This is a genomic window from Paraburkholderia franconis (assembly GCF_009362735.1).
GTDB classification, from domain to species: domain Bacteria; phylum Pseudomonadota; class Gammaproteobacteria; order Burkholderiales; family Burkholderiaceae; genus Paraburkholderia; species Paraburkholderia franconis.
Genome location: NZ_WHNP01000023.1, coordinates 57672 through 115342 on the forward strand (window position 1 = coordinate 57672; position 57671 = coordinate 115342).

Annotated in this window: 48 protein-coding genes and 2 tRNA genes (2 of these 50 cut by a window edge); 26 read left to right on the plus strand and 24 right to left on the minus strand. The window is 64.9% G+C overall.

Translation table 11 applies throughout. The features are described 5' to 3' along the window. From GCT13_RS23665 to GCT13_RS23685, 5 genes are all read left to right on the plus strand, one after another. On the plus strand, positions 1-244 hold the 3' portion of the coding sequence (locus GCT13_RS23665; protein WP_152762183.1) for a 2-oxoglutarate dehydrogenase E1 component. It extends 2612 nt beyond the left edge of the window; the window shows 244 of its 2856 coding nt (coding positions 2613-2856); the start codon falls outside the window, past its left edge; its stop codon occupies positions 242-244. Positions 245-387: 143 nt separating this feature from the next. After that, positions 388-1671: a 2-oxoglutarate dehydrogenase complex dihydrolipoyllysine-residue succinyltransferase gene (gene odhB / locus GCT13_RS23670; protein WP_152762185.1), complete on the plus strand. Its 1284-nt coding sequence runs from the start codon at positions 388-390 to the stop codon at positions 1669-1671. Positions 1672-1814: 143 nt separating this feature from the next. After that, entirely contained in the window at positions 1815-3245 is a 1431-nt protein-coding gene (lpdA, locus tag GCT13_RS23675) for a dihydrolipoyl dehydrogenase (protein WP_152762187.1), read from the plus strand. A gap of 96 nt (positions 3246-3341) precedes the next feature. Then, positions 3342-4439, plus strand: coding sequence for a cell division protein ZapE (gene zapE / locus GCT13_RS23680; protein ID WP_152762189.1), 1098 nt, complete (start codon positions 3342-3344; stop codon positions 4437-4439). A gap of 156 nt (positions 4440-4595) precedes the next feature. Further along, the gene (locus tag GCT13_RS23685; RefSeq protein ID WP_152762191.1) at positions 4596-5054 is read left to right on the plus strand and encodes a transposase; all 459 of its coding nucleotides are present in this window, start codon (positions 4596-4598) and stop codon (positions 5052-5054) included. A gap of 118 nt (positions 5055-5172) precedes the next feature. On the opposite strand, the gene GCT13_RS23690 is transcribed toward GCT13_RS23685, so the two are convergent. The 4 genes from GCT13_RS23690 to GCT13_RS23705 form a co-directional block, all read right to left on the minus strand. Next, a complete protein-coding gene (locus GCT13_RS23690) occupies positions 5173-5658 on the minus strand; it encodes a DUF2147 domain-containing protein (RefSeq protein WP_152762193.1) in 486 nt (161 codons plus the stop codon). 196 nt (positions 5659-5854) lie between these two features. After that, on the minus strand, positions 5855-7561 hold the full coding sequence (locus tag GCT13_RS23695) for a ShlB/FhaC/HecB family hemolysin secretion/activation protein (RefSeq protein ID WP_152762195.1): 1707 nt from the start codon (positions 7559-7561) through the stop codon (positions 5855-5857). Between the two features lie 278 nt (positions 7562-7839). Then, complete coding sequence (locus GCT13_RS23700; RefSeq protein WP_152762197.1) at positions 7840-9141, minus strand: collagen-like triple helix repeat-containing protein; 1302 nt, start codon at positions 9139-9141, stop codon at positions 7840-7842. Between the two features lie 182 nt (positions 9142-9323). Continuing rightward, the gene (locus GCT13_RS23705; protein ID WP_152762199.1) at positions 9324-10877 is read right to left on the minus strand and encodes a collagen-like triple helix repeat-containing protein; all 1554 of its coding nucleotides are present in this window, start codon (positions 10875-10877) and stop codon (positions 9324-9326) included. Between the two features lie 589 nt (positions 10878-11466). On the opposite strand from GCT13_RS23705, the gene GCT13_RS23710 reads away from it, so the two are divergent. From GCT13_RS23710 to GCT13_RS23760, 10 genes are all read left to right on the plus strand, one after another. Beyond that, complete coding sequence (locus GCT13_RS23710; protein ID WP_321574574.1) at positions 11467-11655, plus strand: Flp family type IVb pilin; 189 nt, start codon at positions 11467-11469, stop codon at positions 11653-11655. Positions 11656-11800: 145 nt separating this feature from the next. After that, complete coding sequence (locus GCT13_RS23715) at positions 11801-12295, plus strand: A24 family peptidase (RefSeq protein ID WP_152762201.1); 495 nt, start codon at positions 11801-11803, stop codon at positions 12293-12295. Between the two features lie 14 nt (positions 12296-12309). Continuing rightward, on the plus strand, positions 12310-12795 hold the full coding sequence (locus GCT13_RS23720; RefSeq protein WP_152762301.1) for a TadE/TadG family type IV pilus assembly protein: 486 nt from the start codon (positions 12310-12312) through the stop codon (positions 12793-12795). An 85-nt stretch (positions 12796-12880) separates the two neighbouring features. Further along, a complete protein-coding gene (gene cpaB, locus GCT13_RS23725) occupies positions 12881-13828 on the plus strand; it encodes a Flp pilus assembly protein CpaB (protein ID WP_321574579.1) in 948 nt (315 codons plus the stop codon). A gap of 213 nt (positions 13829-14041) precedes the next feature. Beyond that, positions 14042-15478 (plus strand): type II and III secretion system protein family protein, encoded by a 1437-nt coding sequence (locus GCT13_RS23735; RefSeq protein ID WP_152762207.1) that lies wholly within the window; start codon positions 14042-14044, stop codon positions 15476-15478. Positions 15479-15571: 93 nt separating this feature from the next. Further along, positions 15572-16843: a fimbrial protein gene (locus tag GCT13_RS23740; protein WP_152762209.1), complete on the plus strand. Its 1272-nt coding sequence runs from the start codon at positions 15572-15574 to the stop codon at positions 16841-16843. Positions 16844-16846: 3 nt separating this feature from the next. Beyond that, entirely contained in the window at positions 16847-18238 is a 1392-nt protein-coding gene (locus GCT13_RS23745) for a CpaF family protein (RefSeq protein ID WP_152762211.1), read from the plus strand. Continuing rightward, positions 18231-19277: a type II secretion system F family protein gene (locus GCT13_RS23750; RefSeq protein WP_152762213.1), complete on the plus strand. Its 1047-nt coding sequence runs from the start codon at positions 18231-18233 to the stop codon at positions 19275-19277. The genes GCT13_RS23745 and GCT13_RS23750 overlap by 8 nt, the downstream gene beginning before the upstream one ends. Before the next feature lie 80 nt (positions 19278-19357). Then, positions 19358-20749, plus strand: a complete 1392-nt coding sequence (locus GCT13_RS23755; protein ID WP_152762215.1) for a sigma 54-interacting transcriptional regulator — start codon at positions 19358-19360, stop codon at positions 20747-20749. Positions 20750-20796: 47 nt separating this feature from the next. Beyond that, on the plus strand, positions 20797-21519 hold the full coding sequence (locus GCT13_RS23760; protein WP_152762217.1) for a DUF2968 domain-containing protein: 723 nt from the start codon (positions 20797-20799) through the stop codon (positions 21517-21519). A gap of 290 nt (positions 21520-21809) precedes the next feature. On the opposite strand, the gene GCT13_RS48520 is transcribed toward GCT13_RS23760, so the two are convergent. Beyond that, positions 21810-21980, minus strand: coding sequence for a hypothetical protein (locus GCT13_RS48520; RefSeq protein WP_193727741.1), 171 nt, complete (start codon positions 21978-21980; stop codon positions 21810-21812). A gap of 307 nt (positions 21981-22287) precedes the next feature. Here GCT13_RS48520 and GCT13_RS23765 point away from each other — a divergent pair, with 307 nt between their 5' ends. Continuing rightward, positions 22288-22494, plus strand: coding sequence for a hypothetical protein (locus GCT13_RS23765; RefSeq protein WP_407670841.1), 207 nt, complete (start codon positions 22288-22290; stop codon positions 22492-22494). Positions 22495-22643: 149 nt separating this feature from the next. Here the strand turns inward: GCT13_RS23765 and hfq are convergent, their stop codons facing one another. Further along, positions 22644-23087 (minus strand): RNA chaperone Hfq, encoded by a 444-nt coding sequence (gene hfq, locus GCT13_RS23770; RefSeq protein WP_152762221.1) that lies wholly within the window; start codon positions 23085-23087, stop codon positions 22644-22646. A gap of 436 nt (positions 23088-23523) precedes the next feature. On the opposite strand from hfq, the gene GCT13_RS48525 reads away from it, so the two are divergent. The 6 genes from GCT13_RS48525 to GCT13_RS23795 all read left to right on the plus strand — a co-directional run bounded on the left by GCT13_RS48525 (position 23524) and on the right by GCT13_RS23795 (position 28015). After that, positions 23524-23676 (plus strand): hypothetical protein, encoded by a 153-nt coding sequence (locus GCT13_RS48525; RefSeq protein ID WP_193727742.1) that lies wholly within the window; start codon positions 23524-23526, stop codon positions 23674-23676. A gap of 30 nt (positions 23677-23706) precedes the next feature. Then, on the plus strand, positions 23707-24243 hold the full coding sequence (locus GCT13_RS23775) for a sigma-70 family RNA polymerase sigma factor (protein ID WP_321574575.1): 537 nt from the start codon (positions 23707-23709) through the stop codon (positions 24241-24243). Continuing rightward, entirely contained in the window at positions 24240-25034 is a 795-nt protein-coding gene (locus GCT13_RS23780) for an anti-sigma factor family protein (RefSeq protein ID WP_152762223.1), read from the plus strand. Before GCT13_RS23775 ends, GCT13_RS23780 begins: the two co-directional genes overlap by 4 nt. Before the next feature lie 273 nt (positions 25035-25307). Beyond that, complete coding sequence (locus GCT13_RS50600) at positions 25308-25862, plus strand: hypothetical protein (RefSeq protein ID WP_152762225.1); 555 nt, start codon at positions 25308-25310, stop codon at positions 25860-25862. Between the two features lie 132 nt (positions 25863-25994). After that, positions 25995-27575, plus strand: a complete 1581-nt coding sequence (locus GCT13_RS23790; RefSeq protein WP_152762227.1) for an FAD-binding oxidoreductase — start codon at positions 25995-25997, stop codon at positions 27573-27575. A 35-nt stretch (positions 27576-27610) separates the two neighbouring features. Beyond that, positions 27611-28015: a hypothetical protein gene (locus tag GCT13_RS23795; RefSeq protein ID WP_152762229.1), complete on the plus strand. Its 405-nt coding sequence runs from the start codon at positions 27611-27613 to the stop codon at positions 28013-28015. Here the strand turns inward: GCT13_RS23795 and GCT13_RS23800 are convergent, their stop codons facing one another. The 10 genes from GCT13_RS23800 to GCT13_RS23845 form a co-directional block, all read right to left on the minus strand. Next, complete coding sequence (locus tag GCT13_RS23800) at positions 28016-28957, minus strand: DUF1571 domain-containing protein (RefSeq protein ID WP_152762231.1); 942 nt, start codon at positions 28955-28957, stop codon at positions 28016-28018. It abuts the gene before it with no gap. Positions 28958-29042: 85 nt separating this feature from the next. After that, the gene (locus tag GCT13_RS23805) at positions 29043-30881 is read right to left on the minus strand and encodes an AMP-binding protein (protein WP_152762233.1); all 1839 of its coding nucleotides are present in this window, start codon (positions 30879-30881) and stop codon (positions 29043-29045) included. Between the two features lie 96 nt (positions 30882-30977). Continuing rightward, positions 30978-32288: an acetyl-CoA C-acetyltransferase gene (locus GCT13_RS23810; RefSeq protein ID WP_152762235.1), complete on the minus strand. Its 1311-nt coding sequence runs from the start codon at positions 32286-32288 to the stop codon at positions 30978-30980. A 261-nt stretch (positions 32289-32549) separates the two neighbouring features. Continuing rightward, positions 32550-33467: a MaoC family dehydratase gene (locus GCT13_RS23815; protein WP_152762237.1), complete on the minus strand. Its 918-nt coding sequence runs from the start codon at positions 33465-33467 to the stop codon at positions 32550-32552. Between the two features lie 4 nt (positions 33468-33471). Next, entirely contained in the window at positions 33472-34923 is a 1452-nt protein-coding gene (locus GCT13_RS23820; protein WP_152762239.1) for a 3-oxoacyl-ACP reductase, read from the minus strand. 183 nt (positions 34924-35106) lie between these two features. After that, positions 35107-37653, minus strand: coding sequence for an acyl-CoA dehydrogenase (locus tag GCT13_RS23825; RefSeq protein ID WP_152762241.1), 2547 nt, complete (start codon positions 37651-37653; stop codon positions 35107-35109). Positions 37654-37966: 313 nt separating this feature from the next. Beyond that, a complete protein-coding gene (locus tag GCT13_RS23830; RefSeq protein WP_152762243.1) occupies positions 37967-38896 on the minus strand; it encodes a TetR/AcrR family transcriptional regulator in 930 nt (309 codons plus the stop codon). A 307-nt stretch (positions 38897-39203) separates the two neighbouring features. Further along, positions 39204-40427: an MFS transporter gene (locus GCT13_RS23835; protein ID WP_152762245.1), complete on the minus strand. Its 1224-nt coding sequence runs from the start codon at positions 40425-40427 to the stop codon at positions 39204-39206. 634 nt (positions 40428-41061) lie between these two features. Further along, positions 41062-41148: transfer RNA gene (locus GCT13_RS23840), tRNA-Leu, on the minus strand. A gap of 231 nt (positions 41149-41379) precedes the next feature. Beyond that, positions 41380-41466: transfer RNA gene (locus GCT13_RS23845), tRNA-Leu, on the minus strand. A 346-nt stretch (positions 41467-41812) separates the two neighbouring features. On the opposite strand from GCT13_RS23845, the gene rnr reads away from it, so the two are divergent. The 4 genes from rnr to rpiA all read left to right on the plus strand — a co-directional run bounded on the left by rnr (position 41813) and on the right by rpiA (position 46871). After that, positions 41813-44269, plus strand: coding sequence for a ribonuclease R (rnr, locus tag GCT13_RS23850; protein WP_152762247.1), 2457 nt, complete (start codon positions 41813-41815; stop codon positions 44267-44269). Between the two features lie 106 nt (positions 44270-44375). After that, positions 44376-45119, plus strand: coding sequence for a 23S rRNA (guanosine(2251)-2'-O)-methyltransferase RlmB (gene rlmB / locus GCT13_RS23855; protein WP_152762249.1), 744 nt, complete (start codon positions 44376-44378; stop codon positions 45117-45119). Between the two features lie 46 nt (positions 45120-45165). Beyond that, positions 45166-46056: an N-acetylmuramoyl-L-alanine amidase gene (locus GCT13_RS23860; RefSeq protein WP_152762251.1), complete on the plus strand. Its 891-nt coding sequence runs from the start codon at positions 45166-45168 to the stop codon at positions 46054-46056. A gap of 119 nt (positions 46057-46175) precedes the next feature. After that, positions 46176-46871, plus strand: coding sequence for a ribose-5-phosphate isomerase RpiA (rpiA, locus tag GCT13_RS23865; RefSeq protein WP_152762253.1), 696 nt, complete (start codon positions 46176-46178; stop codon positions 46869-46871). 100 nt (positions 46872-46971) lie between these two features. On the opposite strand, the gene GCT13_RS23870 is transcribed toward rpiA, so the two are convergent. From GCT13_RS23870 to GCT13_RS23905, 8 genes are all read right to left on the minus strand, one after another. Then, positions 46972-48231, minus strand: coding sequence for a glycosyltransferase family 4 protein (locus GCT13_RS23870; RefSeq protein ID WP_152762255.1), 1260 nt, complete (start codon positions 48229-48231; stop codon positions 46972-46974). Between the two features lie 318 nt (positions 48232-48549). Beyond that, a complete protein-coding gene (locus GCT13_RS23875; RefSeq protein ID WP_152762257.1) occupies positions 48550-49719 on the minus strand; it encodes a glycosyltransferase family 4 protein in 1170 nt (389 codons plus the stop codon). Between the two features lie 212 nt (positions 49720-49931). Further along, positions 49932-52298, minus strand: a complete 2367-nt coding sequence (locus GCT13_RS23880) for a polysaccharide biosynthesis tyrosine autokinase (RefSeq protein WP_152762260.1) — start codon at positions 52296-52298, stop codon at positions 49932-49934. Positions 52299-52323: 25 nt separating this feature from the next. Then, complete coding sequence (locus GCT13_RS23885) at positions 52324-53550, minus strand: polysaccharide biosynthesis/export family protein (protein ID WP_152762262.1); 1227 nt, start codon at positions 53548-53550, stop codon at positions 52324-52326. Between the two features lie 33 nt (positions 53551-53583). Continuing rightward, positions 53584-54516: a glycosyltransferase family 2 protein gene (locus GCT13_RS23890; protein ID WP_321574576.1), complete on the minus strand. Its 933-nt coding sequence runs from the start codon at positions 54514-54516 to the stop codon at positions 53584-53586. A 20-nt stretch (positions 54517-54536) separates the two neighbouring features. Beyond that, entirely contained in the window at positions 54537-55934 is a 1398-nt protein-coding gene (locus GCT13_RS23895; protein ID WP_152762266.1) for an undecaprenyl-phosphate glucose phosphotransferase, read from the minus strand. Positions 55935-55948: 14 nt separating this feature from the next. Next, a complete protein-coding gene (locus tag GCT13_RS23900; RefSeq protein WP_090861816.1) occupies positions 55949-56680 on the minus strand; it encodes a Crp/Fnr family transcriptional regulator in 732 nt (243 codons plus the stop codon). A gap of 630 nt (positions 56681-57310) precedes the next feature. Continuing rightward, positions 57311-57671, minus strand: partial view of a glycosyl hydrolase 2 galactose-binding domain-containing protein gene (locus GCT13_RS23905; protein ID WP_227746976.1) — the end only. It continues 2291 nt past the right edge of the window; 361 of the gene's 2652 nt are visible here — the last part of the coding sequence; its start codon lies off the right edge, out of view; the stop codon is at positions 57311-57313.

Below are 57671 nucleotides of genomic sequence, written 5' to 3' on the forward strand. Positions count from 1 at the left end.
GAAGAAGTACGACAACGCAACCGAAGTGGTGTGGGTGCAGGACGAGCCGCAGAATCAAGGCCCGTGGTTCTACATCGAGCATCACCTGCGCGAAGGCATGAAGGAAGGACAGAAGCTCGCGTACAGCGGCCGTCCCGCTTCGGCCTCGCCGGCTGTCGGCTACTACGCGAAGCACTACGAGCAGCAGAAGGCGCTGGTCGAAGGCGCGTTTGGCCGTCTGAAAGGCGCGTCCATCGTTAAATAACCAAAGAGGGCGAACCGGGAAAGCGCTGAGCGCTTTCCCGCCCCGCGTCTGAATCACCCATGTAAGCGCGACATCCACGCGCACCAATCAGACGCGGCTCGCACAAGGTTCGTTGTCATCCGATACGTATTCAGAGAAATCAAATGGCTATTGTTGAAGTCAAGGTTCCCCAGCTGTCCGAGTCGGTCTCGGAAGCGACGATGCTGCAGTGGAAGAAGAAGCCGGGCGAAGCCGTCGCCCAGGACGAAATCCTGATCGAAATCGAAACCGACAAGGTCGTGCTCGAAGTGCCGGCTCCGTCGGCTGGCGTGCTCGCGCAAGTCATCAAGAACGACGGCGATATCGTGGTCGCCGACGAAGTGATCGCGAAGATCGACACGGAAGGCAAGCCGGGCGAGGCAGCCGTCGAGGCCGAAGTGAAGCCGGCTCCGCAAGCCGAACCGGCAGCGGCGGCTGCCGCTCCCGCGCAGGCGGCGGCTGTGGCAGGCGCAAGCACGACGGCATCGCCGGCTGCGACGAAGATCATGGCCGAGAAGGGCCTCGCAGCAGGCGACGTCGCCGGCTCGGGCCGCGACGGCCGCATCACGAAGCAGGACGTGCTGGGCGCAGGCGCTGCGGCACCGGCTGCGAAGGCCGCGCCGGCGCCGGCCGCAGCGCCCGCACGTGCGGCAAAACCGTCGCTGCCGCAAGTCGGCGCGCCGGCATCGGCTGACCAATGGCTGAAGGACCGTCCGGAGCAGCGCGTGCCGATGTCGCGTCTGCGCGCGCGTATCGCCGAGCGTCTGCTCGAGTCGCAGCAGACCAACGCCATCCTCACGACGTTCAACGAAGTGAACATGGCGCCCGTGATGGATCTGCGCAACAAGTACAAGGACAAGTTCGAGAAGGAACATAGCGTGAAGCTCGGCTTCATGTCGTTCTTCGTAAAGGCGGCTGTCCACGCGCTGAAGAAGTTCCCGTTGGTGAACGCGTCGATCGACGGCAACGACATCGTCTATCACGGCTACTTCGACATCGGTATCGCGGTCGGCTCGCCGCGCGGTCTGGTGGTGCCGATCCTGCGCAACGCGGATCAGATGAGCCTCGCCGACATTGAGAAGAAGATCGCCGAATTCGGCGCGAAGGCACGTGACGGCAAGCTGTCGATCGAAGAAATGACGGGCGGCACGTTCTCGATCTCGAACGGCGGCGTGTTCGGCTCGATGCTGTCGACGCCGATCATCAACCCGCCGCAATCGGCGATCCTCGGCGTGCACGCGACGAAGGAACGCGCCGTTGTCGAAAACGGCCAGATCGTGATCCGCCCGATGAACTATCTGGCGCTGTCGTACGACCACCGTATCATCGACGGCCGCGAAGCCGTGCTGTCGCTGGTCGCCATGAAGGACGCGCTGGAAGATCCGGCTCGTCTGCTGCTCGACCTGTAATGCCTGTCTCGCGACGCGGCCGCGGCTTGAAGCCGCGGCCCGCCGTCGCAATATGAGGACGGGATCTCTCGCATTTCCGCAGTACCTGAAGCCACGCGCGCCGCGAAGCGCGGCCGCGTCGGCTAGTGATCAAAAGGATAGTCATGTCCAAAGAATTTGACGTCGTCGTGATCGGTGCCGGTCCCGGCGGCTATATCGCGGCCATTCGCGCCGCGCAGCTCGGCAAGACGGTTGCCTGTATCGAGAAGTGGAAGAACCCGGCCGGCGCGCTGAAGCTGGGCGGCACGTGCCTGAACGTCGGCTGCATTCCGTCGAAGGCGCTGCTCGCGTCGTCGGAAGAAGTCGAGAATGCGCAGCATCACCTCGCGGACCACGGCATCATCGTGGAAAACGTGAAGGTCGACATCGCGAAGATGCTCGCCCGCAAGGAAGGCATCGTCGACAAGATGACGAAGGGCATCGAGTTCCTGTTCCGCAAGAACAAGATCACGTGGCTCAAGGGCCACGGCAAGTTCACGGGCAAGACGGACGCTGGCGTGCAGATCGAAGTGTCGGGCGAAGGCGAAACGGAAGTGGTCACGGCGAAGAACGTGATCATCGCGACGGGCTCGAAGGCGCGTCATCTGCCGAACGTCCCCGTCGACAACAAGATCGTCGCCGACAACGAAGGCGCGCTGTCGTTCACCGAAGTGCCGAAGAAGCTCGCCGTGATCGGCGCGGGCGTGATCGGCCTGGAGCTGGGCTCGGTGTGGCGCCGTCTGGGCTCCGATGTGACCGTGCTCGAAGTGCTGCCGGAATTCCTCGGGACCGCCGACCAGGCGCTCGCGAAGGAAGCCGCAAAGCAGTTCAAGAAGCAGGGCCTCGACATTCAGCTCGGCGTGAAGATCAGCGAAGTGAAGAACTCGGGCAACAGCGTGTCGCTTGCATACACGGACAAGGACGGCAACGCACAGACGCTCGACGCCGACCGCCTGATCGTGTCGATCGGCCGCGTGCCGAATACCGATAACCTGGGCCTCGAAGCGATCGGCCTGAAGGCGAACGAGCGCGGCTTCATCGACGTCGACGATCATTGCGCGACGTCGGTGCCGAACGTGTACGCGATCGGCGACGTGGTGCGCGGCCCGATGCTCGCGCACAAGGCCGAAGACGAAGGTGTGCTGGTGGCCGAGATCATCGACGGTCAGAAGCCTCACATCGACTACAACTGCATTCCGTGGGTCATCTACACGGAACCGGAAATCGCGTGGGTCGGCAAGACGGAACAGCAGCTGAAGGCGGAAGGCCGCGAGATCAAGACGGGTCAGTTCCCGTTCATGGCGAACGGCCGCGCGCTCGGCATCAACAAGGCGGATGGCTTCGTCAAGATGATCGCCGATGCGAAGACGGACGAGCTGCTCGGCGTGCATATCATCTCCGCGAATGCATCGGATCTGATCGCCGAAGCCGTGGTGGCGATGGAGTTCAAGGCTGCGTCGGAAGACATCGGCCGTATTTGCCATCCGCACCCGTCGCTGTCTGAAGTGATGCGTGAAGCGGCGCTCGCCGTCGACAAGCGCGCGCTGAATATGTAAGAAGCTTCTGCCCGGAGTCTTATCCGGGCAAACGCGAATCACGACGAAGGCGGGTGGGTTCAACCCCTCCCGCCTTCTTCATTGCTGCGTCACATAATGAACGTCACCGAATACTACGAACAGGAACTGCAGACACGGGGATACGAGTCCGATCCGGCGCAACGCGCTGCCGTTGATCGTCTGCAGCGGTGCTATGAAGAGTGGACTGCGTATAAGGCGCGTCGTCCGAATGCCTTTATGAAGCTGATCATGCACCCTGATCTGCCGAAGGGCGTCTATATGTGGGGCGGGGTGGGGCGCGGAAAGAGCTTCCTGATGGACAGCTTCTATGCGATCGTGCCGCTCGTGCGTAAGACGCGTCTGCATTTTCACGAGTTCATGCGAGAGGTGCATCGCGAGCTCGAAGAACTCAAAGGCCAGGCCGATCCGCTCGACGAACTCGCGCGGCGTATCGCGAAGCGCTACCGGCTGATCTGCTTCGACGAGTTCCACGTGTCCGATATCGCGGACGCGATGATCCTGTACCGCCTGCTCGACCGCCTGTTCACGAACGGCGTGCAGTTCGTGATGACGTCCAACTACGATCCCGACACGCTGTATCCCGACGGCCTGCATCGCGACCGTCTGCTGCCCGCGATCGAGCTGATCAAGAGCAAGCTCGACGTGGTCAATGTCGATGCGGGCATCGATTACCGCAGGCGCACGCTGTCGCAGGTCGAGGTGTATCACACGCCGCTCGGCGCCGCCGCCGACAAGGCGCTGCGCGATGCGTTCGCGAAGCTCGCGGCCGTGCCCGACGAAAGCCCGCTGCTGCACATCGAGAAGCGCGAGCTGAAGGCGCTGCGGCGCGCGGACGGCGTCGTCTGGTTCGATTTCTCGACGCTGTGCGGCGGCCCGCGCTCTCAGAACGATTACCTCGAACTGGCGAGCCGCTTCCATGCGGTGATCCTTTCCGGCATCCCGCAGATGACGCCGCGCATGCAATCGGAAGCGCGGCGCTTCACGTGGCTCATCGACGTCTTCTACGATCACAAGGTCAAGCTGCTGATGTCGGCGGCCGTGCATCCCGAAGAGCTTTACACGGAAGGGCCGATGGCCAACGAGTTCACGCGCACGGTGTCGCGCATCGTTGAGATGCAGTCGCAGGAATATCTGGATGCGCCGCGACGGATCGTCGATACATCGCTCACCTGATCGATTTGATTCGAACGGCACGCCGTTTGGGATAGCGCAGCCCGCGCTGATCCTTATGGCACCGGCTAGCCGTGTGTTTTCAGGATTCGGACTGGTCTGATATCCGGTAGTGGGTCAACTCTATATCGTCGAGGAACCCTTGACGAAGGAGAAAATATGACCCCTTACCGTGATATCACCGACGAAGAATGGCAGCAGGTCGCGCCGCTGCTGCCGGAACTGCGCCCGCGTTCCGAACTGCGCGGCCGTCCACTTGCCAACACCCGCTCCGTGCTCAACGGCGTGCTCTGGGTGATCTATAGCGGCGCCACCTGGTCCGCAATGCCGCGCAAATACCCGTCGTATCAAACGTGTCACCGCCGCTTCAAGGCGTGGCACAAGGCAGGCGTGCTGAAGCGTGTGATGGACCAGTTGTTCGGCGATGCCGGCAGGGAGCTGTGCAGCACGATGGAAGCGCGCATGCGCATCCACGCGCCGAACGCAGTCGGTGCAGCCGAAAACGATGCCGCCACCGCGCAACCGGCCATGCCCGCCACGCCGTTGTTCCCGCCGCCGGTCGCGCCCGCAACGCCGCTGGTGTTCGACTACGCCAGCCCCTTTATGAATGCGGCTTGACGGATCGAACGAATTGAACGCACGTAATAACGAAAAGCCGGCCTGGCGAGAGTAATCACCAGGCCGGCTTTTTTGCGTTCATGCTTCGCCGTCGCGAACGAAGCGCCGCGCTATTGCATCAGTTCTGCCGGACCCACGTTTGCGAGCGTCCCAGCAGCGATACGCCGATATAGCCGCGCACCACGAGCTTCTGTCCGCCGTCCTCGACGTGCATCTTGCATTTGTAGAGCTTGCCGTTCTCCGGGTCGAGAATCTGCCCGCCGTCCCAGTTGTCGCCGTCCTTTTTCATATCGTTGATGATCGTCATGCCGAGAATCGGCTGGTCCTTGCGCGCGTCCGTGCAGGCGGTGCAGCGGCGGTCGGGCTGATCGTTCGGGTTGAGTCCCTTGATGACCTTGCCGCTCAGCGTGCCGTTCGCGTCCTGCATGATCTGCACGAGCGCCTTGGGCTGGCCCGTGTGATCGTCGATGGTTTGCCATGTGCCGACGGGACTGTCGGCCTGCGCGAATGCCGTGACGGCGCCAGCGAGCAGCACGCCCGCGACAGCCGCCTGTTTCACCGTGTTGCCGAACGCGGTACGCGCGCGCTGGGTGAGTAATGTCATCGTCTTCCTCCTTGTTGAAAATCGTCGCGAGCGGGACTCGCGCGGCGCCGTGTGAGTATCGATGCGGGGCGGCGCCCGGCCTTTTATGTGCTGCGTTGGAGAGGGCAGAATACGTGAAAGCGTGCGCGTCGTTTGATAGTGAAGCCTCTAATCGAGGGCGCGGTTTTGCGAGCGCTTCATGGTTGCGATGCCGCCGTCAGTTCAGCTGATACGAGAACGTCGCGTTGATGCGCGGACTGCGCGACGCGCTTTCGATGGGCGCATCGCCGAGCGCTTTCGCGACGGAAAGATCGAGGCTGTAGTACTTCGCGTCAGAGACGCGAAATCCGATCGCAACGGATGACAGCCTGTTCGGCTGCGGCGTGCCCGCATGCAGATAGACGCGCGCCATGTCGAACGACACATACGGCGTGAGCGTGCGCAGATACGTGAACCCCAGCGCAACCGCGCGATTGATTTCGAACGATGCGCCCCAGCCCGAGTCGCCCGATGTTTCACCCGGCTGATAGCCCTGCGCGAAGCGTTGCGCGCCGAACGAAATCTGTTCGGAAGTGGGCAGCGTGTCGGGGCTGTATTGCGCCGTTGCGGCAACGGACGTGCCGATGCCGAACGGCCACTCGTTGGTTTGCGACACGCTCGCGCCCGTGCGTACGAAGGTGATCGAAGCGGGATTGACGGTCGTCGTGCCGGGGATGTTCGAGTCGCCGGCCTTGCCTGCGCCGAGTATGTCGAACGCTTTCGCAACGTTGATGCTGGCCTTGCGCACCTGGCCCGTTTGCACTTGCGCGTAGTCGGCCTGCAACTGCAGCACGCGCACCTGTGAGCGCAGCCCGATGGCCGCGCCCGTGATCGTGTTGTTGAAGCGGTCTTCGTCGTGCGATGCATACGCCGTCATGGTGCCCGTCAGGCTGCGCGTGTTGCTCAACATCAGCGGATACGACAGCGAGCCGCCGATCCTGTCGTTGATCACCGTGCGTTGCACGTAAGAGGGCAGGCCGGGGTTGTTCTTCGGATTGCCGCGATAGTGCGATGCGTCGATTTTCGCGGTCATGCCGCCCGTGCCGATGGGCAGCGCGCCGTGCGCCGCGAGATACGTGACGTTGTCGCGGCCCTTCGGCAGCAGCGCCGATACGCTGAGCTGCTCGCCAAGCGACGTGAGCCCGTTCTCCGTCGCCGTCAGCAGACCCTGGACGCCCGGATGATTGAAGTCGATGCCCGTGCTGATGTCGAAGGGCTTGCGCTCAACGGTCAGTTCGAGCGTCGTCGCGCCATCTGTGCTTTGCGGCGGCGGCACGTTGGCCGTGACTTTCACACCGGGCAGGAGGCCCATCACGTTGATATAGCGCTCGAAGGTCGCGCGGCGCAGCGGCCTGTCGGCCGTGATGTGCGCGGCGATCGCGCGCAGCTTGTCTTCCGTCTTGCCGGGCTCGCCCGTGACCTTCACGTTCGCGACGTAGCCCTCGACGATCGTCACGCGGACGACGCCGTTCTCGAATGTCTGCGCCGGCACGAACGCGAACGACAGCGCATAGCCGCGCTCCTCGTACAGACGCGTGACGCCGTTCGCGACTTCGATCAGTTGTCCAATTGTGATGTCCTTGCCGACGAGCGGCGTGAAGCGCTGCGCGACCTCGTCGAAGGGAATCGACTTCACGCCTTCGACCTGAAACCTTGCGGGCGTGAGATGCCGCGCGAGCAGTTCCTGAAGCTGCGGCGCTTGCGGCTGGATCTGCGCCGTCGCGTTGGGTCCTTTGTCGGGTGCCTTGATTTGCGGAAGCGCATCGAGCGGGTTGCCGCCTACAGGATTGCCGCTGACAGTGGGGCGCGTTTGCGCGTGTGCCTGTGTCGTGCTCGCGATGACTGCTGCGAGCAACAGTGTCCATTGCTTGTGACCGAGTTTCATCGGTTGGGTCCTCGTTGGCCTGTTTTTGTCGTTGCGGGTGCGCGCATCGCCGGGCGTCGCGCCCGCTTATGTGGTGCGTGTCTTGTTTTGTGTTTCGTGTAGTGCCGCGTCTGCGGCTTCTTTCACGCTTCGCTGCTCGCTTCTCGCGTGCGCGAGATCGTTGCAAGCACATCGGGTGCATCGGGCACGCGTGCATCGCCACGCCGAATTTCGCGGTTGCTGCAGCGTCGCGTGCTCCGTCCGGCACGAAGCACGCGCGCTTCGTTTGCGTAGGCGCTCTACTTCTTCACAGACGGCACGAGTCCGCCGACCAGCGATGCGCCGCCGCCTGTCGTGCCGCTTCCCGCTGCGGTGGCGAGCGTGCCCGTGAGCGCGCCGACGATGCTGGTCACGGGCGCGAGCGGACTGCCGCTCGACGCACCGCCGCCGAGCGCGCTCGTCACCGTCGACAACGGGCTGCCCGATCCTGCGCCCGTCACTGCGCCCGTCGTTCCCGTCGAGCCTTGCAGCGGCGTGCCGCCGGGCAGCGTCGTCGCGGAGCCGAGCGGGTTGCTGCCCAGGCCAATGCTCGACAGCACGCCATCGAGCGGACCGAGTGGACCGAGCGCGGACGACGGCGGCGGCCCCGGTCTGACGACAGACGCTGGTCCGCCGACGAGGCTCACGATCAGCCCAGGAATCGGCGCGTAGCCATTCGGTCCGTTGGGATTCACGAGGCCGCCCGCGTTCGTCACCGTGTTGCCGAGCGAGCCGACGAGCAGACCCGCACCCGCGCCGAGCGGATTTTGCGTGGTACTGCCAACGGCCGCGCCCGCGTTCTGCAGTGCGCCGCCGATCTGCGCGAGCACGCCGGACACGGGCTGGCCGAGCCCCGTCGTCGTGCCGACGGCTTGCGTCACCTGGCCGAGCGTGATCACGAGCGGGGTGATCGTGGTGCTGAGCGGTTGCGTCACCTGCTGAACGGGCGCCGACGACAGCGATGCGCCGAGCGGACTGGTGCCACCCGCGCCGCCTGTGTCGAGTGCGTTGCCCACGCTGTCCAGCACGCCCGCCACGGGTGTCGTGATGGGCGAGAGCGGCGCGAGATTGCCCGTGCCGAGACCATCGACGGTCTCCGCAAGGCCGTGCACGACGCCGCCCGTCGAGCCGACGACGGGGCCGAGTCCCGCGACCGTGGTGCCGACCGGGTCCGAGGTCGAGCCGGTTTGCCCGAGGCCGTTGCTGACGGCGTCCGCGAGCGCGCCGACCGTCCCGCCCGCGCCCGACACCGTGCTGCCGAGTCCTTGCGTGACTTGCCGCGACACGCCCGGCACGTTCGTCGAGCCGATCGTGTCGCCGAGGTCGTCGACTGTCTTGGCCAGCGTCGATACCGCGCCCGACGTGCCCGTAGTCGCCGTGCTGCCGCCGCCCGTCGTGCCGGTGCCGCCGGACGGCGCGGGCGCGGGCGAGGGGCCCGCGGTGACGCTGTGGCCGCCGCAAGCCGCGAGCAGGCACGCGAGCGCGAACGCGGAAAGCGGGGCGCGCAGCGACGGGATCGCGGCGCGCGCGGCATGAGAGATAAGAAGACGTTGCGTGTGCATGGAATGCTCCTCGTTGTCTTGCGGATGTCGCCAGAAAACTTCGTTGGCTTGAAGCGTTGGGTGAAAGGCCGCGACGGTCGCCGACGCGGCCGCGCACGACGCGGGCAACGCGCTGCCTGTGTCGATGCACGCTTGGAGAATGGGCGGGGACGCGAGCAGGCCGCCGCGCCCCGACGCGGCCGCTACTTCTTCGCGCCGCCGCCGAGTACGCCGCCGACGAGCGACGTGATCGCGGAAAGCGGATTCGACGGAGCGCTCGCGTTGACGCCCGCCGTCGACGTGAGCGAAAGTCCGCCGGGCGCGGACGAAGCCGTCGACGTGGAAGGCGCGGACGACGTCGACGGCGTCGGCGCGGCGATGGCGGGCGTGTTGAGCGTGCCCGTTACCGTCGAGACGACGACCGTGATGGCGCCCGTTACCGCGGACAGCGGGTTGCCACCGCCCGCGTTGCCTGCGTTGCCCGTCAAGCTGCCTGCCGCGCCCGTGACAGCAGCCGTGATAGCGCCGAGCGGATTGGTGCCACCCGCGCCGCCTGCAGCGCCTCCGAGCACGCCCGTCACCGCGCCGAGCGGATTGCCGCCGCCCGCGCCGCCTGCGAGCCCGCCAAGCGCGCCCGTCACCGCGCCCAACGGATTGCCGCCCGCCGTGCCGCCTTGCAGCAGTCCTCCGACTGCGATCGTGGTCTTGCCCGTATCGGCGACGACGTTGCCGAGCCCCGTCGATACGGGATTGCTGCCCGTCGAGGCGACGATGCCGCCCGTCTTCACGAGCTGGCCGCCGAGCGTCGACAGCAGGCCGTTGACGGGCGCGCCTATGCCCGTCGTGTTGCCGACCGTTTGCGTGGGTGCCGCGAGCATCGACGTGATCGGCGTGATGGCCGTGCTGACCTGTTGTGTGACCTGCTGCACGGGGCCCGACGACAGCGCGCCCTTCAGCGTGCCGCCGCCGTTCGTCACCGCGCCGCCGACCATCTCGACGGCACTGCCGAGCGGGTTCGTGACAGCCGCGAGCGGCGCGAGCTGTCCGCTGCCGAGGCTCATCACGAGATCGCCCGCGCTCGTCACCGCGCTGCCCGCATTGCTCACCACGCCGCCGACACTCGCGACCGTCGTGCCAACGGGATTGGTCGACGCGCCGAGCTGGCCGAGGCCCTGCGCGACGCCGCTACCGAGCGTCGACACAGCCGTGCCGAGATCCGAGACCATGGCGCCTGCCGCCTGAGTCGTGCCGTTGCCGACGCCCGGCAGCGTCTGCGCGCCGATCACGCTGCCGACACCCGACACCGTCGACCCCGCGTCGGCCACGACGCCGCCTGCGCCAGCCGCGACGTCGCCGATCTGGTTGGCCGCCTTCGGCGTCGGATTCGATCCGCCGTTGTTGCCTGATCCGTCGCCGGAGCCATCGCCCGAACCGTTGCTTGCCGTGCCGCCCGTGCCCGCCGAACCGTTGTCTGCCGAAGCGCCGCTGCCCGACCCGCTACCGTCCGAACTGCTACCGTCCGAGCCGCTACCGTCCGAACCGCTACCGTCCGAACCGCCCGCGCCGCCTGTACTGTCGCCTGAACCGCCGCCTCCCACACCGCTGGTGCCCCCCGTCGAAATCGCGCCTTTGCTGCCGTCCCCCGTGCCCTGGCTCAGCGATCCCGAGCCGCTGCAAGCGGCGAGAGACAACATGGCCGTCACCGCGGCTGCGATCATCGATGCCCGTACCAGGCCTTGTGTCGTTTGAATTTTCATTTCGTCCTCGGATATTCCGTTTGTGTCGAGTGATGCTGCGCGCCCTATCTGCAACGTCCATGCCAGCGCGCGTGACGCTCTGCGGCATCCACGTGTGAAGGGCGTTGCAGGCGAGCGCTGGCGCGTCTTCGCGAGCCGTCGCGCGGACCGCATGAAAACTGATAAGGATCGCTAACGTGATCGAAAGAGGAGAAGACGAGCGGCGGCGTAACGTAACGGCGAGGGGAATCCGTTACGTGAGGACAGGTAACGCAGCGTAACGCGATGCTTGAAACAAACGGCTGAAACGGGTGCTTTGTGCAAGCGTTCTAACTCATGGTTAGCCCTATGTGCTGTTCCGCACAGACTGCCGGTACGCTAAAGCAAGTGCTAAATGTTCAAACACAACAGGCACGAATAGCGTCACGCGTCAGGATTGCTTACAAATGATTGCCTGGGTATAAAGCCGGCACATTCTCGCGCAGGAAAAAATCTGTAAAAACCAGCGTAGAGAAACATAAAGGGCACACGAGAACGCCCATGACGACGCCACTGCGGGCGGCGTGAGCCGCATCCCAGTAACGAATATGGAAAGTCCGAGGGTTACAACGTGAAAAACATCATCAGCCGGTTTCTGACAAACGACGAGGGCGTGACGGCAATCGAATATGGCCTGATTGCAGGGGTGGTGGCCATTGCAATTGCAACGGCGGCCGGGTCGGTCGGGACCAATCTGTCGAATCTGTTCGACTCCATTGCTGGAATCATTTCGTCGAGCACACCGGCGAAATCGTCGTAAAGACTCGATCAACTTAATTCAGAAGCATCAGGATGCGAGCGTCGGCGCACGACGCTCGCTGAGTCTTTGCGTCTGTTCAAACGAATTTATGTCATGCGGGCTTTTGGATAGCTCCGCGTTGCTTGCTATTGCCTGCTGGATTCTTATGGCCGCATGGATAGAAAGTCTTCTGTTCGTTGCGTGGACAACGACGGCGGCGCTGAGCGACCTTCGTCATCGGCGCGTCGCGAATGCGTGGATCGCCGTCGGGCTGGCTGCGGCGTTCGCGTGCGCGTTCACCGTACGCGCGCCGTTCGGGGTGCCGCCCGGGCAGGCCGCGTTGGGCGCGCTGCTTGGCTTCGCCGCGATGCTGCCGTTTTACGCGTTGCGCGTGATGGGCGCCGCCGACGTCAAGGCGTTCGCCGTGCTCGGCGCGTGGTGCGGCGCGCATGCGCTGCCGGGGCTGTGGGTCATGGCAACCGTCATGGCCGGGCTGCATTCGCTCGCGCTGCAACTCGCGACGCGGACGTGGCCCGCCACGCCCGGTCGCGGCGGCTCAGCCACCTTCGCGCTGCGCGGCCATCGCGCGACGCCATATGTCACGTGTCTCGGCGTTGCTGCGCTCGGCGTGCTCGCGTCGCGATACCTGCGGGGAGCCTGACATTGAACGCACCGATGCAACCGATTCCGCCTGCACGGCGGCGTATTCGCGCACGCGGACTTTCGGCAAGTCAGCGCGGTTCGAGCGCGGTCGAGTTCGCGCTGGTGTTTCCGTTGTTCTTCATGATTTTCTACGCGATCGTGACGTTCAGCCTGATTTTCGTCGCGCAGCAGAGCCTGACGCTTGCAGCCGAAGAGGGCGCGCGCGCCGCGCTGAACTACCAGCGGGCGCAGGACGTGAAGACGGCGCTCGACGACCGCGCGTCGGCCGCCTGCCAGGCCGCGTCGAATCTGACGAACTGGCTAGCGGCCAGGGCGAACTGCGACGCGAGCTGGGCGCCGTGTACGTTCGATGCGACGATGCGCTGCGTCACCGTCACGCTCACGTACGACTACGGGAGCCATCCGCTCGTCCCGCCGATCCCGCTGCTCGATGCGACGTTGCCGTCGCAGTTGACGAGCACGTCGATGGTTCAACTCAACCCGGGGTATGTGCTGTGACCGCGACGCTACGCCTGCCTCCTTCATATCACGCATGCGAGACACGCGAACCCGCTCGCCGCGCGCCGTACCGGACAGGTAGCGAATCATGCCGAATCTGACTCGAATCGCCGCAGGGGCGCTGATTGTGCTCGCCGTGCTGCTCGGCGCGCTGGCGATGACGCTGGCCCGTCGCCCCGCGCCCGCACAGGTGGCCGTTGCGCAGACGCAGCCGGCGTTCCCCGTCGTCGTCGCGGTGCGCGCGCTGCCTGCCGGACAGCCGATACCCGCCGACGCGCTGCGCATCCAGCGTCTCCCCATCGATCCGTCAGGCGCTTTCGCCGATCCGTCGCTGATTGCCGGACGCGTTCCTGTCGCCGACATCGGCGTGCAGACGCCCGTGCTCGAAGCGCAGCTGTCATCGGGCATTGCCGAGCGCATCGAGCCTGGTGAGCGCGCGGTTGCTGTGCGCGTCGATGAGCAGAATGCCGTCGGCAACCGGCTGCGTCCCGGCAATGTCGTCGATGTGTTCTTTACGTTGAAGCGCGATGGCTTGAGCGTCGGTCCGACGGGCCAGGCGGAAGTGGAGCGCACGCAGGCGCGTCTGCTGCTGTCGCGCGTGCGCGTGCTCGCGTGGGGCAACGTCACGGCGAGCGGCGCGCCCGACACGAACACGCCCGCGCGCACGGCCGTGCTCGCCGTGCCGCTCGCCGATGTCGACCGGCTGGTGCTGGCCGAAGGCGCGGGGCATCTGATGCTCGCGTTGCGCAATCCACGCGATGCCGACGCGCTCGACGCCGCTGCGTTGCCTGCATATGCCGGCGTGCTGAAGACTGCCGCGAGCGTCGATGCGTCCGCATCGACACGCGCGGCGGCGGGCATCGCGCTCGACGAACTGTCGGGGAGCAGCGCACGCCGCGCGTCGTCTGCCGGTGCGTCGTCAGGTCCATCGAAAAGTGCGCCCGCGCCGGCGAGACTCGTCGCACGCACCCACGACGCAGGTGGCGGAATCGAAGTGATACGGGGCGGCCGCTCGGAGACGGTTGCATGGTGATCGCGCGGCGAATGCGACGAGAAAGCGGGCGAAAAGCAGGGCAAACAGCAGGGCAAACAGCAGGGCGAAAAGCAGGGCAAACAGCAGGGCAAACAGCAGGGCAAACAGCAGGGCAAACAGCAGGGCAAACAGCGAGACAACCCGGCGACGCATTCGCCGGCGAACGAAAAAAGCGTGTTTAGGGAGAGGGCGCAAATGCGCGTCCAGCGGAACATGAGGAAACGGATTCTTGCGTGGCGAGTGACCGCCCGCGTGTGCATGCTGACGGTGATCGCGTTGCCCGTCGCGAGCGGTGCCGCCGGCATCGCGGCAAGCGCGTCAACGGCCGCCACTGCGCCGGCGATCGATCTCGCTGTCGGCGCGCAACGGACGCTCGCGGCGGGACACACGCTACAGCGCGTGGCCGTCGGCGATCCGAACGTCGCCGATGTGCTGATCCTGAAAGGCGGCGCGAAAGCGGACTCGCGCGGCAGCGTGCTGCTCGTCGGCAAATCGGCGGGCACGACGAGCGTGATGCTGTGGGAGCGCAACCGCGACACGCCGCTCACCTATACCGTCAACGTGACGACAACCGCGGCGACCGATCTGCTCGACGGCGGCACGCCCGAAGTGAAAGTGCTCGGCGGGACGGCCGTGATCAAGGGCACGGCCGCGTCGATGCAGGCGCATCAGCGCGCGGCAGGCGTCGCGGCGGGAGCGGTCGCTTCGACCGCATCGAATGGCAAAGGCGGCGATGGCAAGAGCGCCGGCACAACAGTCGGCACGACAGTCGATACATCGACGATCGCGACGCGCCCGGTCGTGCAGGTCGATGTGCGCGTCGTCGAATTCGGCCGCGCGGTGCTCAAGCAGATCGGCTTCAACTTCTCGAAGGGAAGCAATGGCTTTGCGTTCGGCTCGTTTGCGCCGTCGTCGCTGAACAAGGCAACGTTCACGCCGGGCCAGGGCACGTCATTCGATTCGACGATGCCAATCGCGTCCGCGTTCAATCTCGTGTTCGGCTCGGTCGCGCACGATCTGTTCGCCGACCTGAGCCTGATGGAGAGCAACAACCTCGCGCGTATCCTCGCCGAGCCGACGCTCGTCGCGTTGTCCGGCCAGAGCGCGAGCTTTCTTGCGGGCGGCGAGATTCCCGTGCCCGTGCCGCAAGGGCTCGGCACGACGTCGATCGAATACAAGCCGTATGGCGTCGGCCTCACGCTCACGCCGACCGTGCTGAGCCCGCAGCGCATCGCACTCAAGATCGCGCCCGAGGCGAGCCAGCTCGACTTCGTGCACGCGGTCACGGTGAACGGCATCTCGGTGCCCGCGATCACCACGCGCCGCGCCGATACGACGGTCGAACTCGGCGACGGCGAGAGCTATGTGATCGGCGGACTGATCGATCGCGAGACGGCGTCGAACGTCGACAAGGTGCCCGTGCTCGGCGATCTGCCCATCCTCGGCACGTTCTTCAAGCAGCTGAACTATTCGCAGAGCGACAAGGAGCTGTTGATCATCGTCTCGCCGCATCTCGTGTCGCCGCTCGCGAAGGGCGCGGCGTTGCCGTCGACGCCGGGCGAACAGTCCGAGCAACGCGATGCGCCCGTGTGGCGCTCGCTGCTGGGCGGCGCGGCGTCGCGCGATGCCGCGCCGGGGTTTTTGAAATGAACGCGCGATACCAGGCGAGCAGCGGATGTGAAACGCGGCTGACCGAAATCGAACGACAGTCGCACGGGCAACCGCCAGCAAGGAAAGCACACCATGAACGCGAGAACCGCCGCTTTGGCTGAGCGCGCCGTCACCGATTCTTTCGTGTTCGCGACGCTCGCCGACGAGCACGCGCGCTGGCTCGCCGAATCGCTCGTCGCGGCAGGCGCCGTCGACCGTGTGAGGCTCGATCCGAAGGTGTTTGCGCAACGCATCGGCACGCTCAATCCGTCGCTCGTGTTCGTCGATTTTTCGGGCGGCCAGATTGCGGCGGCGAGCGTGGCGGCGAATGCGGCGCGCGCCGCGTATCCGGGCTTGCAGATCGTCGCGGTCGGTTCGATGAGCGAGCCCGAGAGTGCGCTCGCCGCGCTGCGCGCGGGCGTGCGCGATTTCATCGATCTGTGCGCGCCCGCCGCGGACGCGCTGCGCATCACGCGCCAGGTGCTCGACAACGTCGTCGAGCCCGTGAGCCGTCACGGCAAGCTGACGGCGCTGATCGGCGCGCGCGTCGGCATGGGCGTGAGCACGCTCGCCGCGAATCTTGCCGTGCTGCTGCAACGGCGCGATCCCGCGCAAGGTCGCGAAGCGCTGCTGCTCGATCTCGGCCTGCCCGCAGGCGACGGCACGCTGCTGCTCAACACACGCAGCGACTTCAGCTTCGTCGAAGCCGTGCGCAACGTGCGCCGCATCGATCAGACCTTCGTCCACACGGCGCTGTCGCATCACGCGAGCGGCCTCGCGCTGACGAGCCTGCCCGCCGATCTCGCCGAGATGCGCGAGGTCTCGCACGCGTCGTCGATGGGATTGCTGAACCGGCTGCGCGCGTTCTTCGATCAGCTGATCGTCGATCTCGGCGGCTTCACGAACGGCGAGTTCATCGCGAACGTCGTGCAGGCCGCCGACGAAGCGTGGCTCGTCTGCGATCAGGGCGTGCCGTCGGTGGTGTCGGCCGTCGGCGTGCTGGACGGATTGCGTGAGCACGGCATCGACGTGGAGACGCTGCGGCAGAAAGTGCGGCTCGTCGTCGGCAAGTACGAGCCGGAGCTGGGGCTCACGGCGGCGCAGATCGCACAGCGGCTCGAGCTCGAACTGATCGCGACGCTGCCTGAGCGGCGCGTCGCGCTCGGGCAGTCGATGAATCAGGGCAACCTGCTCGCCGAGACTGCACCGCGCGACGCATACGTACGCGCGCTCGATGCACTCGTGACGCGCCTCGCGGGCGCTCCATCGGCAACGGGCACGGGCGCACGCGCTGCGAACCCGCACGGCAAGGCCGCGCTCGATGCGTTGCGGCGCTTCATTCCAATTTCCAGCAAACGGTCATAGACGATGGCAAAAGAAATCGAATTTGCCGACGACGCACCCGCGTTCGCGCACAGCCAGCAGTTCCAGGACATCAAGAACGCGGCGCACGAACATCTGCTCACGCGCATCGAGGAACTCGGCGCCGAGTTCGGCCGCTGGTCGCGCAACGCGATCCATCAGTTCGTCGATCTGGAAATGGACAGCTTCGTGCGGCTGCGCCGGTTTCCCATCAACGAGAGCGAAGTGCGGCTGATCGCGCAGGCGCTGACCAAGGAGCTGGCGGGCTTCGGGCCGATCGAGGATCTGCTGAACGATCCCGCCGTCGAGGACATTCTCGTGAACGGTTACAACGACGTGTACGTGTCGCGTCACGGCATGCTCACGAAAATTCCCGTGCGCTTCGCGGACAACGCGCATCTGCTGCGCATCGTGCGGCGCATTCTCGCGCCCATCGGCAGACGGCTCGACGAATCGAATCCGATGGTCGATGCGCGTCTGCCCGACGGCGGCCGCGTGAACGTCGTGATCGAGCCGCTGTCGATCGACGGCCCCGTTGTGTCGATCCGCAAGTTCCGCAAGGACCCGCTGCGTCCCGACGATCTGCTCGCCAACGGCACGTACAACCAGGAGATCGGCGCGCTGCTCGAAGCGGCCGTGAAGGCGCGCTGCAATATTCTCGTGTCGGGCGGCACGAGCTCGGGCAAGACGTCGCTGCTCAATGCCCTCGCGTTTCATATCCCCGATGTCGAGCGCGTCGTGACGATCGAAGATACGGCCGAGCTGTCGCTCAACCATCCGCATGTGGTGCGGCTCGAAAGCCGTCCGGGCGGCTTCGACGGCAGCGGCCTCGTGACGATCCGCGACCTGTTGCGCAACACGCTGCGCATGCGCCCGGACCGCATCATCGTCGGCGAAGTGCGCGGCGGCGAAGTGCTCGAAATGCTGCAGGCGATGAACACGGGTCATGACGGCTCGATGGGCACCGTGCACGCGAGCTCGCCGCGCGAGTGTCTGTACCGGCTCGAAATGCTTGCGGGCTTCGCGGGTTTTCAGGGCACGGAATCGAGCCTGCGCCGGCAGATCGCGAATGCGATCGACTTCATCGTGCAGATCGGGCGGCTGTCGAATGGGCGGCGCCGCATCCTGTCCGTCACCGAGGTCACGGGGCTGTCGGACAACATCATCGCGACACAGGAGCTGTATGCCTACGAGCCGCTGACGACGCCCGAAGGCGAAGAGGCCGACAACTGGACGTCGCTCGGCATTCATCCGCATTCGCCGAAGCTCGCGCGGTTCAGGCAGGCGCTCGGCGGCGGGATGGGAGCTGGCTTCGGCGGGAGCTTCGGTGACGCCATGACGGGCGGATTCGGTGGAGGCTTCGGCGGCAGGGGCGGCGACGGAGGCTTCAATGTCTAGCGATAGCGCCGCGCTGTTCGTTGGCGCGCTGGCGCTGCTGTGCGTGGCGGGCGCGCTGCTCGTCGTGCGGCGCGGCGCGCAGCGCAAGGAGCGCGCGGGCACCGAGCGCTTCATCGACAGCCGCATGGCGCCGATGGCGACGGCTTCGGCATCGGCGGGCGTAGCGACGGCGGGCGCGCATCCGGTGGGAACGATGCGCGCGCAGTCGCTCACGACTCAGCAGGCCGCGCAACCGATGCGCGCGCAACCGCTCGCGCAAACGGCCAACGAATCGACCCGCTGGCGCAAGCTCAACGCACGCGTCGCGCTCGTGCTCGATCAATCGATGAATCGCGCGGGGATTTCGAATGCAAAGGTCGCTGCGCTTGCCTCGATGCTCGGCTCGCTCGCGCTGTCCGCCTTCGCGGGCAGCCGCGGCGGCGCGGGCGCGTTCTTCATGACGCTCGCGACGTGCATCGTGCTGCTCTATGTGCTGATGTCGCGCCGCATCCTGAAGCGGCGTCAGACGATCGTGCGTCAGCTGCCGTCGTTTCTCGACGGCATCGTGCGGCTGATCGTGCTCGGCAACAGCGTGCCCGCCGCGTTCCAGGCATCGCTGCAGACGACGGAAGCGCCGTTGCGCCAGTGTCTCGATCACGTGTCGCGGATGCTGCGCACCGGCGTCGAAATCGATCGCGCGCTGTATCACGTCGCGCGGGTCTATCGGACGAGCGAGCTGGAACTGGTGGGCGCGGTGCTGCGCCTGTCGGTGAAATACGGCGGACGCGCGGATGTGATGCTCGACCGCATGGCGTCGTTCATGCGCGATCTCGAACAGGCAGAGCGCGAACTCGTCGCGTTGTCGGCGGAGACGCGGCTGTCCGCGTGGGTGTTGACGCTGCTGCCGCTCGGCATCGGCGGGTTTCTGATCGCATCGAACCCGCACTACTTCGCGTGGATGTGGAACGATGCGACGGGCCGCAAGCTCGTCTGGCTCGCGTTCGCGCTGCAGATGTTCGGCGCGTTCCTGCTGTACCGCCTCGCGCGGCTGAAGGGCTGACGCGTCAACTGAACGGATCGACAGATCAACAGAAACGCCATGGCCATCCCATCAATCGAAGGTCAACGGATTCTTCGCCTATGAGAACCACTGCCAAGATCGAGGAACTGGACCTGTATGTCTGGGAAGGCAAGGCCGATATCGTCGATCGCGTCGCGCGCTGCATGGCGAGCTTCGACGTCGAAGTGATTCGCGCCGACGATATCGCGCTCTCGCCGGAGCGCACGTCGGTGCGGCCGTCGCTCGCGATCATCAGCGTGTCGGTGATCGATACGGCGGACTTCGCCGTGCGCGATCTGCAGGCGACGCACGCGATGCCCGTGATCTGGGTCGGCGCGGCGCCACGCGACCACGACCCGGCGATGTTCCCCGCCGAGTACTCGCACGTGTTGCCGCTCGACTTCACGTGCGCCGAACTGCGCGGCATGGTGTCGAAGCTCGTCGTGCAGTTGCGCGCGCATTCGGCGCAGACGCTCGAATCGGGCGCGCTCGTCGCGAACTCCGAATGCATGCAGGCGCTGCTGCACGAAGTCGAAACATTCGCCGACTGCGATACCAGCGTGCTCGTGCATGGCGAAACGGGCGTCGGCAAGGAGCGCATCGCGCAACTGCTGCACGAAAAACACTCGCGCTACGGACAGGGGCCGTTCGTCGCCGTGAACTGTGGCGCGATTCCCGACGGGCTCTTCGAATCGCTCTTTTTCGGACACTCGAAAGGCTCGTTCACGGGTGCCGTCGGCGCGCACAAGGGCTATTTCGAGCAGGCCGACGGCGGCACGCTCTTTCTCGACGAAATCGGCGATCTGCCGTTGTATCAGCAGGTCAAGCTGCTGCGCGTGCTCGAAGACAGCGCCGTCACGCGCATCGGCTCCGCGACGCCCGTGAAGCTCGAGTTCCGGCTCGTCGCGGCGACCAACAGGAACCTGCCGCAGCTCGTGAAGGACGGCACGTTCCGCGCGGACCTGTACTACCGGCTCGCGGTGATCGAGCTGAGGATTCCGTCGCTGGAAGAGCGGGGCGCCGTCGACAAGATCGCGATCTTCAAGGCGTTCATCGCGGCTGTCGTGGGCGCCGAGCGGCTGGCGACGTTGCCCGACCTTCCGTACTGGCTCGCGGACGCCGTCGCCGATACGTACTTCCCCGGCAACGTGCGCGAGCTGCGCAATCTCGCCGAACGGATCGGCGTGACCGTGCGGCAGATCGGCGCGTGGGACGCGGCGCGGCTGCACCGGCTGCTGGCGATTGCACGCAGCAGCCAGCCCGTGCCCGCCGAGAGCGCGGCGGAGGTGCTCGTCGACCGCAGCAAATGGGACATGGCCGAACGCAGCCGCGTGATCGCGGCACTCGATGCGAACAGCTGGCGTCGCCAGGACACGGCGCACTATCTCGGGATCAGCCGCAAGGTGCTGTGGGAGAAGATGCGCAAGTACCAGATTTTCGACGAGGAACCCGAAACGCGCGAAACTGAGTAATAATTAGCCTGTTTTGCAAAACTACAACACGATACGGGCAGAATTACATGGACCAGAAGTCGAAAGTTCGACACATCGCGCTGTCGGCATGCATGCTTTTCGGGGCTGTTCACGGGGCATACGCGCAGGCTTCAGGGGAAAACGGCGCAGTAGTTGCCGCCACCGCCCCCATCGCCGTCGCTGCGCAGACGGCGACGGCTGCGGCTTCCGCCACATCGGCGAGTCAAACGTTTGTACTCACGCCCGACGAGGCGAAGCAGTCGGCGACGGGCAATGTCGCGGAACTGCAACAGATGATCCACGGCAGCGACATCGCCGAATTGCGCACGACGTACAACGCCAGCTACGGGGCAAGCCTCCTGTTCAACGCGAAGGAAATGACGTACTACGTCGCGCTGTTCCAGCAGAAGAACTTCTGGCGCGTCATCAAGACGCAGGATGACGCACGCGCCGAGCAGATTTATCGCGACTTCGCGCGTCAGACGGCACAGCTGGCCGACGTCGAAATTCGCCGCACCAGACTCGAAGCGCAAAAGGCATATACGGATCGCCTCGTCGCGCTGTCGCAGGAACGCGCGAACCGTCTGCAAGCGGACCTGAATGTCGCGCACGAGCAGCAGACCATCGTCAACAGCATGCAGCAGCAGACCCGCGCGGACGCGGCCTCGCTGGCGCAGCAAAAGGCGCAGGCGCAGGAGCAGTTGCGCGCCGCCCAGCGCCAGGTACGCGATCTGCAGCGGCAACTCGAAAGCGGGTTGCCGGCGCACTGATTTGTGCGGCCTTCCTGCGAGCCGCGCGGGCCTTTTATGGCTTCGCGGCTCGCTCACAGATCATCCACGGCTCGTTCGCGGCTCGTTCGCGGCTCGTTCGCGGATGATTCGCGGATGATTCGCGGATGATTCGCGGATGATTCGCGGATCAGCGGCGCCGGAGATGATGCGCATGCTCGTGCGCGCGATCGTTCACGCGTCCGAGGCGGCTTCGCCTGGGTGCGCGGACCGCGAGCGCAGTTTTGCCGCGCGCGCTTCGGACTGCTCGCCCCTGTTTGACGATCACTCGCTCAACGCGACTTCTTCTGCTTGCGCTGATGGCTCCCTTCGTCGGCTTCTTCGGGATCGACGGCGATGGGATCGCTTGCGGGGAAGGTTTCTTCGAGCGCCTCGTCGAGGCGTTCTTCCATGGTGTGGGGTTCCTCGGCTGGCTTCGGTGCTTTGGGCTTCGTGTTCGACATGACGTGCTCCGTTATGACGTTCTACGGTATCGAGCAACCAGAATAGCTCAATCGCGCGAACGCGACCGCCTGGCCGAATGGCATAGGACGATGCGCATGCCCACTCGTCGCGCGCTTGTCATTCGACGTTCGGAAAAGCGTCGCGAAGTAGCAATAGGCAGAAAAGGCAGCCGATGCAGGCCGATGGAATTTCTCGCCTGACGATTCGTTCTTACCGCATCGGGACGGCGGCGCGCACAGCGAGCCGATCGCGGCGGACATGCGAGGGAGACCCATGCAAGCGGACGGATATCACTGTAGACAGCGCTTGACCGCGACGCACGTCGTCGAATCGGAACTGCAGCATCTGGAATGGGCGACGCGTCAGCCGATGATGCGCAGGCTCAACGCATGCTATTGGCGTCGCAGGGTGCTGGACGTGAAGGGCGGCTATGAGTTGACCGCGCAGCAGGGTATGCGGATCGAGAGGATGCTGAAGCAGCTGGCCGATCACGCCGGCTCGTCCGTCGCGTGAAATGCCGGCGCGCCGCGCGCGCCGGTTCGACGTGATATCGCGTGTTTGGCGACTCGTCCGGCCGCTTGTTGGACGCTTGTGCTTGTCCGGCGCTTACCGGGCGGCGCGTTGGGTGCCTTCTGAATGGCCTGTCAGGCGGCTTGAGCCGTTTATTCGGCGTTTCCGCCGTTGTTGTTGCCTTGATCGTTACCTGTGCCATACAGACGCCGGCGGCGGGTGACGACCACCGGGCCGTCCGACGACGACCGGTCCGACGGCGCTTGCGGCGCACCGCCATACGGCTCGCGCTGTTCACGCGGCTCGCGATGCTCGCGCGCGCCGTGCGGACCGCGCGCGGTGTGTTCGCCATGCGACGGCCGTCCACCTGCGCGCGGCGCGGGACGCGTGCCCGTGTCGAGCTGGATCGTCGAAATGGCGCGCTTGTAGATGCCTTGCAGCCCGACGGGCGTGCGCAGCATCACCAGATACTGATCGAACGACTCGATGCAGCCCGTCAGCCGGATACCGTTGACGAGGTAAATTTCGACGCGCTTGCGTTCTTTGCGCGCCGTGTTCATGAAGTCGTTTTGCGGATGCGATTCTGCGGGAGGCATGGACAATTGTGTATAGAAAATCGGTTGTTCGCCGGGGATTTTACCCGTTGTGGCCGCGGGCCGGCGTGACGGGCGCCAAACGCGAACTGACTGACGCCCACTATAACCACTTGTGAGCGCGGAAGCATCCTTTAAAAGCCATGTGTAACGTTGAGTTACGAAATCCTGGTCCGCAGTGAGCGCCATCCAACGTTCGCGCGTCGCTGCGCAGTGAACATGCGGCACGCAGGGCCTGCTCGTCGGGGCAGCACCCGAAGGCGGACAGGTAATAAATGGCCGATGCTCCGGAATAAAGCGCATGTCGTAAGCGTTTATCAGTCAGGCATCGCACACAAGGCTGCGGCGTCCGCTGCCAGCGTCGTGCGATTCCGCATGATTTGTCCATTTAACGCATGGCTGCGTCACGCGGTGGCGTGGTCCATACAGGAGGGTCTTCATGAAAGTGTCCAGACTGGTATCTGCCGTATTCATGATCGTTGCGCTAGGGTTTGCTTCGTTGTCGTTGAGCGCGTGTCAGTCCACCGGCGACATGAGTTCGTCGGGCGGCGCGAGCAGCAGCGGCACAAGCGGCAGCAGCGGCGGCTATTGATGCGCGCGCCCGCTTGACGGCTAGCGCCGGGTGAAGTTCGAAGCGGAGGTGATTTCGTGGCTCCCTCAGTTGCGCCGCTACGCGCGCGCACTGACGGGCGACCCAGCTTGGGCGGACGATCTGGTTCAGGATACGGCCGAGCGTGCGCTCGCGCGATGGAAGGGGTTCCGACCCGACAGCAATCTGCGCGCGTGGCTCCTCACGATTCTGCGTCATCTTTACATCGACCAGCTGCGCGTGCGCCGTGAGATCGCGGTGGACGACGAGAGCGCGCCGTGGCGCAATCTCGAAGCGCCGCACGGCGAAGTCGACGGACTGGTGTTGCGCGACGTGCAGCGCGCGCTTTATCGTCTTCCCGTCGAGCAGCGCGAGGTGATGCTGCTCGTGTGTGTGGAGGAGTTGAGCTATCAGGAGGCGTCGGCCGCGCTCGGCGTGCCGATCGGCACGGTGATGTCGCGGTTGTCCCGCGCGCGCGAGCATATGCGGGCGCTGTTGACGGAAGGGCCAGTACAACACAAGTCGCCGTCGCTGAAAGTGGTCAGAAACGGGGCGAGAAGCGAGCAATGAACAACGACGAACATTCGACCGGTTCCACTGACGTGCCGGACCTGCGCACGCTGTCGGCATTCGTCGACAACGAATTGCCGGAGAGCGAACGCGCTGCCGTGCGCGAGCATCTTGCGGAGGATTCGCAGGCAGCCGCGCAAGTTGCGTCGTGGCGCGCGCAAAAGGCCGCATTGCAGGCGCTGTGCGGCGTGAACGAGCGCGAGGAGCCACCGGTGATCGTGCTGCGTGCCCGCGTGCCGTGGTGGCGGCGCGCGGGCATCGCGGCGTGCTGGGTGATCGCGGGCGCGGGGCTGGCGCTCGCGCTGGGCCCGCTCGTCCCGCGTCTGACGGCCGGCAGCAACGGCGACGTCATGTCGTTCGCGAAGCGCGCGGATATCGCCTACGCCGTCTACACGCCGGAGCGCCGGCATCCCGTCGAAGTCGCCGCAAGCGAGGAAGAGCATCTGATCGCGTGGCTGTCGAAGCGGCTCAACCGTCATCTGTCCGTGCCTTCGTTGCAGGAATACGGCTATACGCTCGTCGGCGGGCGGCTGCTGCCGGGCGAGGCGGGGCCCGCCGCGCAATTCATGTACGAAAACCAGAGCGGCGCGCGGCTCACGCTCTACGTGACGGGCATTCCCAGGGACGAAACTGTGTTTCGTCTGTTCCGTGACGGCAATCGCCGCACGTTCTACTGGATCAGCGACCACATGGGCTACGCGCTGTCGGGCCCGATCGAGGAAGCCAAGCTGCGGTCGATTGCGATCGAAGTCTGCGGCGAACTCGGCGGGCGTCCGGAGGCGTGGCAGTAGCGTGCGCTCGCGCGGGGCTTTTCTTCGCTTCGCCTTTCCCTGGTCGAAACAAGCGAAACACGGGGTAACAAAACGGCCTACGCTGTAATCGGCGGTGCAGGAATAGCGCCGCACGCGTGTGCGTTTATGTCGTTATGCAGGCGCGTGTTCCGCCGGCTTCGACGGGCGCGAAAGAGTAGCTTGTCACCTGCCTGCGAGGCGAATCGATGGGGTCTTCACGGCGTCGGCGCGCAACGCGCGCCGCGACACCGCACCGTCGAAGCAGGATCAATCATGCGTACTTTGTCAGGAATCGGCGCGGCGCTGTGCGTGTGCGCCGGTTGCGCGGTGCTCGCCGCGCAACCCGTCGCCGCGCAGGAGCAGTTCGGCGACAACGCTAGCGACATCAACTCGGGCGACACCGTCTGTCAGCCCGTTGTGGGCCAGGCGGAAATCGACGGCACGATGCAGCAGATCAGCGGCATCGCATGCAGGCAGCCGGACGGCACGTGGCTGATCCAGCAGGGCAACGGCACGGACACGACCGCCGTCTATCCCGTTCCGGCCTATCCTTACTATGATCCGTGGTATTGGGGACCGCCTGTCGTGGTTGGCGGCGCGTCGTTTGTGTTCGTCGACCACTTCCACCATTTTCACCACATGCATCACGTGCATTGGGGGCGGCCGGGCGGCGGCTTCAACGGACATGGCGGCTTCAACGGGCACGGCGGCTTCAACGGACATGGTGGATTCCACGGCGGGGGCGGCATGCACGGCTGGAGCGGCGGATCGCACACGTGGGGCGGCATGGGCGGCATGCACGGAGGAGGCGGCGCGCACGGGCGCTGAACACGCCGTCGCGCGTGCCGCATGAGCGCCGTCCATCGAAGCCGCCACGAGCGTCCATCGAATGCCGCCACGAGCAATACGCGACTCGGAGTACAACTCGACGCAGCACATTCGACCCCACATGGAGGCGCCTTGACACGCACTCTGCCGCCGGACGTTTCCGCCGCGACATTCGATCGCGCGCTCGCCGCATTCGAAGCGATCGTCGGCGCGACGCAGGTCGCATCGTCGGCGGCGAGCCTCGCGCCTTATGCCGACCCTTTCGCGCCGGGCGCGCTCGCCGCGTCGTTCGTGCCGTCGGCGGCGCTGCTGCCCGCGAACGTCGACGAGATCCGCGCAATCCTGCGCGTCGCGAACGAATACCGCATTCCGCTATGGACGGTGTCGACGGGGCGCAACTTCGCGTATGGCGGCGCGGCGCCCCGGCTCGCGGGATCGGTGGTGCTCGACCTGCAACGGATGAACCGCATTCTCGCCGTCGACGAGCAGCTGGCGTATGCGCTCGTCGAGCCCGGCGTCAGTTACTTCGATCTGCACCACTACTTGCGCGAGCACCGCTACAGGCTGTGGGTCGATCCGCCCGCGGCGGGCTGGGGCAGCATCGTCGGCAATACGCTGGAGCGTGGCTTCGGCACGACCGCCTACGGCGATCACGCGGCGAGGCAATGCGGGATGGAGGTCGTGCTAGCGAATGGCGATGTCGTGCGCACCGGGATGGGCGGCATCGAGATCGGCACGTCGTGGCAGGCCTTCAAACACGGCTACGGACCGTCATTCGATCCGATGTTCATGCAGTCGAACTACGGCATCGTCACGAAGATGGGCGTCTGGCTGATGCCCGCGCCGAGCGCGTATCTGCTGGGCGAAATCCAGTTTCGGCGCGACGACGATCTGGAAGCCATTGTCGAGACGTTGAGGCCGCTGCGCCTCGACGGCACGATCGGCAATCATGCCGTCATCGAGGGCGCGTTGCGGCGCGCGGCGGGCCTCGGGCCGCGTTCGCAGTGGTATCGGGGCAAGGGCGTGATGCCGGAAAGCGCGATTGCGTCGATGACCGGCGCGCTGAAAATAGGCCGCTGGAACCTTCACTACGCGCTGTACGGCGAGCGCGACGTGATCGACGCGAAAGAGACGCTCGTGCGCCGCGCGTTCGGCCGCATTCAGGGTGCGCGGATGATGTCGAAGATCTACGACGGCAACGCGGAGCCCGAAGCGGGCGGCGATCGCAATCTGGCGGGCATTCCGGCGATGACGGCGTTCCGGATGCTCGACTGGTTGGGCGGTAGCGGCGCACATGTCGATTTTTCGCCCGTATGTCCGGCGACGGGGCGCGATGCGATGCGCCAGTACACGATGGCGAAGGCGCGCGCGAACGAATACGGCTTCGACTACTACGGCGGCTTCACGGCGGGCGAGCGGCATCTGCATCACATCGCGGCGGCGATCTTCGATCACAGCGACGCGCGGCAAAGCGAACAGGCGGCCGATCTGCTGCGCGCGTGGATGAGCGATGCACACGGTGCGGGCTATGGCGAGTACCGCTCGCATCTCGTCTACATGGATTTCGCGGCGGCGCGCTACAACTTCAACGATGGCGCGCTGCTGCGGCTGTCGGAGACGATCAAGGATGCGCTCGATCCCACGGGCATTCTGTCGCCTGGCAAGCAGGGCATCTGGCCGAAGGCGTTTCGCGACAGGCGCGGCTATACATGATGATCGCGCGTGCAGGAGAGGAAGGTAGAGTCGACATGGAACGTCGCACATTCATCGCGGCGGGCGCATGGCTATCGGCGACGGCGGTGTGGGGCGTGCCGTGGCTTCATGCCGATGGCCTGCTTGCCGATATCGCGCTGATCGATACGAGCTTGCCGGAATCCGCGGCCTTGTCGGCGCATGCGGCACGCGTGCGTCTGCCTGCTTTCGATATCAACGACGCGCCGGACGCTGATATTGCCGCGCTGTGGTACGAAACGCTTGCGCCGCGCGCGGCGCAGGCGGACGGGCGCCTCACGCTGATCGGCGTCACGCGCGCCGCCGATTTCTTCGTGCTCGCGCGCCTCGCGCTGCAACCGGGCGCTGCGCGCACGCAAGCACATGCCTCGATGCCTGCACAGAAGCAAAGCTCGGCCGTCGCCTTCGCGCTGACGACATGATCAGAACTTGTACTCCGGGTTCTTCGGATCGAACACCATGTCTTCGAAGATCTTCGGCGTGATCGTCACGAACACGATGCGCTCGAAGATCTGTCCATCGTTGCCATACGATTCGACCATTCTGAAATACGGATGCCGCAGATCGAGCCCGAGCACTTCCTTCTTCGCGTAGAACTCGGGCTGGCCCGTCGGTGTCTCGTACGTGAACGCGATGACGCGCACGCCTTCGAGCGTCTTCACTTCGATCTGCGCGGGATGCGTGATGCCGGCCTCGGCGAACTTTCTGCCTTCGTCGAGAAACTGCTGTGTGATGAATTCGGTGCCGAGATCGCGCACGCGGTGGTTCGACTGCGCGCGCGCCAGCGATCCGTCGATCGACGTCCACAGCGGCATGATGTTGAACAGGCCGCCGAGATGGCCGTACATCGCATCGCTGCGCCTGGACTCGTCGTAGATGATTTCCTGGCCCGAGTGCGGACCGCCCGGCAGCCACTTGCCATAGATGCGCAGCGGATCGCGCGTGAGTCGCACGAGCATGTGATCGGGCTTGCGCGGCCACACGCCGCGAATACGCTCCTGGCGCAGCATCGTGAACTCGTACGACGGATAGCCGTTCGGGCCTTCCTCGATATAGCGCGGCACGGTCAACGGGTCGAACGATTCGAACAGCGCGACGAGTTGCGCATCGTCCATCTGTTCGAGCGTGCCGCTCTGCGCGGCGCGGCGCAGCCATTTGACCTGCTGTTCGAGCGTGAGCTTCGCGACTTGCGCGGCGGCATCGTTTGCGATCGACGCGGTGCTCGGGGCGTTCGGCGCCAGTGCCGCCGCATTGTTCTGCGCGAAGGCCGCGCCCGCGATGCCCGCCATCAGCGCGCAGACGACATGGGCGGCGCGAAGCCGGGTCCAGCGCGAGCGTTTCTTCACAGACATCGGTTGATGCATGCATCGCTCCAAAAAGCGCGCACGGCTTCGTCGCCCCGGCTGCGCGCTCAGACGCGCAAGGGCATGCAAAGGCACGCATAGGCCGTCACGATGATTTCAGCTTCTCCCGCTCCTGATCGCGCAGCTCGCGCCGCAGGATCTTGCCCACATTCGTTTGCGGAAGCTCGTCGCGGAACTCGACGACCTTCGGCACCTTGTAGCCCGTCAGATTCTTGCGGCAGTGCGCGATCACCTGTTCCTCGGTGAGCGACGGATTGCGCCGCACGACGAACACCTTCACGCGCTCGCCCTGCGCGACATCGGGAATGCCGATCGCGGCCACTTCGCGCACGTCGGGATGCATCGCGATCACGTCCTCGATCTCGTTCGGATAGACGTTGAAACCCGACACGAGGATCATGTCCTTCTTGCGATCGATCAGCCGGATATAGCCGCGCGAATCCATCACGCCGATATCGCCCGTCGCCAGCCAGCCTTCGTCGTCGAGCACCTTCGCGGTCTCTTCGGGCCGGTTCCAGTAGCCCTTCATCACCTGCGGACCCTTCACGCACAGCTCGCCCGCCTCGCCGATATTCGCCCAGCTGCCGTCGTCCTTGCGAAAGCGCACTTGCGTCGACGGCGCGGGCAGGCCGATCGAGCCGTCGAATTCACGCATGTGCTTCAGATCCACCGGGTTCATCGATACGATCGGTGAGCATTCCGTGAGCCCATAGCCTTCGATGATCGGCCTGCCCGTCACCTCGCGAAAACGGTCGGCGACGGCTTTCTGCATCGCCATGCCGCCCGCCATCGCGAGCTTGAGCTTCGAGAAGTCGCGCTTGCGGAACTCCTCGTCGTCGAGGAACGCGTTGTAGAGCGTATTGACGGCCGTGATGCCCGTGAACGTCTCGTGACGCAGGATCTTCATCACGCGCTTCGTGTCGCGCGGATTCGCGATCAGGATGTTGCGCCCGCCGAGCCCCATGAAGATCATCGCGTTCACGGTCAGCGAATAGATGTGATAGAGCGGCAGCGGCGTGAGCACCGTTTCGATGTCGTCGGTGAGCTGGCTCTCGGCCCATACCTTCGCCTGCAGCAGATTCGCGACGACGTTGCGGTGCGTGAGCATCGCGCCCTTCGCGACGCCTGTCGTGCCGCCCGTGTATTGCAGGAACGCGAGGTCAGCGGGGGTTATCTGCATGGGCGTGAGCGCCCGGCCGTAGCCGATTGCGAGCGCATCGAGCAGTTGGACGGCTTGCGGCAGGTCGTACGCGGGCACGAGCTTCTTCACGTGCCTGAGCATGAAGTTGATCAGCTTGCCCTTCAGGTTCAGGCCGTTCTTCAGCAGATCGCCCAGGCCGGTGACGATCACGTGCTGCACGCGCGTGCCCGCGAGCGAATCCTGGACGGTCTTCGCGAAGTTCTCGAACACGACGATCGTCTGCGCGCCGCTGTCCTTCAATTGATGCGACAGCTCGCGCACCGTGTACAGCGGATTCACGTTGACGACGATCGCGCCCGCCTTCAGCACGCCGAAGAGCGCGATCGGATATTGGAACGTGTTCGGCAGCATGATCGCGACGCGCTCGCCAGGCTTCACGCCGATGCTCTGCAAGTACGAAGCGAATGCCGTCGCCTTGCGCGCGAGCTCCGCATACGTGAGGCTCTCGCCGACGCTCACATAGGCGACGCGCTCGCGAAAGCGCGTCGTGCAATCGTCGAAGAACTCGACGAGTGACGCATACTGCGACGCGTCGATTTCATGCGGCACCTCGGGCGAGTATGACGCGAACCAGATGCCGTCCGTGTTCGGCGCGGCATGGGCGGAGGAGGGCGCGGCAGGTGGCTGTGATGGCGATGGCGACTGCGACTGGGATTGCGACTGCGACCCGGACTGCGTTTGCGTCTGCGTCTGCGCGGAATGCGAAGCGGTGGGCTCGGTCATCGTGGCGTCTCCTGGGTCTCTCGGCGTCGTTGTTTGTTGGGTGGACATGAACCGTTCGGGTTGCCAAAGGCAGTCGGTCAAATCGGGAGCGCGATTCTACCGCTCCAGGATCGCGACGACGCCCTGGCCGCCCGCCGCGCAGATCGATATCAGACCGCGCGCGGTGCCCGCCGGCTTGTCGAGCCGCGCGAGCATCTTCGCGAGTCCCGCGACGATGCGCCCGCCCGTTGCGGCGAACGGGTGGCCCGTCGCGATCGATCCGCCGTTCACGTTCATTTTCTCGCGATCGATCGTGCCGAGCGCGCCCTCGAGTCCCAGTTGTGTGCGGCAGTACTCATCGTCCTGCCAGGCCGCGAGCGTGCACAGCACCTGCGCGGCGAACGCTTCGTGAATTTCGTAGAAATCGAAGTCCTGCAACGTCAGGCCCGCGCGCTTCAGCATGCGCGGCACCGCGTACGCAGGCGCCATCAGCAAGCCCTCCTTTTTGTCGAAGAAATCGACGGCGGCCGTCTCCGACCATGTCAGGTACGCAAGCACGGGCAGGCCACGCGCGGCCGCCCATTCTTCGCTCGCGAGCAGCACGGCCGATGCGCCGTCCGTCAGCGGCGTCGAGTTGCCCGCCGTCATCGTGCCCGCGTCGCGGTCGAACACGGGCTTGAGCGACGCCAGCTTTTCGAGCGTCAGATCGCTGCGCAGATTGTTGTCGCGCGCGAGTCCGCGATACGGCGTCATCAGGTCGTTCAGGAAGCCCCGCGCGTAGGCCTCGGTCAGCTTGCGATGGCTATCGTAGGCGAGCACGTCCTGTGCCTCGCGCGAAATGCTCCAGCGCTTGGCCATCCGTTCGCAATGCTCGCCCATCGACAGCCCCGTGCGCGGCTCGCTGTTGCGTGGCAGCAGTGGCTTGAAGAACATGCCGGGCCGCAGCTTCGTCAGCGCACCGACGCGTTGCGCCGCCGACCTGCCGCGATTCGCTTCGAGCAGGATCTTGCGCATCCGTTCGTTCACGCCGATGGGCGCATCGGAGGTCGTATCGACGCCGCCCGCAATGCCCGCGTCGATCTGCCCGAGCGCGATCTTGTTGGCGACGAGAATCGCCGCTTCCAGCCCCGTGCCGCACGCCTGCTGCACATCGTACGCGGGCGTTTCCTTCGCGAGCGTGGTCGACAGCACGGCTTCGCGCGTCAGGTTGAAGTCGCGTGAATGCTTGATGACGGCGCCCGCCGCGACTTCGCCGAGGCGCTCGCCGTGCAGGTTGTAGCGGTCGATCAGACCTTGCAACGTGAAAGTCAGCATGTCCTGGTTCGAGGCCGTCGCATACGCGGTGTTCGAGCGCGCGAACGGGATGCGGTTGCCACCCAGTATCGCGACGCGGCGCGCGGCGGGAAGCGGTCGTGACGGGTGAGGCATCGGGAAGCTCCGTGGTCGTGTCCGTCTGTGCGACGGATCAGGTCGGCATGAAACACCCGGCACCTGTTTCAGAACGAATCAGGCCGGGCGATGATTCCATCGTGATGGCGGATTGCGTGCGTGATCGGTTGCGTGAACGGCTGCGTAAGCAGATTGCGTGAACGGCTGCGTGATCGGTTGCGTAATCGCGTTGCGTGATCGCGTTGCGTAATCGGGCTGTGGGCGCGGGTCCCGCCGGGTCTGCGCCGCACGCCAGCCGCCTCATTGCAGATTCCACTGGAACCGGCCCCGCAGATGCGGCTTGCCGCTCTGCGGATCGCGCACTTCGAACTCGCGCATGGTCGGCGAGGGCGATGCCGTCCACAGCGACGCTTCACCGGGCAGCAGCATCGGCGCCCTGAATTCGCCCGCGAGCGTCGCGTCGGCGAGCCGCTTTGGCGGCTGCAGCGCGGCGGCCGTGCGCGCGAGCGTCCACATGCCGTGCGCGATCGCGCGCGGAAAGCCGAACGCTTTCGCGGACAGCATCGACAGGTGGATCGGGTTGTAATCGCCCGATGCGCGCGCGTAGTCGCGGCCCAGTTGCGCGGGCAACTGCCAGCGCGAGCTGCGCGAGAGCGCGCTGCCATCGCTTTCGAGCGGGCTCAGCGGATCGCCGTTCGCCGCGACGCCACGCTTCAGGTACACGCTGTCGCCGTCCCACACGGCTTCGCCGCGCCGGTAGATGCGCGTCTGCATCACGAACGCCTGGCCTTTGTCGTGGCGCAGTCGCGCGCCGAATTCGACTTCGACGCGCAGCGTGTCGTCGAACGCAAGCGGGCGGCGCATCCGCACGCTGTTCGCCAGGTGAACGATGCCGAGCGCGGGCCACGGAAACGCCGGGTCCGTCAGCAACAGCAGATGCAGCGGAAACGCGAGCAGATGCGGATACGTGAACGGAATGCCCTGCTCGGGAAAGAAGCCGCAGACGCGCGCGTAGCGTTCGATCGCGACGGAATCGAGCGTGACGGCAGGACGCACGAGCCGCAGCGCGGGCAGCTCCGTCGGCCGGTTGCGCTGGAAGCGCTTGGCCACGCCCGACAGCGCGCGCGCATACAGCTTCGCGGGCTTCGGCAGTTCGGGCAGGACGACCGTTTTCGGGCGCGGCGCGCCGAACATCGGGCTGGAGTCGAAGAGAGCCATGCCGTCACGCTCCTATCAGGCTTTGCCCGCACACGCGCACGATCTGGCCCGTGATGCCCGCCGAGCCCGGATGCGCGAGCCATGCGATCGTCTGCGCGACATCGACGGGCTGGCCGCCCTGGCTCATCGAGTTCATCCGGCGGCCGGCTTCGCGGATCGCGAGCGGCATCTTCGCCGTCATCTGCGTTTCGATGAAGCCGGGCGCGACGGCATTGATCGTGATGCGCCGTTTCGCCAGATGCGGCGCCATGCTCTGCACGCGTCCGATCACGCCCGCCTTCGACGCCGCGTAATTCGTCTGCCCGACGTTGCCCGCGATGCCGCCGATCGACGACACGCAGACGATGCGTCCGCCGTCGCGCAGCGTGCCCGCTTCGAGCAGCGCGTCGTCGATGCGCTCCTGCGCGGACAGATTGATGTCGATCACGTTGCGCCACGCCGGCTCGCTCATCTTCGCGATGGTCTTGTCCTTCGTGATGCCTGCGTTGTGCACGAACACATCGACGCCGAGCTCGTCCAGCGCCGCTGCGATCCGCGCGGGCGTTTCGGGCGCGGCGATGTCGAACGGCAGCGCCGTGCCGGAGATCTGGCGCATCGTGGCGTCGAGCGCGTCGGTGGCGGCGGGCACGTCGATGCCCGTCACGTGCGCGCCTTGCGCGGCGAGCACGTGCGCGATCGCCGCGCCGATGCCGCGCGCCGCGCCCGTCACGACGGCCCGCTGGCCCGCGAGCGGCCGGCTCCAGTCGAAATCGTCGCCGAGCGCGGAAGGCGCCGTGCCGATCCGCACGACCTGGCCCGACACATACGCCGAGCGCGGCGACAGGAAAAAGCGCAAGGTCGATTCGATGCCGCTCTGGATGCCGCTGTCGTTGCTGCTTTCAGCGCTGCTTTTGGCGCCATCCGCCACATAGACCAGATTCGACGTGATGCCGCGCCGCGCTTCCTTGCCGAGTGAGCGCGTCACGCCTTCGAGCGCGCGTTGCGCGGTCCATTGGCGCGGGCTCGCGCAGGCATCGGGCGGGCGGCCCAGCACGACGATCCGTCCGCACTTGTCGAGCGAGCGCAGCGCGTCGTGAAAGAACGCGTACAGGGTGTCGAGCTGCGCGCTGTCCGCGATGCCGCTCGCGTCGAACACGAGCGCCCGCACGCGCGCCTGTGAGCCCGCTGTGGGATCGGCGGGCTCGAAGCGGCCGGTCATCAGGCCGTGGCGGTTCGCGAGCGGGACCCACGCGCTCGCGCCCGCGTGCGCGACGCTCGTCATGCCGATACGCGCGATCACGCCGGCGAGCGCGTCGAGCAGTTGCGGCGACGGCCCCGCGCCGACGGCGACGATGCCGTCGAATTCGGGCGCATCGGCGCGATAGCGGCGCAGCACTTCGGGCTTCGGCAAACGGAGCGAGCGCGCGACCCGCGCGCCCAGCGGCGAATTGACGAAGTTCAGGTAGGAATCGTTCATCGCGTTGTTGGCTCCTGGCCTGACGGATGGCGTCAGTGTGCACGGTGCGCGTGACTTGCCGCAAGCGCGGCCGAATTGCGCATTCGTCGCGCGTTCGTCGCATGGCCATCGCACGACCATCGCGCGGCCATCGCAGACCATCGCACGGCCATCAGGAGGCCATCGACATGTCATCAAGAGACATCAGGCGGCCAGCTGCGTCGCCTTGTCGAGTGCGTCCTTGCGCCGCTGCAGATCGGCGAGCATGCCGAAGTCCGCGGGGAAATCGTCGACCTTCACGACCTCGGCGGCAAAGCGCGCGTAGTTGTCGAGCACCTTGCGCTCGTCTTCGTCGATGAAACCGCGCTGCTGCGCCGCTTCGTTCCAGTCCGCGAGATCGGCGAGGCTTTGCGGCAGCGGATCGATGCGGCCATGCCGGATCGCTTCGCGCAGGCGCTGCTCGATCTGCGCGACACGCGGCGCAAGCTCGCAAGCGAGTTCGCCATAACCGAGCGCGTCGACCTCGACATGCGGCACGTACGAGTCCGCGAGCAGCCGGTCGCGCGCGGCGCCGGGTGTCTGCATCAGCTCTGCGACGGCGCTGCCGAGCGCATCGGATGGCGCGCGATGCGGCAAGCCGAACGGGAACGCGAGCGCGCGCACGACGCCGGCGGCGAGTCGGTTCGGATAATTGCGCAACACGCCGTCGAGAGCCGTTTGCGCGCGATGCAGCGCGTCTTCGACGCCCCATTGCACGAGCGGCAGATCGCTCGCCTCGCGGCCTTCGTCTTCGAAACGCTTGAGCGTCGCGGAGATCAGATAGAGCTGCGACAGCACGTCGCCGAGCCGCGCCGAGATGCGCTCGCGCCGCTTCAGGTCGCCGCCGAGCACGAACATCGACACATCCGCGAGCAGCGCGAACGTCGTCGACAGGCGTGTCGCCGCGCGATAGTAGCCCGCGAGCGGTGGATGCGCGCGCTGCGGCTTCGCGATCAGCGCGCCGCCCGTCACGCTATCGACGAAACAGCGCACGATGTTCGAGAGCGTAAAGCCGATGTGTCCGAAGAGCGCTTCGTCGAAATCGCGCAGCGCCTTCGCGTGGTCCGCTTCATGGCCCGCTTCACGACCCGCTTCATTGCCCGCTTCATGACCCGCCTCGCGCGCCGCGGCCATTTCCTTGAGCACGTACGGGTGACAGCGAATCGCGCCCTGGCCGAAGATGATCAGGCAGCGCGTGAGGATGTTCGCGCCTTCGACGGTGATCGAGATGGGCACCTGCTGATACGCGCGCGCGAGGAAATTCGACGGGCCCATGCAGATGCCCTTGCCGCCGAGGACGTCCATGCCGTCGTCGATCACTTCGCGGTTGCGCTCGGTGATGTGGTACTTCGAGATCGCCGAGATCACCGACGGCTTCTCGCCGAGATCGACGGCCTGCGCGGACAGGCGGCGCGTGGCGTCCATCACGTACAGATTGCCGCCCATGCGCCCGAGCGCTTCCTGCACGCCTTCGAACCTGCCGACCGGCGTGCGGAACTGCCGCCGCACGGCCGCGTAAGCGCCGACCCCGCGCACCGCGACTTTCGACATGCCCACGTTCGACGACGGCAGCGAGATTGCGCGGCCCGCCGCGAGGCATTCCATCAACATGCGCCAGCCGTTGCCGACCTCAGCGCGTCCGCCGATCACCCAGTCGAGCGGGATGAACACGTCGTTGCCCCAGTTCGGGCCGTTCTGGAACACGGCGTTCAACGGCCAGTGGCGGCGCCCGATGTTCACGCCCGGATGGCTCGTCGGAATCAGCGCGCACGTGATGCCGGGTTCGTCTTCGCCGCCGAGCAGACGGTCGGGATCGAGCGCGCGAAACGCGAGGCCGAGCACCGTCGCGATGGGTCCGAGCGTGATGTAGCGCTTGCTCCACGTCACGCGAAAGCCGAGCGTCTCGCGTCCTTCGAACGTGCCGTTGCAGACGATGCCGACGTCGGGAATCGCCGCCGCGTCGGAGCCCGCGTAAGGGCTCGTCAGCGCGAAGCAGGGGATTTCGTCGCCGCGCGCGAGACGCGGCAGATAGTGGTTCTTCTGCGCATCGGTGCCGTATTGCAGCAGCAGTTCGGCGGGGCCGAGCGAGTTCGGCACCATCACCGACACGGCGGCCGCCGAGCAGCGCGAGGCGAGTTTCATGATGACCTGCGAATGCGCGTACGCGGAGTAGCCTTTGCCGCCGTATTGCGCCGGAATGATCATCCCGAGGAAGCCCTTGTCCTTGATGAACTGCCACGCCTGCGGCGACAGGTCCTGCCAGACGGCCGTCGTTTGCCAGTCGTTCGCGAGATCGCACAGCTGCTCGCACTCGTTGTCGAGAAACGCTTGCTCTTGCGCGGTGAGCTTTGCCGGACCGTAACCGAGCAGCGTGTCCCAGTGAGGGCGTCCTGAGAAGAGCGCCGCGTCCCACCAGACGGTGCCCGCTTCGATCGCGTCGCGCTCGGTCCGCGACATGTCCGGCAGGATCTTGCGGAAGACGCCGAGCACGCGCCGGCTCACCCACGCGCGGCGCAGCGGCCTGATCGTCAGCAGCAGCGCGGGAACGATCAACACGATCGCGAGGACGGTGGTCGTCAGTGTGCCTGCTGCGCTCGTCAGACGCGCGGCCGCGACCCACACGATCAGAAACGCGAGCCACCACGACGCGCGCGCCCGCACGTAGACGAGCGCCCCGGCAGCGACGATCAGCGCAACGATGAACCACGACATGACGACCCCTCCTGTTCAACGACACGAACCTGGCCGCGAGCGCGTCCCGCGATGCGCGGGAGGCTCGCGTGTTCTTCGAGTTGTTCTCGAGTTGTTCGATCCGCGGCGAGTGTGCCCGCCGTTATCTGCGGTTATCCGTTGCAGCCGGCGTGCCCGCGCGATTGCTTGCATGGTCGCGCGCGGCGTGCAGCTGCTTCGTCGGCCTTTTGTTTGGCCTTGGGGTCGGCCTTGGATTTGGCCATCCTTTCAGCCCGTGCAGCGCCGCGCGATAAAACCGCGCGCCACTCATGCACGCAAGCGATGATTCGCCGCGTCAACCGTGCGCGGCGAAGCGTGAGCCGGCATTGCATGCGTCCGCTTGCTCGCCGCTGCGCGCCGGCTCGACGTATGGTTGCGCGTCAGGCCTGGGTTCGGCGCGCATCGGCGGTTGCTGCGGCGTGCCGGGCGTCGGCAGCTGCGCCTGAACGGCGGCCGACGACGCGCTTTGCGCCGCGACATCCGCTTGCGCTTCGCGGACGGCATCGCAAGCGATGTCGGCGCTGCCCGCGTCGCCGAGGACGGATGCGAACGTTGCGAGCTGGCTCGCATCGGGCAACGGCGCTTTCAGCGCGGATACGATCAGCGATGCGAGCCGCGCGATCAGTTGCAGATCGTTCATCGACTTGCCTTGCGAGAACTCGGTGATGAGGTTGTCGGTATCCGCGCCCGCGAGCACGCCCGACAGCGCGCCGATCGCGAAGTGCAGACGCCAGCCGAGCTCCTCGCGCGGCAGATGCGGCAGCGCGCGCTGGAACGCATCGAAGAAGCGCTCGGATACCGACGCGTAATGCGCGCCCAGAAATTCGCGGATGAACGAAGAGGGATCGGTGTACGCGCGGCCGAGCAGCCGCAGGAACGCCTTGCCGCCGATCCGCGTATCGCGCGACACGCGCAGCGCCGGAATGAACATCGCGCCGAGCACGTGCTCACAGGTGAGGCGCGGGCCGAGCAGTGCGTCGAAGCGGTCGAGCAGCTTCAGGCGTTCCTGATTCAGCAGATCGAGACGCCGCGACAGCATCGCGTGCATCAGTGCTTCCTTGCTGCCGAAGTGATAGTTGACGGCGGCCAGATTGACCTCGGCCTTCGATGTGATCTGCCGCAACGACATCGCTTCGTAGCCGCATTCGATGAAGAGCGTTTCGGCTGCGTCGAGGATGCGCGATTTCGTGTCGCCGGTGGGCCGGCTCGTCGTGCGAGTTGCCATGTTGCATCTCCCTGTGTCGGCTTTTTTGCCGGCCGCAAACAATCGATTAAATTTTGATTTTGAAACGTACGTTTTTTTCAGGATAAAAATGGAGCTCGTGATCGGGCAAGAGATGAGTGTCGATGGACTCCTCTAAAAAGCGTCCGATCGCGCATCTCCTCGCAGATAACGCGGACAAAAAAGGCCGCTCCGATTCGAATCGGAGCGGCCTCGTGGTTGCTGCGTTGGCTGGGGCGCCGTGGCGCCCTTATGTGATGTCGTGTGCTGCCGTGTGTCGTTGCTGGTTTGTTTCGTCGCTGCGCGGTGCTCAGTGTACCGTCGCTGTGACCTGTTCGGCGGATTGTGTCATATCGATGCCGCGCCGTTCTCGGCTGAAGAGGATCAGCACCGCGATCACGACGGCGACGACGCCCGCGACCACGGCCATCGCCATCGCGTAGTTGTTGTTATTGCTGACGGCGAACGACGCCTGCATCGTCGCGTTGACGGAAGCGAGCAGGTTGCCGAGCTGATAGACGAGTCCGGGGAACGTTGCGCGGATTTCGTCGGGCGAGATTTCGTTCAGATGCACGGGAATCACGCCCCATGCGCCCTGCACGGAGATCTGCATCAGGAACGCGCCGGCCGCGAGCGCGATGGCCGTGCTCGAGAACGCCCACAGCGGCAGCACGGGCAGTGCGATCAGCGCGGCGATGAAGATGGCGCGGCGGCGGCCGATGCGCTCCGAGAACGCGCCGAACGCAAGACCGCCGACGATCGCGCCGATGTTCAGCGTGATCGTGATCAGCGACACCGTGTGCGGATCGAAGTGATGCTGCTCGCGCAGGAAGGTCGGATACAGGTCCTGCGTGCCGTGCGAGAAGAAGTTGAAGGCCGTCATCAGGATGATCGCGTAGATCGACAGCACCCAGTTGCGCTTGAGCGTGACGAGCAGGCCGGGACGCGCGTGCTTTTCCATCGCGACCCACGCGGGCGATTCCTTCACGTGCGCGCGCACGTACATGACGAGCAGCGCGGGCAGCACGCCGACGAAGAACATGCCGCGCCAGCCGATGTATTGATAGAGCACGCCGAACACGATCGACGCCAGCAGATAGCCGCTCGGATAGCCCGCTTGCAGCAGGCCCGATACGAAGCCGCGCGCTTTCGGGGGCACGGTCTCCATCGTCAGCGCGGAGCCGACGCCCCATTCGCCGCCCATCGCAATGCCGAAGAAGGCGCGCAGGACGAGCAGCGTCGTGAGATTCGGCGAGAAGCCCGACAGCAGTTCGAGCAGCGAGTAGCACGCGATGTTGACCATCAGGGTCGGGCGGCGGCCGAACTTGTCGGCAAGACGTCCGAAAATCAGCGCGCCGAGCGGGCGCATCGCCAGCGTGAGCGTAATGCCGAATGCGACTTCCGGGATTTTCGTATTAAATTCCGCCGCGATATCTTTCAGGATAAAGACCATCAGAAAGAAATCGAATGCGTCGAGGGTCCAGCCTAGATATGCAGCGATCGTGACGTTTCTCTGTTCCCGAGTCCAGCTCATTTCAGTTGTTCTCCTGTCGACCTGAGTAACGCTTTAACGCTTGCTCTGGTCTCATGTAACCTGGTTGCAGTCTCCAATATCCCGTGCCGCCCAATGCCGTTTAAAGGGCAATTGCACGGCACGCCGCGCCCCGTATGCGAAGGCTCGAAGCGAGTGTACGCCGACCATTAAGCGGCTGCATGTAACGACACCGCCTTGTCGGTGGTAATCGCGCGGAAATCGAACGCGGAAACGGGAATAATGTTTTGTAAATGTAATTAATGTAGTTGTTTTGATTAGTTATGGTTTTTGTTTTGTAATTGTCGGGAATGGCAAATGCGCGTTCACCGCTCTTGTGGTCCGCGACAAGCAGGGCAATCGGATCTGGTGCGGCGTGGCAGGACGCCACTCGATAAGAGACTGCAAGCACAAGAACCGCACAAACAAAAAAACCCGCAAGCTGCTATTCGCTTTGCAGGGGACATCTGTTTAGTTGTGAGAGCGCGGTATCCAAGAGAGGGCTCGGTCACACAAGCGCGACCGCGGCTGCTCTTGCAAGCGCAGTCTTTCGAGGCCTCGCGCAAAGCGCGCAGGCGCTTTGCTTTCTGGGCCAGAAATGAAAAAAGGCCGGCATTTGCCGACCTTTTTAAATACGTGGTGCCCAGGAGAGGACTCGAACCTCCACGGTGTTGCCACCGCTAGGACCTGAACCTAGTGCGTCTACCAATTCCGCCACCTGGGCACGTCTCAAGCTAGACCGCTATTTTAGCGAGAAGAATCTGCGTGTCAATCGGTATTTCGAAAAACACTTCATCTTTTCGCTGGTTGTTCGCGCATCAAATGACTCGATGCGACCCGGTGACCAACCGGCCTGCCACTTCCGCAGCGCACTACACGCGGTTCAGGAACCGCAGCACGACGCGCTGCTCTCACAACAATGAAAAACCGCCCGGAGGCGGCTTTCATTTGAATCTGGTGCCCAAGAGAGGACTCGAACCTCCACGGTGTTGCCACCGCTAGGACCTGAACCTAGTGCGTCTACCAATTTCGCCACCTGGGCAAGGTGCGTTTGAAGCAGAGAAAGAGATTATAGCGTGTCGACGAACCGTGTCAAGCGTTTCTCGAAAACGTGCGCGCGGCACGTGCGATGTGCGTGAACACGCCGCGCGCATGTCGCGCAATCGCCCGCCGGGCGGCGCGTGGCGGGCAAGACGGGTGTTAGAATCCCCGCAATAGAAAGCTGGCACGGCGCATGGGCCCGTCGCGCGCATGACGGGCTACTGGGGCCGCGCCGCCGTCTTCCATCAGAAAGAGCAGTCGCAGTCACGAGTGCAGTTGCAGTCAGATAGAGCAGCGTCATCACACCCGCCGACGTCCACGCAACGAGAACAATCATCGACAAGCCCTTGAGCAAATATCCGTATCCGATTCCAAGCCGCGAAGAAATCCTCGGCGTGCTGCGCACGAGTGAGGCGCCGCTTGCAGCGAACGACATCGCCGAAGCACTGTCGATCAAGCGCCAGGAGCGCGAAGGGTTCTTCAAGCGCCTCGCCGCGATGGAGCGCGATGGCCAGATCAGACTCGATCAGCGCGGGCATTATCAGCTGACCCATCCGTCGAACTTCGTCGCGGGCCGCGTGCAGGGCCATCGCGACGGCTACGGTTTTCTGATCCGCGACGACGGCCAGGACGATCTGTTCCTGCCGACGGGCGAAATGCAGAAGGTCATGCACAACGATCGCGTGCTCGCGCGCATCGTCGGCTATGACCGGCGCGGGCGGCCCGAAGGTCACATCGTCGAGGTGACGGACCGCGCGAACAAGCGCGTGATCGGGCGCCTGCTGAACGAGAACGGCGCGCTGATCGTCGTGCCCGAAGAGAAGCGCATCGGCCACGACATCCTGATCACACAGAACACGAAGAAGGCGAAGGTCGGACAGGTCGTGGTCGTCGAGCTGACCGACTTTCCGAGCCGCCATTCGCAGCCGCTCGGGCGCGTCGTCGAAGTGCTCGGCGACATCGACGATCCCGGCATGGAAATCGAAATCGCCGTGCGCAAGTACGGCGTGCCGCACGAGTTCGGCCAGGCCGCGCTCGACGATGCCGCGAAGCTGCCGGACGAAGTGCGTCCCGTCGACATCAGACATCGCGTCGATCTGCGCGACGTGCCGCTCGTCACGATCGACGGCGAAGACGCGCGCGACTTCGACGATGCCGTCTACTGCGAGCCGATCAAGGTCGGACGGGGCGATGGTTTTCGCCTGATCGTCGCGATCGCCGACGTGTCGCATTACGTGCTGCCCGACAGCGGTCTCGATGTCGATGCGATCGAGCGCAGTACGTCCGTGTATTTCCCGCGCCGCGTGATTCCGATGCTGCCGGAAAAGCTGTCCAACGGGCTCTGCTCGCTCAATCCGCAGGTGGACCGCTGCGTGCTCGTGTGCGACATGGTGATCACCGCGCGTGGCGAGATCAAGGCGTATCAGTTCTATCCCGGCGTGATGCATTCGGCCGCGCGTCTCACGTACACGGAAGTCGCCGCGATCCTCACCAACACGAAGGGTCCCGAAGCCACGCGCCGCGCCGCGCTGCTGCCGCAACTGCAGCACCTGTACGGCGTCTACAAGTCGCTGTTCGCCGCGCGCCAGAAGCGCGGCGCGATCGACTTCGACACGACGGAGACGTACATCGTCTGCAATGCGCAGGGCAAGATCGAGCAGATCGTGCCGCGTCATCGCAACGACGCGCACAAGCTGATCGAGGAATGCATGCTGGCCGCGAACGTCTGCGCGGCCGACTTCATGAAGCGTAACAAGCACCCGGGCCTGTATCGCGTGCACGCGGGTCCGACGGCGGAGCGCCTCGAAAACCTGCGCACGTTCCTGCGCGGCATGGGCCTCACGCTCGGCGGCGGCGACACGCCGCACGCGAGCGATTACGCCGCGCTGATGGCGCACATCCGCGACCGGCCCGACGCGCAGATGCTGCAGACGATGCTGCTGCGCTCGATGCAGCAGGCTGTGTACAGCCCGGACAACATCGGCCACTTCGGTCTCGCGTATGAGGCGTATGCGCACTTCACGAGCCCGATTCGACGCTATCCCGATCTGCTCACGCACCGCGCGATTTACGCGATCCTGCAGGGCCGCAAGTACGAGCCGAAGACACCGCATGGCGTCGAGCTGAACACGGCGCTGTCGCCGCGCGCCCGCGCGCTGCAGGCCGAAGACGAAAAGCGCGGCGGCCGCGGCCGTCCGAACACGGCAATCTGGGAAGAGCTCGGCTTGCACTGCTCGGCGAACGAGCGCCGCGCCGATGAGGCATCGCGCGATGTCGAAGCGTGGCTCAAGTGCTATTTCATGCGCGACAAGCTCGGCGAAGAATATGGCGGCATGGTGAGCGGCGTGACGTCGTTCGGCATCTTCGTGCAGCTCGATGCGCTCTTCATCGAAGGGCTCGTGCATGTGACGGAACTCGGCTCCGATTACTTCCAGTACGACGAGATCAAGAACGAACTGCGCGGCGAACGTACGGGCATTCGCTATCGTTTGTCGGATCGCGTGCGCGTGCAGGTGAGCCGCGTCGATCTCGACGCGCGCAAGATCGATTTCCGTCTCGTGCGCGATCTGCCTGTGAAGCCGCAAGCGCATCGCGCGACGTCGGCGGAGAAGGCAAACGATCTCGGCGGTCCGCGCATGCGTTCGATCGAACGCGCGGAGCCTGTCGATGGCGCGCGCCGCAAGAAGGCCGCGCCTGCGCAAACGGCGGCCGTGAAGGAAGCGCGCGCGGCGCGCAAGGCGGGCGCGTCGAAGAAGCGTCCGGCGTCGAAGTCGTCCGCGAAGCCTGCGCGCAAGAAACGTTGATTCTGTTGTAACGCCGCGCGCGTTTTCACTGCGCGCGGCGCCCGTTCTCATCGGGCGCGCCTCAAACGTTTTCGCCAGGCGCGCTCATTCAAAGGTTGTTTCAGTCATGTCACGTCTCAAGGTTCTCTACGGTTTTCACGCGGTGACGGCGCGCTTGCGTCACGATTCATCGACGGTCGAGGAAATCTTTTACGACCAGTCGCGCCGCGATCGCCGGATGAACGAGTTTCTCGCCGTGGCGAAAGAGGCGGGCGTGCGTCTGATCGCCGCCGACGAAACGCGCCTGTGGGGCCTCGCGCATACGGAGCGGCATCAGGGCGTCGTCGCGCGCGCGGGGGACCTGCCGCTCGCGCAGAATCTCGCGGAACTGCTCGACGGGATTCAGGGCTCGGCGTTGCTGCTGGTGCTCGACGGCGTTACCGATCCGCACAATCTCGGCGCGTGTCTGCGCGTCGCCGATGCGGCGGGCGCGCATGCCGTCATCGCGCCGCGCGATCGTGCCGTCGGGCTGAACGCGACGGCGGCGAAAGTCGCAAGCGGCGCGGCCGATACGGTGCCTTACATCACCGTCACAAATCTTGCGCGCGCATTGCGCGAGCTGAAGGATGCCGGCGTGTGGGTCGTCGGAACGGCGGGCGATGCGACGGCGTCGTTGTACGAGACGAAGCTCGATGGTCCCGTGGCGCTCGTGATGGGCGCTGAGGGCGAGGGCATGCGCAGGCTCTCGCGCGATACCTGCGATGAGGTGATGCACATTCCGATGGCAGGCTCGGTCGAGAGCCTGAACGTTTCCGTCGCTTCGGGCGTGTGCCTGTTCGAGGCCGTGCGGCAGAGGTCGGTGAAGAAGTAACCGTCACGATGCGAAGCCACGACCGAGGCCGTAGCGTTCGGATCTTATGAATCGACAAGCTGCTTTCCAGATCGAAGCCGTTCGCCGCGCGCTCTCCGTTGCGCTCGCAGTGCTGCTCACCGCTGCGTGCACGACGAACATCGTCGAGCGCGGCACCTACTATGCCGACACCTCTCGCCACGCGCAGTACGCCGATACCCGCATCCGCTTTCTCGTGATGCACTACACCGAAATCGACGAAGCGCAGTCGCTCGATGTCCTGACGAATGAGCAGGTCAGCGCGCACTACGTCGTGCCGGATCATCCGCGCGAGAAGAGCGGCGAGCCCATCGTCTGGCAGCTCGTGCCCGAGTCGCAGCGCGCATGGCACGCGGGCCTCAGCTACTGGCAGGGCACGACGGAACTGAACGCCGCGTCGATCGGCATCGAGAACGTGAACGTCGGCCCCATCGACACGCCGCAAGGCCGCACGTGGCAGCCGTATCCGCCCGGGCAGGTCGACGCGATGATCCGCCTCGCAAAGGACATTGTCACGCGCTATGGCATTCCGCCGACGCGTGTCGTCGGCCACAGCGATATCGCGCCGCAACGCAAGATCGATCCGGGTCCGCTCTTTCCGTGGAAGCAGCTGTACGACGCGGGCGTCGGCGCGTGGCCCGACGATGCGACGGTCGCGAAAGAACTCGCGGGCCGCGATCCGCATGCGAGCGCCGACGTGCGCGCGCTCCAGCAGAAGCTCGCGCGCTACGGCTACGAAGTGGCGACGGACGGCGTGCTCGACGACAAGACGCGCCGCGTCTTTGCCGCGTTCCAGATGCACTTTCGTCCCGCCGACTATTCGGGCGATCCGGACGCGCAAACCGATGCGATTGCGCAGGCCTTGCTCGACAAGTACATGCCGCAGGCGGCGTCAGAACCGGCTCAGTCGGCGCCATGAATGCACGTCGCGCGCGAAGGGCGCGCGACATCCGCGACGAGTCGTGAGCAATAAATCCGGCCTCGCGCGCCGACTCCGGTAAACTTGCGCTTTTCCGCCTGCCTTGGCATTTCCTCACCATGACTCAAGACGAACTCAAGCAACTGGTCGGCCAGGCTGCCGCCGACTATGTCCTCGCGAACGTACCGCAAGGCGCTGTGATCGGCGTCGGCACCGGCTCGACCGCGAACTGCTTCATCGACGCGCTGGCCGCGCACAAGTCGCGCTATCGCGGCGCCGTGTCCAGCTCGGTCGCGACCACGGCGCGCCTGCAATCGCACGGCATTCAGGTTTTCGATTTGAACGACGTCGAATCGCTGCCCGTGTACGTCGACGGCGCCGATGAAATCGATCACGGCGGCGCGATGATCAAGGGTGGCGGTGGCGCGCTCACGCGCGAAAAAATCGTCGCGTCGGTAGCGGAGAAATTCGTGTGCATCGCCGACGCGAGCAAGCGCGTCGATGTGCTCGGCCAGTTTCCGCTGCCCGTCGAAGTCGTGCCGATGGCGCGCACGGCGATCGGCCGCCGCATCACGGCGATGGGCGGCGTGCCCGTCGTGCGCGTGACGAAGGACGGCTCGCCCTATATCACCGACAACGGCAACGAGATCATCGACGTCAAGGGGCTGCGGATCAGCGATCCACGCGCGGTCGAAGCGCAGATCAACGCGTGGCCGGGCGTCGTCACGGTGGGCCTCTTCGCCGCGCGCGGCGCGGACCTGTGCCTGCTCGGCATGGAGAAGGGCGTCGAGACGATCGACTATTCGCAAGTCTGACCGGCCCGCACGAGTACGCACATGATGCGCGTGATGCGCATATGACACGCGCGCTGCCTCGCACTCCAGCGAGGCAGCGCCGCTTCAACGGTTTCACAAGTCAAACAGCAACGTCTCCGATCGCGCGAGACATCTGCCGCAAATACGCATCGAGGGAGAAATTCCGCTGCGCATCGGCGCGTCCTTGCGCCGCGAGTCGTTGCGCGAGCATCGGATCATCGCGCAATGCGGTCATTGCCGCGACGAGCTCATCGACATTGCCCGGCGCGACGAGCCATCCGTTCTCGCCGTGCGTGACGATCTCTTTCACGCCACCCGCCGCCGTCGCAATGACAGCGCGTTCCGCCATCATGCCTTCGACGATCACGCGTCCAAACGGCTCCGCTTCCGTCGACGTATGCACGATCACGTCCATCGCGCTCATCCACGCGGGCACGTCGTCGCAGAAGCCCGCGAAGTGCACGCGATCGGCGACGCCCAGCGCTTGCGCCTGGCGATGCAGTTCACGCTCGTATTCGTGCTCGCCAAAGAGCGCCGCGCCCGCCAGCACGAGATGCGCGCCGGGCAGCCGCGCGAGCGCCGCCAGCGCGACGTGCTGACCTTTCCACGGCGCGAGGCGCCCGAACAGGCCGGCAAGCCATGCGTCTTCCGGCAGACCGAGACGACGGCGCAGCGCCGCGCGGTCTTGCGCATCGGGCACAGCGAAGGCAGCCGCATCGATCCCGTTGTGCACGACGCGAACGGGGTAATCAGGACGTAGCGTCAATGAAACGAGTGCATCGGCCGATGCACGCGAGTTGGCGATCACATGATCGACGGCATGAAGCGCGAGCCAGCGCACGATCGTCAGTTGCATCCTGCCGAAGTGATCGCGCGACAGAATATCGTGCAGATACCAGACGACGGGACGCCCGTGCAACAGCTTGCCGAACGCGCCCAGCACGAGCGCTTTCTGCGAGTTGAGGAACACGAGATCGTACCGGCGAGCCTTGCGCGCGATCGACACCACCTGTCCGGCGATTGCAGGCAATGCGCCTAACCATGCGAAGCGGAGCGCATCGCGACGCACGCCGGAAATCCGCGCATTAGCGGACACATCGACGGATACGCCCGCGCTTTCCAGACGCTCGCGAAACGGGCCATCTGAAAGCAGCAACACGTTGCCACGCGAAGCCCAATGACGCGCGAGCGGCAGCAGTGCGAATTCGGCGCCACCGAGTTCGCCGCTCTGATCGATGAACAGCACAGTGGGTGGCTTGTTCTCGAAGGCCGCTTCTGCGTGTGGCGTTTCGACTTGCGCGATGCCTTGCGCAACGATGTCGCCGATGACGGCGGCGTGAGTCGGATCGGATGGAGTCATCTCGCAAGCGCAAACAGGTGGTGGCGTCATTATTTGCCGCGCTTCCCGGCGGCACTGTTGGACGACGCACGCAGGCGCCCATCAGTGCGGTGTGTCGTGGCCATGGATCGTGCGCGTGTCGTTTCGGACCATCGTCGTGCTGGTGCGTCGACGGCGTGATGGCCGTGTCGCAGAGCACGCTCTCGCAGCGCGAGGCATGATCTGCAAGTGAGGGAAGCGGCCGTGGTCGTCGTGATCTCGAGGCGACAACGACGAGCTTCAATAACCGATCGCAAAGCGGGCTGTGTGCCCGGCTGTCTGCCGCACTTCAATCGCTTTTCAACCGACCTTCAGACGCAGCCTGTCGGCCGCTTCGTGATCGAGCGGCTGGGGCTGCGCATGCGCGGCGACCGTTCGCATCACTTCGATCATGAACGCGCGCCGGAAGATCGCCGATGAAAATCGCTCGGCATTCGTGCGGCACGCCTGTGCGGTGATATCGACGTTATGCTGCTCGAAAAGCGAAATGGCCGCATGCATCGAAGTCACCGTCTGTTCATGGAAGTGCACGCCCGTCGGATACGGCTCGCCATACGGGATCACGGTTTCGAGCGCGCCACCCTTGCCGTACGCGATCACGGGTGTGCCGCATGCCTGTGCTTCGACGACGGCAATCCCGAAGTCTTCTTCGGCGGCGAATACGAACGCGCGGGCGCGCTGCATGTGATCGCGCAGCACGTCGAACGGCTGATAGCCCATGATCGTGATGTTGGGTTTCGCCTTCGCGCGAATCTCCGCCATCTGCGGGCCGTCGCCTATCACGACGAGGCGCCGCTCGGGCGTGGCCGCGAACGCTTCGACGATCAGGTCCATCCGCTTGTACGGCACCATCCGCGAAGCCGTCAGATAGAAATCGTCCTTGTTCGCGCGCATCTCGAACGCCTGCACGTCGACGGGCGGCGGCACCACGGCGGCCTCGCGGCGGTAGGCCTTCATGATCCGCCGCGCGACGAAGCGCGAATTGGCGATCAGCTGATCGACGCCGTTCGCGGTGCGCGCGTCCCAGTTGCGCAGCCGATGCAGCACCAGGCGGGCCGCCCACGAACGCGGGCCGCTCGTGAGATGCGCTTCACGCAGATATTGATGCTGCAGATCCCACGCGTAGCGGATCGGCGAATGCACGTAGCTCACATGGGTCTGATCGGGGCCGACCAGCACGCCCTTCGCGACGGCATAGGAACTGGTGATGACGAGGTCGTACGCGGTCAGATCGAACTGCTCGATCGCAAGCGGCATCAGCGGCAGATAGCCGCGATAGCGGCGTCGCGCGAAAGGCAGCTTCTGGACGAACGAGGTCTGCACGGACTTGCCGCGCACGACCGACCGGTCCTCCAGAAAATCGACCAGACTGAACAGGTCGGCGTCCGGGAAGCATTCGATGATCTGCTGCAGTACTTTTTCCGCACCGCCGGACACGACCAGCCAGTCGTGGACGATAGCCACTTTCATGATGGCGACTCCTCGCTGAGCGCAACATGATGCCTTTGAGAAAAAATAACCGGTTCCAGGTCGCGCGTAAGTGCGGGCGAGCACACATGACACGCTCGCGGCGCATGCGGATGCAAATGCGCAAAGTGCGTCCGCAACGAAACAGGCCGCGCATTTCGTCGGACGACGAGATGCGCGGCCTGTTTGCGGGAGACCCGAAAGGTCAGCTGACGCTAGTCCGCCTTGTGGCTGATATCGAGCGCCGTATACGTATATTTGTACTCGGTGCCGTCATAACGTCCGCTGTGCTTCGGCGGAATCGCGTTCATCACGCCACCGATCACATGCGCGCGTGCGCGGCGCAGCTTCTTCAGCGACATGCGGATGTCGCGCTCGGTATGCGCGCCCGAGCGGATCACAAGGACGGTGGCGCCCGCAACGTTCGAGATGATCGCCGCGTCGGCGGCTGCGAGCAGCGGCGGCGTATCGACGATCACGAGATCGAATTGCGCGGACAACAGATCGAGCACCTCGGCGAAGCGGTTCGACGTGAGGATTTCCGATGGATTCGGCGGATAGCCGCCCGCCGCGATGAAATGCAGACCGGACACGCCCGTTTCGCGCGTCGCGACTTTCAGATCGACCTGGCCCGTCAGCAGTTCCGTCAGTCCGCCGTTGGGCGAGCGTCCGAAGTAGTGTGCAAGACGTCCGCGCCGCAGGTCGGCGTCGATCAGCAGCACGCGCTTGCCGGACTCCGCGAAGAGCGTCGCGAGATTCGCGCACAGGAAGCTCTTGCCGTCCGATGGGGCAGGACTCGTGAACGCGACGATCCGGTTCGCGGCATCGATCAGACCGAATTGCAGCGACGCGCGCAAGCCGCGCAGGCCTTCGACGGAGATATCGAACGGATGCGTCTTCGACAGCAGCGTCCGCGTGGCCGCATACGGCGACGGAATAATGGTCTGCGTATTCACAGGCTCGCGAACGGGCGCGCCCGTTTTCAGCGCGAACGATCTCACGAGGCGCGTCAGTCCCGCCGGCAACTTGCGAGCATTGCCGCCCGGCAGCTTCGATGTCGTCGCTGAACCGGACAGCAGCATGCGGTCGCCGCGCAGCTGCTGCTGGCTCATCGCGATCGCGCCGAAAATCGGCAGCTGAAAGCGCCGCTCGACGAACTCGGGGTCGGCGATGCCCTGGAAGAACGTGCGGCGGCAGAACGCGAACAGAATGCCGGCGAGTATGCCCAGCACCGTGCCCGCCGAGATGATCAGCGCGGGGTTCGGACGCACGGGCGACGACGGCACCAGCGCTTCGTCGATGATATGCACGTTGCCCATGGTGCCCGCGCGCGTGATCGAAAGCTCCTGGATGCGGTTGAGCAGCAGCACGTAGATTTCTTCGGCAACCTTGGCGTCACGTTGCAGCGACATCGCTTCGCGCTCCGAGCCGGGCAGCGTCTTGAACTGATCCTCGAAGCGGCCGCGCTCGCGGGTCATCGCCGAGAGCTGCGCGTCGACGGTTTTGACTTCCGGGCTGTCTTCGGTGAAGCGCGTGAGCAGCTGCGCGCGTGCAATGCGCAACTGCGCGATCTGCTTCTCGTACTCGATGCCGCCCGACAGATAGATGCTCGCCTCCTGGGTCGGCTGGAACGAGCCGCTGCGGCGCTGGTATTCGGAAAGCGCCGTCTCTGCGCGCGTCACCTCTTCGCGCAGGCGCGGCATTTCGCTGTTGAGGAACGACAGCATGTGGCTCGCTTCTTCCTGCGCGCTTTCCTGCCGGTGCTTCAGGTAGGAAGCGGCGGCGGCGTTCGTGATCGCCGTGATCTGCCGCGGATCGGTGCCCATGTACGACAGCTGCACGATGCCCGTGTCGTGGCCTTTCTCGGTGACTTGCAGTCCGTTGGCGAGTCCCAGGACGGCGTCGAGCTGATTGAAGCGCATCACATGAAACTCGGTGTCCGGACGGGCGACGAGCTTCGTCACCTTCAGCGTGACGCCGTTGCCCTCGGCCTGCGTGCCGGCTCGACCCGTCAGCAGCGTAGCGCCGTTCGGATCGAGCAACTGATAGCGGCCGTCGCCGAGCGCGCGCACCGTCAGCATCGCGCCTTCCAGGCTCTTCGGAACCGAGAGCGAATCGACCGCGAACAGCTCGCCGCCCCACGCATACGAGCGCATGCCGAAGAGCGCATTGAGGGGATGCCCCGGCCGCGCGAACATCGACGTCAGCTTGCCGAGAATCGGTATCGTGTTCGGCCACGCGCTGAAGTTCAGCTTGAACTGCTCGACGACGGGCTCGACCACCGCGCGGCTTTTCATGATCTCGACTTCGGCCTCGGTGTGCATGCCGCCCGACGGCACGAGCGACGCCAGCTTCGAATTGCCGCCCGCATTGCCGCCGTTGCCGGAATCGACCTGCACGAGCGCATCGGCGGAATAGACGCGCACCTGGATGTGCGCGTAGAGCACCGAGCACGCGATCACCAGCGCCGCGATGCCGATGACCCACCAGATCTGCTCGATGATGATTCTCAGCAGATCGCGCATCACCGCATCTTCGTCGTTGCCCGACGGAGAGTCTTCCATCATGTCGTACGTACTCATTGTTTTCTCCATCGCGTCTCGACCATCAGCGAGCGAGTTCCTTCGTAAAGAAGAGCGTTTGCAGTGCCGGCGTGATCGTGTCGAGGATGCGGTTGAAGCGCGCGACGCTCGCAACCTGCACGTACACCACGTCCTTCGGCTGCAGCTGGAATTGCGTCATCAACATGATCGCGTCGACCTGTGTCATGTCGAGCCTGTACACATCGGGCGCCAGTGACCTGTCCGCGCCCGGTGACTTGTCCGCGCCCAGTGACTTGTCGACGCCGCGAATCACGTAGATCGAGCGGGGATCGGCGTTGCGCACATCGAGACTGTTGACGCCCGCGATCGCGTCGGCGAGCGTGAGCTTGCCGCGGTTCATCGGCAGCGAAGTGGGCCTGACGACTTCACCGAGCACGAACACGCGGCTGTTCGAGCGATCGGGGATGTCGACGAGGTCGCCGTCTTTCAGGATCACGTTCTGGTTCGGGTCGCCCGTTTCAAGCAACGAAGCGACGTCGACGCGATAGCGCACGCCGTTGCGCGTGATGCCTACGTCCTGCAGATCCGCGTCCGTCTGCGCGCCGCCTGCGCGATTGATCGCGTCGAGCACGGACAGCGGCAGGTCGGTGATCGATTCAGGCGTCGGATTCCGCACATTGCCCGTCACCTGCACGATCTGGCTATTGAAGCCCGACACGCGCACGTCGATCTGCGGATCGCGAATGGTCTTGCTGATCGCCTTCGTCAGGAGTTCCTGCACTTGCCGCGTCGTCTTGCCGAGTACCTTTACGCGGCCCGCGCGCGGGAAGAAGATCGTGCCGTCGCGCGCGACGCGCACGGCAAGGCCGCTTTCACCGCCCGTCGATGGCGAAAGCGCGGCTATCGTGCTGCCCTGGGGAGACGCCAGATTACCCGGCGTCGCGCCGCCCGCTGCTCCCTGCGGGATGGGCGGCAGGTTGACGCCGCCGCCCGTCAGTTCCGGATGGTCCCAGACGATGATGGTCAACTGGTCGTTGACTCCGATCTGGTAATCGTAAGTGGCTCGCTCCTCGGGCGTGAGGCACTTCAGCGGACAGACGGAAGGCTTCGCGGCCGCGCGCTCCTGAGCAAAGTAAGCGATATCGATCGGCGTGACCTCGTACTTCGGCGCCGCGTACTGCGGCTGCCGGCTGGTGTCGAGCCGGTCCGAGTCGAGAAACGGTCCGGGCGCGATCGCGCACGCACCCAACGACAGGCAGGTCAGCCCGGCGAGCAATATTCTGATGGTCATGATCGCAATTCCCCCGTATGTGCCAGCGTTCCGCTAACGGATGGCTTCGTGCCACGCGCGATGCATCGCACGCAGTCCGACCCACCATTTACGCAACGCAAGCGTGATGCTTTCGCCGCCCGCCGCGAGCGTCAGCGCGCGCACGAGACCGGGGTCCGCGCGATTGCCGATGAGCGTCACGTAGGCGACGAATGCCCAACGGCCGATCGACGACAGGTGCTCGCACATGATCAGCCGCAGGTTGAACGACGCGTTATAAAAAGCCGCGGCATTGAAAATGTGGCGCTGGTCCTCGTCGCCACGCACGGCCGGGTAATGCTCGACAAGCAGGTTCGGGTCGTAGACGAGCGTCCATCCGCGCCGGACTACTTCCAGACAGAAAGCCATTTCGCAATGCACCTGCGCGCCGTTGCCGCGCAGACGCTGATCGAAACGCACCGGGCCGATGGCATCGCGGCGAAACGCCATGTTCACGCCCTTGAGCACCTGCACGACGCGCGGTGCGCCGCAACCGATGTGATGATTGCCGATCGCGCGTCCATACCAGCGCACGAGACCGACCGCTTTTTTGTGTCCCGTGAGAACCGCATTGCGCTCGTGAACGATGTCCCGCCCGCCGATGCCGCCGAGCGTTCGATCGTTTGCGAACGCGGCATCGATACGCGCGACCCAGTCCGCGTGCGGCGCGGCATCGTCGTCGGTGAAGCAGACGATGTCGCCCGTTGCGGATTCGATGCCGAGGTTATAGGCGGCGACGACGCCCGCGATCGTGACGTGCGCGACCTGCACGCGAATGCCGCGATGCGTGTCGGCATGGCGCGCGAGCCATTCGAGCGTAGGGCGATCGTCGGCGCGCGCGATCACCACGACCTGATCGGGCCGCCTCGTCTGCGCATCGAGCGCGGCGAGGCAGCGTGCGAGATCGCCTACGCGTCGATACGTCGGCACGACCACAGAGACTTTCACGTTGAACCCCGTACCTTCTTTCAATAAGCGTTGTGGCCCACAAAGCCCTTGAATATCGTCATCAGCACGATGCGCATGTCGAACCAGAACGACCAGTTGTGGATATAGAAGAGGTCGAACTTCACGCGCGCTTCCATTTTTTCGATCTTGCTGGTACTGCCGCGATAGCCGTTCACCTGCGCCCATCCGGTGATGCCCGGCTTGATGCGATACCGGTACATGTAGCCGTACACCAGATCCTTGTAGAGGTCATCGTGTTCGAGTGCATGCGGGCGCGGCCCGACAACCGACATTTGCCCGAGCAGCACGTTCAAGAATTGCGGCAGCTCATCCATGCTCGTGCGCCGCATGAACGCGCCGATCCTCGTCACGCGCGCATCGAATCGCGCTGCCTGCGTCAGTTGTCCATGCGATTCGTGATGCACGGTCATCGAACGGAACTTGTAGATCGAAAACGGTCGTCCGTCGATGCCCTTGCGCTCCTGGGTGAAGAACACCGGCCCCGGCGAACTGAGCCGCACGGCAAGCGCGAGGATCGCGAAGACGGGAGCCAGCGCGACCAGCACGACGAGCGCGAACAGGCGGTCGAATATCAGCTTCGGCCACATCTGGATCGACGAGACGGGCGTTGCATCGAGGTTGATCGTGGGCAGCCCGGCCACGCTGACGATCTCGTGATTGAACAGCGACAGGCTGCGCACGTCGGGCACGAAGCGCAGGTTCACGAAGTCGTGCTGGAACGTCCGGCGAAACCGATAGATCACATGCTCATCGGAAAGCGGCAACGCGAGCCACACCTCGTTGATGTGCTCGTCGCGGACCTTCTTCGCGAACTCGTCGAGGTCGCGCAGCATCGGCAATCGCCCTGCGCGCGCCCGCTCGCCCGTGTCGAGGACGTCGCCCATATCGGCGCTGGTGTCGAACAGGCACACCGGCTTGAAGCCCGCCTGCGGCGCGCGCTCGAGGCGCGCCATCAGCGTGCGGGTAAAGCCAGGCGCACCAACGAGCGCGACCGTGCGAAAGTTCAGTCCGCGCCGGCGCATCATCCGCAATCCCAGATGCGCGGCGAACTTCGTCGCGAGAATCATCGTCCCGGAGACCACCGTCGCATACCCAAACCAGAGGCGCGACACGGTGTCCATCCGATGCAGCGTGAAGACGAGGACGAGCCCGAGCGCGACCGCGACGAGCCATGCTATCGCGACGCGCCCGAGCATCACGGCGAGCGGCTTTCCGCGCCACGTTTCGTAGATGCCGAACGTGGGAAAGAGCAGCAGCACCAGCACGCAATTGAACGCGATCAGCAGCTTCTCGTTATCCGCGAGTTCGTACGAAGCGGGAAACCGTGCCCAATGGGCGATGAGCGCGCCTGCAATCACGAAGATCGCGTCGAGGCAACGCGCAACGTTCCTGAACATAATGGAGCCTTAGCTCACACGGTTTCCGCTTGATGCAGGCGCGGCAGCAGACGGTCGAATTCGCGTTTCACGAGGCCATAGCATTCGCATGCGCGGGCTTCGAGACCTTTGCGGTCCAGCACGCGGATATGGCCGCGGCTGTGATGGATCAGGCCGTCGTTGTGCAGCTTGCCCGCCGCTTCCGTGATGCCTTCGCGGCGCACGCCGAGCATGTCGGCGATCAGTTGCTGCGTGACGGAAAGATCATCCGATGCGACGCGATCGACCTCGATCAGCAGCCACCGGCAAAGCTGCTTGCTCAGCGAATGATGGCGGTTGCAGGCGGCCGTCTGCGCGACCTGCGTGAGCAGCGCATGCATGTAGAGCAGCATCAGGCGGCGCAGGAAGTCCGAGCGCGCGAAGTGCTGGCGCAGCGCTTGTGCCGACATCCGGTACGCGAATCCCGAGCACTGCACCTGCACGCGGTTCGGCATCGTCTCGCCGCCCGTGAGCACGGGCACGCCCGTCATGCCTTCGCGGCCTACCGCGGCGATCTCGACCGAGCCGCCGTCTTCCATCGTCGACAGCATCGAAATGATCGCCGTGGTGGGGAAGTAGACGTGATGAATCCGTTGGCCGGAATCGCACAGCAGTTGTTCCGTGCGCAGATGAACGAGTTCGAGGTGAGGGGCAATGGCCTGCCACTCGTGGGAGGGCAATGCGCCGAGCAAGTGGTTGCCGTGCAGGTCGGATTGAAGCGTAAGCATGATCGGTCCTCGCAAGAAGCCGCGCGCTGCACGACTCCCTTATTTTTTAACCCGGTGCTGTGCTTCTTTTTGGCTTGCCGCCTGGCTTGCGGCAAGAAGCGTACAGACCGGCCCCGTCAAACCATTCGCGAATGCGCCCGTTCAAGTTCTGTCATTCACGCTGGTGATCACTGCGCCGGGTATTTAGCGAGGACTGTGCCAATTGACCTGAAAACAAGCACTGATGCGGCGCAGCGACGCACATAATGAAACCCAACGCCGCAAAACGTATCGTTTTGTTTCAGATTTGCACAATGCCATTTTTCAGGAGATTTGAGAAACGGCATTAACTTGTGAATCGTAAGTCACTGATTCATCAGGAAGTGCGAATATCGTCGCAGGCGTTCGAGTAATACGTTCATGCCTGAAAGCCCTTTAATAAGTGATTTCCGGATAGAACGCGTTTTGATTCAGATGTGTTCCGTTCCTTTTGTGTGCTGGCGCACGGATTGCGATTTTGATCAAAAGCCTCGTTTTTAAAGGCGCGAATGTGTCGGACAAAAGCCAACGCCCGCTGCGCAAGTGTCGGCGTGGGGCGCCATTACTTCAGTCAAAAGGATTGCGATGATTATCGCCGCGGGACGAAAACGTTTAGCGGTAATAGACGGCGGCCGTTGCGTTGATCGCGCGAACTTCTCCATCGGGTGTCCGGGTTGTATCACTTGCGTGCAATGGGATCAGCGGAACCTTCACGGGCCGGCCGGGCGCGAGATGAAACCCGTCGCGTCGCGCACGAAAGTGCGAATCGGCGATATGGACGAAGCGCGCGAAGCGGCGCGTTTCGATCACGAGCTGCCAGCCATCGGACGAGGCCTCGGGCGTCGCCGTGAGGCCGAGGTCGTGGCGCTCGAGCGCGGTGCGCTCCGGCAGATGGAAGGCCTCGGACAGCACCGCGCCGCTCGCGGCATCGCGCAGCGTCGCGATGGTCACGTCATGTGCGCGCGGGCCGAAG

Excerpts from the sequence above, each read along its gene's own strand:
- odhB (WP_152762185.1), top strand. The coding sequence starts at position 388 with ATGGCTATTGTTGAAGTCAAGGTTCCCCAGCTGTCCGAGTCGGTCTCG.
- lpdA (WP_152762187.1), top strand. The coding sequence starts at position 1,815 with ATGTCCAAAGAATTTGACGTCGTCGTGATCGGTGCCGGTCCCGGCGGC.
- zapE (WP_152762189.1), top strand. The coding sequence starts at position 3,342 with ATGAACGTCACCGAATACTACGAACAGGAACTGCAGACACGGGGATAC.
- GCT13_RS23685 (WP_152762191.1), top strand. The coding sequence starts at position 4,596 with ATGACCCCTTACCGTGATATCACCGACGAAGAATGGCAGCAGGTCGCG.
- GCT13_RS23690 (WP_152762193.1), bottom strand. The coding sequence starts at position 5,658 with ATGACATTACTCACCCAGCGCGCGCGTACCGCGTTCGGCAACACGGTG.
- GCT13_RS23695 (WP_152762195.1), bottom strand. The coding sequence starts at position 7,561 with ATGAAACTCGGTCACAAGCAATGGACACTGTTGCTCGCAGCAGTCATC.
- GCT13_RS23700 (WP_152762197.1), bottom strand. The coding sequence starts at position 9,141 with ATGCACACGCAACGTCTTCTTATCTCTCATGCCGCGCGCGCCGCGATC.
- GCT13_RS23705 (WP_152762199.1), bottom strand. The coding sequence starts at position 10,877 with ATGAAAATTCAAACGACACAAGGCCTGGTACGGGCATCGATGATCGCA.
- GCT13_RS23715 (WP_152762201.1), top strand. The coding sequence starts at position 11,801 with ATGGCCGCATGGATAGAAAGTCTTCTGTTCGTTGCGTGGACAACGACG.
- GCT13_RS23720 (WP_152762301.1), top strand. The coding sequence starts at position 12,310 with ATGCAACCGATTCCGCCTGCACGGCGGCGTATTCGCGCACGCGGACTT.
- GCT13_RS23735 (WP_152762207.1), top strand. The coding sequence starts at position 14,042 with ATGAGGAAACGGATTCTTGCGTGGCGAGTGACCGCCCGCGTGTGCATG.
- GCT13_RS23740 (WP_152762209.1), top strand. The coding sequence starts at position 15,572 with ATGAACGCGAGAACCGCCGCTTTGGCTGAGCGCGCCGTCACCGATTCT.
- GCT13_RS23745 (WP_152762211.1), top strand. The coding sequence starts at position 16,847 with ATGGCAAAAGAAATCGAATTTGCCGACGACGCACCCGCGTTCGCGCAC.
- GCT13_RS23750 (WP_152762213.1), top strand. The coding sequence starts at position 18,231 with ATGTCTAGCGATAGCGCCGCGCTGTTCGTTGGCGCGCTGGCGCTGCTG.
- GCT13_RS23755 (WP_152762215.1), top strand. The coding sequence starts at position 19,358 with ATGAGAACCACTGCCAAGATCGAGGAACTGGACCTGTATGTCTGGGAA.
- GCT13_RS23760 (WP_152762217.1), top strand. The coding sequence starts at position 20,797 with ATGGACCAGAAGTCGAAAGTTCGACACATCGCGCTGTCGGCATGCATG.
- GCT13_RS48520 (WP_193727741.1), bottom strand. The coding sequence starts at position 21,980 with ATGTCGAACACGAAGCCCAAAGCACCGAAGCCAGCCGAGGAACCCCAC.
- hfq (WP_152762221.1), bottom strand. The coding sequence starts at position 23,087 with ATGCCTCCCGCAGAATCGCATCCGCAAAACGACTTCATGAACACGGCG.
- GCT13_RS48525 (WP_193727742.1), top strand. The coding sequence starts at position 23,524 with ATGAAAGTGTCCAGACTGGTATCTGCCGTATTCATGATCGTTGCGCTA.
- GCT13_RS23780 (WP_152762223.1), top strand. The coding sequence starts at position 24,240 with ATGAACAACGACGAACATTCGACCGGTTCCACTGACGTGCCGGACCTG.
- GCT13_RS50600 (WP_152762225.1), top strand. The coding sequence starts at position 25,308 with ATGCGTACTTTGTCAGGAATCGGCGCGGCGCTGTGCGTGTGCGCCGGT.
- GCT13_RS23795 (WP_152762229.1), top strand. The coding sequence starts at position 27,611 with ATGGAACGTCGCACATTCATCGCGGCGGGCGCATGGCTATCGGCGACG.
- GCT13_RS23800 (WP_152762231.1), bottom strand. The coding sequence starts at position 28,957 with ATGCATCAACCGATGTCTGTGAAGAAACGCTCGCGCTGGACCCGGCTT.
- GCT13_RS23805 (WP_152762233.1), bottom strand. The coding sequence starts at position 30,881 with ATGACCGAGCCCACCGCTTCGCATTCCGCGCAGACGCAGACGCAAACG.
- GCT13_RS23810 (WP_152762235.1), bottom strand. The coding sequence starts at position 32,288 with ATGCCTCACCCGTCACGACCGCTTCCCGCCGCGCGCCGCGTCGCGATA.
- GCT13_RS23815 (WP_152762237.1), bottom strand. The coding sequence starts at position 33,467 with ATGGCTCTCTTCGACTCCAGCCCGATGTTCGGCGCGCCGCGCCCGAAA.
- GCT13_RS23820 (WP_152762239.1), bottom strand. The coding sequence starts at position 34,923 with ATGAACGATTCCTACCTGAACTTCGTCAATTCGCCGCTGGGCGCGCGG.
- GCT13_RS23825 (WP_152762241.1), bottom strand. The coding sequence starts at position 37,653 with ATGTCGTGGTTCATCGTTGCGCTGATCGTCGCTGCCGGGGCGCTCGTC.
- GCT13_RS23830 (WP_152762243.1), bottom strand. The coding sequence starts at position 38,896 with ATGGCAACTCGCACGACGAGCCGGCCCACCGGCGACACGAAATCGCGC.
- GCT13_RS23835 (WP_152762245.1), bottom strand. The coding sequence starts at position 40,427 with ATGAGCTGGACTCGGGAACAGAGAAACGTCACGATCGCTGCATATCTA.
- rlmB (WP_152762249.1), top strand. The coding sequence starts at position 44,376 with ATGTCACGTCTCAAGGTTCTCTACGGTTTTCACGCGGTGACGGCGCGC.
- GCT13_RS23860 (WP_152762251.1), top strand. The coding sequence starts at position 45,166 with ATGAATCGACAAGCTGCTTTCCAGATCGAAGCCGTTCGCCGCGCGCTC.
- rpiA (WP_152762253.1), top strand. The coding sequence starts at position 46,176 with ATGACTCAAGACGAACTCAAGCAACTGGTCGGCCAGGCTGCCGCCGAC.
- GCT13_RS23870 (WP_152762255.1), bottom strand. The coding sequence starts at position 48,231 with ATGACTCCATCCGATCCGACTCACGCCGCCGTCATCGGCGACATCGTT.
- GCT13_RS23875 (WP_152762257.1), bottom strand. The coding sequence starts at position 49,719 with ATGAAAGTGGCTATCGTCCACGACTGGCTGGTCGTGTCCGGCGGTGCG.
- GCT13_RS23880 (WP_152762260.1), bottom strand. The coding sequence starts at position 52,298 with ATGAGTACGTACGACATGATGGAAGACTCTCCGTCGGGCAACGACGAA.
- GCT13_RS23885 (WP_152762262.1), bottom strand. The coding sequence starts at position 53,550 with ATGACCATCAGAATATTGCTCGCCGGGCTGACCTGCCTGTCGTTGGGT.
- GCT13_RS23895 (WP_152762266.1), bottom strand. The coding sequence starts at position 55,934 with ATGTTCAGGAACGTTGCGCGTTGCCTCGACGCGATCTTCGTGATTGCA.
- GCT13_RS23900 (WP_090861816.1), bottom strand. The coding sequence starts at position 56,680 with ATGCTTACGCTTCAATCCGACCTGCACGGCAACCACTTGCTCGGCGCA.